General features: G+C 32.7%; 41 protein-coding genes and 1 tRNA gene (1 of these 42 running past the window's edge). 12 read left to right on the top strand and 30 right to left on the bottom strand.

The window, feature by feature from the left end:
- Positions 1–697 precede the first annotated feature (697 nt).
- Positions 698–1288 (top strand): hypothetical protein, encoded by a 591-nt coding sequence (locus ES044_RS04805; protein WP_147118066.1) that lies wholly within the window; start codon positions 698–700, stop codon positions 1286–1288.
- 153 nt (positions 1289–1441) lie between these two features.
- Here ES044_RS04805 and ES044_RS04800 read toward each other — a convergent pair.
- A tRNA-Cys gene (locus tag ES044_RS04800) sits at positions 1442–1512 on the bottom strand.
- A gap of 413 nt (positions 1513–1925) precedes the next feature.
- On the opposite strand from ES044_RS04800, the gene ES044_RS04795 reads away from it, so the two are divergent.
- Entirely contained in the window at positions 1926–4055 is a 2130-nt protein-coding gene (locus tag ES044_RS04795; protein ID WP_147118067.1) for a T9SS type A sorting domain-containing protein, read from the top strand.
- 315 nt (positions 4056–4370) lie between these two features.
- Here ES044_RS04795 and folB read toward each other — a convergent pair whose 3' ends face one another.
- The 3 genes from folB to ES044_RS04780 form a co-directional block, all read right to left on the bottom strand.
- The gene (gene folB, locus ES044_RS04790; RefSeq protein WP_147118068.1) at positions 4371–4730 is read right to left on the bottom strand and encodes a dihydroneopterin aldolase; all 360 of its coding nucleotides are present in this window, start codon (positions 4728–4730) and stop codon (positions 4371–4373) included.
- Positions 4731–5165 (bottom strand): DUF2452 domain-containing protein, encoded by a 435-nt coding sequence (locus ES044_RS04785; RefSeq protein WP_147118069.1) that lies wholly within the window; start codon positions 5163–5165, stop codon positions 4731–4733.
- Between the two features lie 187 nt (positions 5166–5352).
- The gene (locus ES044_RS04780) at positions 5353–5568 is read right to left on the bottom strand and encodes a zinc ribbon domain-containing protein (RefSeq protein ID WP_147118070.1); all 216 of its coding nucleotides are present in this window, start codon (positions 5566–5568) and stop codon (positions 5353–5355) included.
- A gap of 110 nt (positions 5569–5678) precedes the next feature.
- Here ES044_RS04780 and ES044_RS04775 point away from each other — a divergent pair, with 110 nt between their 5' ends.
- From ES044_RS04775 to ES044_RS04765, 3 genes are all read left to right on the top strand, one after another.
- Positions 5679–7370 (top strand): glutamine--tRNA ligase/YqeY domain fusion protein, encoded by a 1692-nt coding sequence (locus ES044_RS04775; RefSeq protein ID WP_147118133.1) that lies wholly within the window; start codon positions 5679–5681, stop codon positions 7368–7370.
- Positions 7371–7429: 59 nt separating this feature from the next.
- A complete protein-coding gene (locus ES044_RS04770; RefSeq protein ID WP_147118071.1) occupies positions 7430–7684 on the top strand; it encodes a hypothetical protein in 255 nt (84 codons plus the stop codon).
- A gap of 151 nt (positions 7685–7835) precedes the next feature.
- Complete coding sequence (locus ES044_RS04765) at positions 7836–8078, top strand: DUF6370 family protein (protein WP_223269111.1); 243 nt, start codon at positions 7836–7838, stop codon at positions 8076–8078.
- Between the two features lie 157 nt (positions 8079–8235).
- On the opposite strand, the gene ES044_RS04760 is transcribed toward ES044_RS04765, so the two are convergent.
- Both ES044_RS04760 and ES044_RS18445 read right to left on the bottom strand, forming a co-directional pair.
- Positions 8236–8493 carry a T9SS type A sorting domain-containing protein gene (locus ES044_RS04760; RefSeq protein WP_189663177.1) on the bottom strand — a complete coding sequence of 86 codons (258 nt, stop codon included), beginning with the start codon at positions 8491–8493 and terminating at the stop codon, positions 8236–8238.
- Positions 8494–8903: 410 nt separating this feature from the next.
- Entirely contained in the window at positions 8904–9077 is a 174-nt protein-coding gene (locus tag ES044_RS18445) for a hypothetical protein (RefSeq protein ID WP_189663178.1), read from the bottom strand.
- Positions 9078–9655: 578 nt separating this feature from the next.
- Between ES044_RS18445 and ES044_RS18440 the strand changes: the two genes are divergently transcribed.
- Entirely contained in the window at positions 9656–9895 is a 240-nt protein-coding gene (locus ES044_RS18440; protein WP_147118074.1) for a hypothetical protein, read from the top strand.
- Complete coding sequence (locus ES044_RS04755; protein WP_147118075.1) at positions 9828–10490, top strand: alpha/beta hydrolase; 663 nt, start codon at positions 9828–9830, stop codon at positions 10488–10490. Before ES044_RS18440 ends, ES044_RS04755 begins: the two co-directional genes overlap by 68 nt.
- On the opposite strand, the gene ES044_RS04750 is transcribed toward ES044_RS04755, so the two are convergent.
- Complete coding sequence (locus ES044_RS04750) at positions 10468–13101, bottom strand: DUF5916 domain-containing protein (protein WP_147118076.1); 2634 nt, start codon at positions 13099–13101, stop codon at positions 10468–10470. The two genes, ES044_RS04755 and ES044_RS04750, sit on opposite strands and share 23 nt — an antisense overlap.
- Positions 13102–13339: 238 nt before the next feature.
- Between ES044_RS04750 and rplM the strand changes: the two genes are divergently transcribed.
- The 4 genes from rplM (at position 13340) to tsf (ending at position 16202) form a co-directional block, all read left to right on the top strand.
- Entirely contained in the window at positions 13340–13795 is a 456-nt protein-coding gene (gene rplM, locus ES044_RS04745) for a 50S ribosomal protein L13 (protein ID WP_018944755.1), read from the top strand.
- Positions 13795–14181, top strand: a complete 387-nt coding sequence (rpsI, locus tag ES044_RS04740; RefSeq protein ID WP_018944756.1) for a 30S ribosomal protein S9 — start codon at positions 13795–13797, stop codon at positions 14179–14181. Before rplM ends, rpsI begins: the two co-directional genes overlap by 1 nt.
- A 163-nt stretch (positions 14182–14344) precedes the next feature.
- Positions 14345–15205 (top strand): 30S ribosomal protein S2, encoded by an 861-nt coding sequence (gene rpsB / locus ES044_RS04735; protein ID WP_147118077.1) that lies wholly within the window; start codon positions 14345–14347, stop codon positions 15203–15205.
- Between the two features lie 25 nt (positions 15206–15230).
- Positions 15231–16202 (top strand): translation elongation factor Ts, encoded by a 972-nt coding sequence (gene tsf / locus ES044_RS04730; protein ID WP_147118078.1) that lies wholly within the window; start codon positions 15231–15233, stop codon positions 16200–16202.
- Between the two features lie 628 nt (positions 16203–16830).
- On the opposite strand, the gene ES044_RS18800 is transcribed toward tsf, so the two are convergent.
- The 18 genes from ES044_RS18800 to ES044_RS04645 all read right to left on the bottom strand — a co-directional run bounded on the left by ES044_RS18800 (position 16831) and on the right by ES044_RS04645 (position 41102).
- Positions 16831–17127, bottom strand: coding sequence for a hypothetical protein (locus ES044_RS18800; protein WP_223269112.1), 297 nt, complete (start codon positions 17125–17127; stop codon positions 16831–16833).
- Positions 17069–17362, bottom strand: coding sequence for a hypothetical protein (locus ES044_RS18795; protein ID WP_223269113.1), 294 nt, complete (start codon positions 17360–17362; stop codon positions 17069–17071). Before ES044_RS18795 ends, ES044_RS18800 begins: the two co-directional genes overlap by 59 nt.
- Positions 17363–17434: 72 nt before the next feature.
- Positions 17435–19396 carry a DUF3857 domain-containing protein gene (locus ES044_RS04720; RefSeq protein WP_147118079.1) on the bottom strand — a complete coding sequence of 654 codons (1962 nt, stop codon included), beginning with the start codon at positions 19394–19396 and terminating at the stop codon, positions 17435–17437.
- A gap of 6 nt (positions 19397–19402) precedes the next feature.
- Positions 19403–21346 carry a DUF3857 domain-containing protein gene (locus tag ES044_RS04715; protein ID WP_147118080.1) on the bottom strand — a complete coding sequence of 648 codons (1944 nt, stop codon included), beginning with the start codon at positions 21344–21346 and terminating at the stop codon, positions 19403–19405.
- A complete protein-coding gene (locus ES044_RS04710) occupies positions 21315–24605 on the bottom strand; it encodes a tetratricopeptide repeat protein (RefSeq protein WP_147118081.1) in 3291 nt (1096 codons plus the stop codon). The genes ES044_RS04715 and ES044_RS04710 overlap by 32 nt, the downstream gene beginning before the upstream one ends.
- A 79-nt stretch (positions 24606–24684) precedes the next feature.
- On the bottom strand, positions 24685–24954 hold the full coding sequence (locus ES044_RS04705; protein WP_147118134.1) for a heavy-metal-associated domain-containing protein: 270 nt from the start codon (positions 24952–24954) through the stop codon (positions 24685–24687).
- 2 nt (positions 24955–24956) lie between these two features.
- A complete protein-coding gene (locus ES044_RS04700; RefSeq protein WP_223269114.1) occupies positions 24957–25322 on the bottom strand; it encodes a rhodanese-like domain-containing protein in 366 nt (121 codons plus the stop codon).
- 5 nt (positions 25323–25327) lie between these two features.
- Positions 25328–26734 (bottom strand): MBL fold metallo-hydrolase, encoded by a 1407-nt coding sequence (locus ES044_RS04695; RefSeq protein ID WP_147118082.1) that lies wholly within the window; start codon positions 26732–26734, stop codon positions 25328–25330.
- A 124-nt stretch (positions 26735–26858) separates the two neighbouring features.
- Positions 26859–28586 carry a SulP family inorganic anion transporter gene (locus ES044_RS04690; protein WP_147118083.1) on the bottom strand — a complete coding sequence of 576 codons (1728 nt, stop codon included), beginning with the start codon at positions 28584–28586 and terminating at the stop codon, positions 26859–26861.
- A 60-nt stretch (positions 28587–28646) separates the two neighbouring features.
- Entirely contained in the window at positions 28647–29669 is a 1023-nt protein-coding gene (ruvB, locus tag ES044_RS04685) for a Holliday junction branch migration DNA helicase RuvB (RefSeq protein ID WP_147118084.1), read from the bottom strand.
- Between the two features lie 106 nt (positions 29670–29775).
- Positions 29776–31554, bottom strand: a complete 1779-nt coding sequence (locus tag ES044_RS04680) for a cbb3-type cytochrome c oxidase subunit I (RefSeq protein ID WP_147118085.1) — start codon at positions 31552–31554, stop codon at positions 29776–29778.
- A gap of 30 nt (positions 31555–31584) precedes the next feature.
- Complete coding sequence (locus tag ES044_RS04675) at positions 31585–32598, bottom strand: cytochrome c oxidase subunit II (RefSeq protein ID WP_147118086.1); 1014 nt, start codon at positions 32596–32598, stop codon at positions 31585–31587.
- A 35-nt stretch (positions 32599–32633) separates the two neighbouring features.
- Positions 32634–34052, bottom strand: coding sequence for a quinol:cytochrome C oxidoreductase (locus ES044_RS04670; protein WP_147118087.1), 1419 nt, complete (start codon positions 34050–34052; stop codon positions 32634–32636).
- 26 nt (positions 34053–34078) lie between these two features.
- The gene (locus ES044_RS04665; protein ID WP_189663179.1) at positions 34079–34627 is read right to left on the bottom strand and encodes a c-type cytochrome; all 549 of its coding nucleotides are present in this window, start codon (positions 34625–34627) and stop codon (positions 34079–34081) included.
- Positions 34628–34637: 10 nt separating this feature from the next.
- Entirely contained in the window at positions 34638–35165 is a 528-nt protein-coding gene (locus ES044_RS04660; protein WP_147118088.1) for a DUF3341 domain-containing protein, read from the bottom strand.
- A gap of 2 nt (positions 35166–35167) precedes the next feature.
- Entirely contained in the window at positions 35168–36631 is a 1464-nt protein-coding gene (nrfD, locus tag ES044_RS04655) for an NrfD/PsrC family molybdoenzyme membrane anchor subunit (RefSeq protein ID WP_147118089.1), read from the bottom strand.
- A 20-nt stretch (positions 36632–36651) separates the two neighbouring features.
- Positions 36652–39720 carry a TAT-variant-translocated molybdopterin oxidoreductase gene (locus tag ES044_RS04650; RefSeq protein ID WP_147118090.1) on the bottom strand — a complete coding sequence of 1023 codons (3069 nt, stop codon included), beginning with the start codon at positions 39718–39720 and terminating at the stop codon, positions 36652–36654.
- Between the two features lie 74 nt (positions 39721–39794).
- Entirely contained in the window at positions 39795–41102 is a 1308-nt protein-coding gene (locus tag ES044_RS04645; RefSeq protein WP_147118091.1) for a c-type cytochrome, read from the bottom strand.
- Between the two features lie 194 nt (positions 41103–41296).
- Between ES044_RS04645 and ES044_RS04640 the strand changes: the two genes are divergently transcribed.
- Positions 41297–41665 (top strand): SPOR domain-containing protein, encoded by a 369-nt coding sequence (locus tag ES044_RS04640; RefSeq protein ID WP_147118092.1) that lies wholly within the window; start codon positions 41297–41299, stop codon positions 41663–41665.
- 96 nt (positions 41666–41761) lie between these two features.
- On the opposite strand, the gene ES044_RS04635 is transcribed toward ES044_RS04640, so the two are convergent.
- From ES044_RS04635 to ilvB, 5 genes are all read right to left on the bottom strand, one after another.
- The gene (locus tag ES044_RS04635; protein ID WP_147118093.1) at positions 41762–43354 is read right to left on the bottom strand and encodes an NADP-dependent glyceraldehyde-3-phosphate dehydrogenase; all 1593 of its coding nucleotides are present in this window, start codon (positions 43352–43354) and stop codon (positions 41762–41764) included.
- Positions 43355–43533: 179 nt separating this feature from the next.
- Entirely contained in the window at positions 43534–44796 is a 1263-nt protein-coding gene (ilvA, locus tag ES044_RS04630; RefSeq protein ID WP_147118094.1) for a threonine ammonia-lyase IlvA, read from the bottom strand.
- A 118-nt stretch (positions 44797–44914) separates the two neighbouring features.
- On the bottom strand, positions 44915–46390 hold the full coding sequence (gene ilvC, locus ES044_RS04625) for a ketol-acid reductoisomerase (RefSeq protein WP_147118095.1): 1476 nt from the start codon (positions 46388–46390) through the stop codon (positions 44915–44917).
- A gap of 102 nt (positions 46391–46492) precedes the next feature.
- Entirely contained in the window at positions 46493–47023 is a 531-nt protein-coding gene (ilvN, locus tag ES044_RS04620; protein WP_147118096.1) for an acetolactate synthase small subunit, read from the bottom strand.
- A gap of 114 nt (positions 47024–47137) precedes the next feature.
- Positions 47138–48607 carry the 3' portion of a biosynthetic-type acetolactate synthase large subunit gene (gene ilvB, locus ES044_RS04615; protein ID WP_147118097.1) on the bottom strand. It continues 264 nt past the right edge of the window, so the window shows 1470 of its 1734 coding nt (coding positions 265–1734); the start codon falls outside the window, past its right edge — the gene reads right to left on this strand; its stop codon occupies positions 47138–47140.

Genomic DNA, 48607 nt, shown 5'->3' with positions numbered 1-48607 from the left:
ATTTTTAGATTTGTAGTGGTTCCATTTAAATGGATATACCATTCCAGACAAAATATCCTAAAATTGTATACCAAAAAAGAGTATCCTCTGCTAATTTAAGCATTAAAATTTCTTGATAAAGTAAATTGCTTAAGATAATTACGACTACTACAAAAACACAACTTACTTAAAATAAGATAGTTAAGTTTTTTGTTCTTTTGATTTCTTCCCAAAAATGAAATTTCAATGATTTAAACCTTAACTAGAAAATAAAGGTAAAAAATAAGTTAAAACGAACGTTGAAATAGCAATTAATTGAAAAGTTGCATCATTCTAAATACAACTAAAATGAACTCAACTATCCTAATATGTTACTTGCGGATTTAAGGTATAAGTGTAAGTGATTGGTTAGAAGAAACACATTATAAGGACGGCACAGACCTCGCAGACGTTTATATTGATGAGGTTGCAAATGTAGCACCCGAAGCAATTAGGCAACAAACGGACACCGAAATAATCGTTAATAGAATAGCAGAACACACGCCCGAAATTAGGCTACTAATTGAAACCTTTGATTTAACCGATGCAAATGGAAACGAAATAATATTAAGATGAAAAAACAGCATAAAAAAAGGACACTATAAGAATGAGCACCAAAGTTTGATTTATAGTAAAATTCCCTAATTATTTAGGTTTCACACAAAAATAAAAAAATACAATGCCAAAAAATTACACGTTTCCATACTTATTTGATGAAAGCAAAAGTTTATCAATAACAGATTTAAAAAAGATGAGTTACTTTAAAAAAAATAAAACTATTGGTGGCACTATCAATTGGAAAAGAGGTGGCGAAAATACTGGTAGTATTGGCGTTAAGGTTACTATGAGTGAAAATGATACTTATATTGATTTAAATTACACTTGTAATAAGCAAGATTATAATTACAGGGTTTTTGTAGTATCTGTAAAATCTAATTTAAACAAAGGCGAAATTTTATACTTTAAATGTAAGTTTACAGGAATGAGATGCAGAAAGCTTTATTTAATAAATGGTAGGTTTCAACATAGAACCGCAATCAAAAAAGCAATGTACTCAACTCAAACTAAAAGCAAGAAGTGGCGAGAAATAGAAAGGGTTTTTGGTAGTTACTTTGATAAAGATAAAATCTATGCAGAACTTTACAGCAAACATTTTAGAAAATCTTACAACGGTAAACCGACAAAAAAATATTTAAAGTTGATGCAGAAAATAAAAAAAGTTAATAGTGTAGACCCGAATGATATTGAAAGGTTACTACTTTCTAAATAAAAACACGAAATGAAGCTTAAAGAACAATTTTATTTTTGCAATAAATTTGTTAGAATATTAGCTTAAAATCTACCAACAATACAGAAACCGTACATTTTATAAAAAAATAAAACCTCAACCAACTGATTAACAGCGTGTTGAGGTTTTTTTAAGAGGTGTCTAGCGGATTCGAACCGCTGTACATGGTTTTGCAAACCATTGCCTAGCCACTCGGCCAAGACACCTTTTTATCTGAAAGAAGATTTCTAACTAAAGTAGAATCCTTTTTTAAAGTCGCAAATCTACAATTACTCAGTGAAAACTCATACTTTTTTTTAAAAAAAAATCAAAATAAATATGCAGGTACAATTAATTCGTCATTGATATATAGTAACCAATTTGAAAATTTTTTTATCTTTTAGATAAACTCAATTACATTTCTTAACAAATGACAGTTTGCAGAAATAATTTACGCTGTGTAAAATCTAAAATAAAAAGTTCTCTTTACCTATTATAACTGCTTGATGAAAAGGAAATCACCAACTACTTTAGAATAAGTTATTGAATAGTTACTAAAATTCTTAATTTGAGAGGAAGAGTTTACTAAAAAAAAATGATTTTTGGCTCGATAAAATTTGTTAACTTTGCCTAAAAAGGTATGACTATTTTAAGAGCGGTTTTGATTTTATTATTATTTGTAAATCACACTAATGCTGGGAACAGTAATAGTACTAAATCTATAGAAGTGGGCAACCCACGATTGTATTTGCAATTATCAGACGGCACAACAACAAGAGAAACTTCAATAATTTATTTTGGAGGTAGTACGGAGGGTTTAGACCCAGGTTATGATGCAGGCGCATACCAAGATGGTGAACCATCATTTGCCCTATATACTAGATTACCTTGTGATACTGAAGGAATAGATTTTGCTTTGAATGTTTTACCATTAGGTTATGATCAAAGTATTGTAGTACCTGTGTCTGTATTTGCAAACGCTGGTAAAACACTAACTTTTAGTACAAGAACTAATTCAGACCTCCCTGTAAACCAAAATTATTATATAGAAGACAGACAAAATAATACTTACAATAAAATCTCTGGAGGCAGCACTTATGCAACCACTACAGCTTCTAGAATAAATGGTATTGGACGTTTTTTCTTACACACGGCTAAAATAGTATGGTTGGGAAACACATCCGACTGGAATGTAGCCTCTAATTGGAGTACTAATACAATACCTAGTCTTACTGATAACTTATTAATTACGAATGCTGGTGTTAATCCTACAGCTACTGGATCTATCGAAATTAACAACGTAACCATAGCCTCTGGTGCTTCTTTAACTGTAAATTCTAATTTAACTATCAATGGCATTTTAACAATTAATTCAGACCCTTATGTTTCTGCATCACTTATAGTAAAAGGTAATGCTACTGGTACCATTACTTATAAAAGAGATGTGTCTTATGAAAAAACAAGAACAGCAGAAGCAAATGGATGGCATCTCTTTGGGGCTCCTGTAATTGGAGAAAGTATTCAAGATATAATTACAAATGGCAACTTAGCCAGTAATAACGACGGAACACTAAAAGGATTGGCTTCTTATAATAATCTAAATACACCAACTAGTTTGTCGTGGTTGTATAAAACAAGTTCTTCTGTAGGAGCTTTAAATTCTGGACAAGGATATTCTGTGAAAAGAAACAAACCTTGTTATATTGCTATTACTGGAACTTTAAAAACAGATGATTTAACGTCATACCCTATAACTGAAGGCAGTAGAAATTCTTGGAATTTAATGGCCAATCCTTACCCTTCTTTTATAAATGCTAACTTAACTACCAATTCTTTTTTAAGCTTAAATTCAGATCAATTAGACGCCTCAGCAAATGCAATTTATATATGGGATTCTAACACAGATGATGGTGAAGGTGCATATAAAGTTATTAATTACCTATCGCCAAACTATTATTTAAACCCTGGGCAGGGATTTTTTGTACTGTCTAAAAATGGAGGAGGATTAATTTCTATTACAGAATCTTTGCAAACTCACAAACCAGAAACAACATTTTCTAAAAGCAATAAAACGTATTCAGAAATTAAACTATTTGTTTCTAACGCAAAAAGCAAAGAAGAAACAACTGTTAAATATGCAAAGATCAATGTTTCTGAAGGATTAGATATAGGTTATGACGCTAAACAATTTAGCCTCTCTGAAAAAGATTTCTCGATTGCTACACATTTAGTAAAAAACAGTAAAGGAGTAAATTTTATGTTACAAGCTTTGCCTAAAGATAAAATAGAAACTACAATAGTACCTATTAGTTTACAGGCAAGTACAGGAGAAACCATAATTTTTGAAGCTTCAACAAAAGAATTTCCTGAAAAATTAAATGTTTTTTTAGAGGATAAATTAAAAAATATTTTTACAATTCTAAATAAAGAAAATGCTTCTTATGCAGTTTTATTAGAAGAAACACAAAACGGAATTGGACGCTTTTACATGCATATTAGCAGTAAAAATGTTTTAAATACCAAGGCTACAGTTGCGCAAAACAAAAGTATTTACGTTGTTAATCATAATACCTTAAGAGTTACAGGCATACATAATAAAAATGTTAAAATTCAAATATTTGATATGCTAGGTAAAAGTGTTTTAAATGAATCTTACAACACTAAAAAAACAATTTTAGATGTAAGTTTAAACCAAATTAACAAAGGGGTTTACTTGGTTGATGTAATTACTGAACAAGGTAAAATACAGAAAAAAATTATTGTAAATTAATAACAATATAACCGCGTTTTACTTGCATTAGCATATTTAGTTTAATCTATTTTTAGCTTTTGAAATTCTGATTACAGCTATTTATCTCCCGCAAAAAAAAAATCTCATGTTGCGTATATTAAAGATAAAATACATTTAATTTTATAGATAAGCCTAAAATTAATGATGAGATTCTACTAAATACATTTAAAAATAGTAGTGAGTTTATTAAACAAGGATGAAGGAAAGGGTATCATATAAGAAATTCAAAATATCTTAATAAAAGATAGTACTGGAATTTTTTAAACTAAAATTTTCAGTTATTGGTTGCAATTACTACGAACGTTTTTTTGTAAGGATAATCACAACTTCTTCTACATTACCGCCAATTGGTGGGTTTATTTTTGATACAGAAACCTTGGCTTTTGAAATCATTGGAAGTTCTTTGAAAAACCGATCTAAAATACGTTGTGCTACTTCTTCTAACAACTTAGAACGGATTGCCATTTCTTCTTTTACAATAAGATTGAGATGCACATAATCTACTGTGTCTGCCAATTCATCTGTTTTTGCAGATTTCTTTAAGCTCGCTTTTACTTGGACATCTAGACGGTATTCTGAACCAATTTTTGCTTCTTCATCTAAACAACCATGAAAAGCATATAATTTGATATTATTTACTTGAATAATTCCCATTTATTTTACTGGCATTGTTGACGCTGATTCTACCTTTTCCCACATTTTATCTGTATTCAATCTAAAAGAACCTAAATGATGAAAATTGCATTGATCTGGCGCAATAATCGATAAAAATGATTCCTCTTTTCTATTATTATACAAATGATATACTTCGCCAAAAATTGGTTCAAAACTGAACTTAGAATTATACACCAAATCATTATATTGAAATTTCTGCAACAAATCTTCATACTCTTGTCGAACCTCATCGAACTTCGATTTGAATTGCTTGTTTACACGAATAACTCCATCATTTCTCCAAGTTGCCGTATTTAGTGGTTTAATTACTGGCGAACTTGCAGAAGTTCCGTAAGGTTTTAAAGCAGCATCGTATTGTTGTGTTTCTTCATTAAAAACAACTAAATCTGGTTTTTTTTCTCCATCTTTCTTCATATTGCAAAATTACGATAAAAATTAAGTATTAAAAACAGCTTTTCTAAAAAAAAATGGCTTTCAAATCCGCCTGCGTTAAGGATTGCAACGGCAGCTTTTTTTAAGATATTTTCATCTTAAAAAAACTATAGTGGAAAGCCTGACCTGCAAGGGAACGCCCATATTACAACAAACGCTATCTTGAAAATTAACTGGTGAAAAAATCGAAAACATTACTTATTCCACTGGTTTTTGTTTTGTAGAATTCTGTGTATGTACAACGTTCGCAGGTAACGCTGGTGAATTTTTTATTTTGAATGTCAAAAATTTTCGACAAGGTTCCGCCAGTTGCCCGCATTTGTCCTAGTTTATAAGTTGTAGAATTACATTTTGGACAGCTATAATTTCTAATTTGATCACTCATAGTAAATAGTGTTTATATATTAGAAGTTCAATTTACAACTTTGTTACAAAACTCTCAATGCCAATGAAGTATTTTACGTAATTTTGTGCCTTAATTTTTTGTAGAAAATGATGTCTGAAGAGAATAAATCGCTCAATTTTTTAGAGCATATAATAGAAGAGGATTTAGCAAACGGAATGCCGAAAGAAAATTTACGCTTTCGTTTTCCGCCAGAACCAAATGGGTATTTACACATTGGTCACACCAAAGCAATCGGAATTAGTTTCGGTTTGGGTGAGACGTACAATGCGCCTGTAAATTTGCGTTTTGATGATACAAATCCTGCAAAAGAAGAGCAAGAATATGTAGATGCCATTAAGAAAGATATTTCTTGGTTGGGCTATTCTTGGGCGAATGAATGTTATTCTTCAGATTATTTTCAGCAGTTGTTCGACTGGGCAGTTTTGTTGATAAAAGACGGAAAAGCCTATGTAGATTCTCAATCTTCGGAAGAAATGCGAGCGCAAAAAGGGACGCCAACTCAAGTGGGAACTAATAGTCCGTTTAGAGAAAGATCTGTAGCAGAAAACTTGGAGTTATTTCAAGGAATGAAAGATGGAAAATTTAAGGAAGGTGAACATACGTTGCGTGCAAAGATCGATATGGAGAATCCGAATATGTTGTTGCGTGATCCTTTGATGTACAGAATTATGTTTAAGACGCATCACAGAACTGGCAACGATTGGTGCATTTACCCAATGTATGATTGGACGCACGGTGAGAGCGATTATATTGAGCAAATTTCGCATTCTTTGTGTTCTTTAGAATTTAAACCTCACAGAGAATTATACGATTGGTTCAGAGATAATGTGTATGGTTTTAGCAAATCTGAATATCCGAATCCGCCAAAACAACGGGAGTTTTCTCGTTTGAATTTGAGTTATACTATTATGAGTAAACGTAAATTGTTAACTTTGGTTGAAAACAACATCGTTGCTGGTTGGGACGACCCAAGAATGCCAACAATTTCTGGTTTACGAAGACGTGGTTATACGCCGGCATCTATTAAAAATTTTATAGAAACCGTCGGAGTTTCTAAACGTGAAAATGTAATTGATGTAGCCCTTTTAGAATTTAAAATTCGTGAAGATTTAAACAAATCTGCCAACAGAGTGATGGCTGTTTTAGATCCTGTAAAAGTTGTCATCACTAATTATCCTGAAGGAAAAGAAGAAATGCTGACGGCTAATTATAATGATTATGAAGATGGTTTTGGAAGCAGAGAAGTTCCGTTTTCTAGAGAAATTTATATCGAAAAAGAAGATTTTAGAGAAGTTGCAAATAAAAAGTTTTTTCGATTAAAATTAGGATCAGAAGTTCGTTTAAAAAGTGCTTATTTTATAAAAGCACAGAGTTGTACAAAAGATGCTGATGGCAATGTAATTGAAATTCAGTGCACGTATGATGCCTTAACAAAATCTGGAATGGACACAGAAGAAAGCAAGCGTAAAGTAAAAGGAACACTTCATTGGGTTTCTGTAAAACATGCCATAAAAGCAGAAGTAAGAGCTTATGACAGGTTGTTTTTAGACGAAGCGCCAGACAATCATAAAGACAAAGATTATATGGAGTTTATAAACCCTGATTCTTTAGAAATCATTGACGCTTTTGTAGAACCAAGTTTGCAATCTGCAAAAATTGGCGAGCGTTTTCAATTTCAAAGAATGGGTTATTTTAATGTTGATGATGATGCTACTGCTGCGCATTTAGTTTTTAATAAGATTGTTGGATTGCGAGATTCTTGGAAATCCCCTTTGTCTTAACGAATATTTCCCATCAGGGAAACGTTAGATATTAAAAAGGATTTTAAAAATCAAGAATTATGAAGGATAACGATTTTAAAAATATCACAACAGTGCAGTTATTATCAAACTTATATTTAATTAAAGCGATTACGATTGCTTTGATTTGTGTAATAACGGTATTGTTATCGATAACTATCTACGGAATGGCCACGAAAGAAGAAAACGGCACATTTGTAGCGTTATTTGTGGTTGGCATTTCTGGCAGCGCGTCGCTTCCTTTGCTGTTTATAAATATAAAAAAAATTAAAGCCGAGTTAAAATCTAGGAAATAAGTTTACATATAGCAGTTTTACTGCTGCCATTAATTACAAGGGGCTTCAGCCCCTTGCTTCTTAAAATAAATTAACAAGAATTTAAATGATGAAAAAAATCCTTCTCTTATCAATTTTTATACTTGCATTTTCTTGCTCAAACAAGAGAGAAATGAAACAAGTTGTAGCCATTTCTTGCGGTCAGTGTAAGTTTGATTTAAACACTGAAAAAGGATGCAGTTTAGCGGTTCGTGTTGATAACAAAGCCTATTTTGTTGAGGGTTTTGAAATTGATGATTTTGGCGATGCACATGATGAACATACAGGTTTTTGCAATGTGATTAGAAAAGCTGAAGTTGTTGGTAAACTTGTAGATGACAAATTTATAGCGAGTTCTATAAAGCTGGTTGAGTAGCTGAAAAAAGCTTTTTTAAGTAAAAACATAAAAAAATCCGATGTAAAATTAATTTTGCATCGGATTTTTCAGATTCATTCATTTCAAAAAAAAGACTCCAAATCATTTTGAGTTTTGATTATTTCTCGCTTGATTTATCTTTTATTTTTATCAGCTTTTACTCAATAATTATCTTTTTACTAACTTTTCTTTTTTCTGTAAATATATCTACTATATACGCAGCATATTTTAAATCTGGTAAGCGAATATCATTCTTAATTTTCCCGTTAAAACTAGTTTTAAAAACTTCTTTTCCAAGAATATCATATAATTTTAAATGTACTTTTTGGCTTTGCAAACCTGTAATTCTTAACGTTTGATTATCTACCTTATAAACACTCCCAAAATCTAAAAAAGCTGCATTTGTAGAAAGCACTTTCGAGGATGTTCGTAAATAAAAACGACCCGTTTTATTTGTGTTTTCTGTTAGCGTAATTTTATATTCACTGTTTTCTTGATCTAATCTTGTAAATGTGTTTTTTACTTTATCTTCTAAATAAACGAATACATCAACTGGAAAATCTACTGTTTTTGCTGAAAATTAGATTTCATCATTTGCATTTCCTATTAAATGTAAAGGAACAACTGAATTGCTAATTGCTGCTTTGGATAAAGATTGTGTTGTGTAATTTTTACCATCAGAGTTTTCTACTAAATGCGAATTGACATCAAAGGTTGCTCCTCCAAAATTTGGTATATCTTCTAAAGCATCAAAGCTTTTTGTTGCAGTTTCTGAATAAATAATATCTGTACTTACTTTCGTATTTCCTTTTTCTATAAAAAGTTTTATAAAGGGTGCTTTGTATTAGAAGACTTATTGAAAATGTGAGTTCCTGTAGTTGGTTTTAAACTTCTTTTACCTGTATCAAAAAGTAAAGTTGTAGTTGCATTTGGTTTCACAAAAAAATCTTGTGCTGGTGTAAGAAACTGCTCTGTTGAAGAAACTAAATTTGTAATCAAAGTATATTTATCTTGAGAATTATCCCAAATATAAATTGCTAGAATTGCTAGTTTAAAACTATTATCAGCTAAAAAGCTGTTGCTAGCATTTTTGTTGATTGGATAATAGCTAGTAAAAGAATTAAATTAATGCTAGTGTTATCGTCATTATTCTATCGTGCTATCAATAAGCCTTTTCTATTTTTTGTAGCGTATATTTTAATGACATTATACAACACCTAATTTGGCAACTCAAAAAACAACCTAGAATTTTTTTGTTGGCTTTTGGCTTAAAATAATCAACTATTCCTGGTATATAACTTTTATAAACATAGCCCTTATCTCTAAAATTAAAAGCATCAATATTTTTTAATCCATCACAATATATGTGTAAACCTAATCTCAAATTAATTGAGAAAACATAGCTTCTAAATAATTAATACGCCTTACATCTTTATAAGAATAATACTTAAAAACCTCACTCTATTAGAATGTAATTGATATAATTTTAACAAAAATAATTCCTATTCAAAAAAAAACTCTGTAAATTTCCGACAAATTCATTTTTTAACAAAAAAATCACAAAAATTAAAATTCACATGAGTATTCATCAAGTTTATAACGAAAAACTTAAAAGTCTCGCTTTAAAATATAGTAAAGAACTCATACATACTTCTTTTGGCAAAACCAATGTTTTAATTTTTGGTGATGCAACAAAACCTCCGTTAATTTTGGTGCATGGTTTAAATTCTGCTGCACCTTTTGCTTTAGATGCTGTCTCTTTTTTTACTAGAAAAGTATCAAATTTTTGCTGTAGATATTTTAGGACAACCCAATAAAAGTGATTTTATAAGATTACATAAAAAAGATACTTCTTATGGAGAATGGCTGCTAGAAATTATCGCTTATTTTAAAATTGATGCTATTACTTTGTACGGAATTTCTTTTGGCGCGTTTCCTATTTTAAAATCGATTTTAATTGATGAAACAAAAGTGAAGGAAGTATTTTTAATATCGCCCGCAGGCTTTATCAATGGTAGTTTATTGAAAACAGTTAATCTCTTTTTTATACCAATGCTTAAATTTAAAAGAACAAAAAAAGAAATTTATTTACAAAAATGTTACGCTACTATTTATGATGAATTTGACGAATTAAACAGCAAATTCTTAAAAGAAGTTTTCCTGAATTTTAAAATGGATTTTTCGTTAACGCCCAATTTTAAAGCTGAAGAATTATCAACCTTAAAAGTACCAATCACTATAATTGCGAGTGAGAATGATTTTTTTGTTCCTGCTAAAAAGCTAAAAAAGAAGTGTGAAAAACATAGTAGTTCTCTTAAAAATTTTATTGTTTTAAAAAGCTCGAAACATGTTCCTTCAAAAAGAGTTTTAGAACAATTATTCAAAAAATTTACCGCGCAAAACGATAGGTAAATTTAACCAAAAAAGTATCATTAGCTGGTGTTCTAAAAACTTGATTAGAAACACTATCTACCAAGTCATCTGAAAGATCTGCATTACCAACAGAACCCCTTGCCCAAACTAAAAATATTTCAGAACCTGGAATATACTCCCATCTTGCCACCAAATTTGTTTGCAGCTGCACAAAAGAAAAATCTGGATTCGAAAAACTGTAATCTGCAATACCGTCTGTATTTTCATCAACTAAATACCGCTCATTTTCGAACGCAATTTGTTGGTCGTTATACACCGATATTCTATCATTTATGCTAGCTCCCAAGGGATTTAAAACATAATTTAAATCGGTATAACGCCCTTTACTAATAAAGGGTTGCCCATAAAACTGCAAAGAAATATCTGGCGTAAAACTATAATTTAAACGCAATGTAGTTGTTAATGTTTGATTTTGAATTCTCCCTAAAATATACCTTGTATCGTTATTCACTAATACTGCAGGTGTCTCTGTGACATACTGTGTTCTATCAAACGAATTCTCATACTCTATGTTAAAAGACATGCTAAAAGCATCGGTTGGTTGATAATTTGTTCTTATTACAAATCGATCTCTACCCACAACATCTTCTGCGCTGCGTGTATTAGAATATCCTAGCGTAAAACTAAATAAGTTACTTCTATCAGAATTTAAGAAAAAATACATAAAAGAAGTATCTGGCATTCTCCATCTAGGACCACCTCTTAAAAAGAAATTATCAAAAGAATTATTACTTAAACCATAACCAGTATTTGTAGACCAATTGTTAATCCAAGTAAACCTTCCTTGAACTTCAAACCGAACTCTATTTAAATTGCCACTAAAATCATAATCTGTATTTTGTTCAAAACCCAAGTTTATATTTCTATAAATATCTGTAGGAATCTGCCATAAGTAATTCACATTACCAAACTGAATAATCTCGTCTGTTCTTCTTAAAAATCCAACATCGTTTAATTCTAATTCTGGAGAACGCCATATAATACCGCCATTATATCGTAAGTTTTGCCCTCCATTTCTGCCCAATTCTAATCGTCCGCCTGTTCCTGTCAAGGAAGTTTTATTTTTATCAACTGAAACATGAGTAGCATCTACTCTTTGAAAGTTATGACGAAGTGTTTTCTGCGTGGCCGTAATAGCCTCTACACCTCCTAAAACATGACTAAAAATAGTATTACCCTCTAAATAATATTCTCTATTTTTCCAGTTGTGCTGAAAATCTATTCCGGCAGTGTAAGCCGCCTTGTGTAGTTCATTAAAATTGCCATTTAAATGTCTATTCGTTGCCGTAAAAATTCCGCCAATAAATGAATTGCGCTCATTAAAATCTTTTTGAGCTCTAGCCACAAAATAATTTGTCATGGGCTCTACAATCTGCTCTCTTTCGCTACCATCATCTTGCCTAATTGTTGCGTATTCATTAGCAGTAACACTTTCTAAAACACCTATAGACCAACCATCTTTTGTTTTACCAGAAAATTTTGCGGCTCCTAATATTGTAGAATTTTGCGGAACTTCTGCAAATTCGCCAGGATTTAAAGCTGCGTCTCTATGCGGATTTCTACCAATTCTTCTGCTGTAAAAAAGATTATCACTTCCGTTTGCAAACTCAAAATCGAAAATATTAAAGTTCTCTACAAAAAAAGGCCGCTGCTCTCTAAAGAAAATCTGAAACCCGTCTAATGCAATCGCTCCAGGATCTGCTTCTACTTGTCCAAAATCTGGGTTAATCGTTAAATCTAGCGTTAAATCATTTGTAATGCCGATTTTAGCATCTAAACCAGCGTTTAGAGAAAAATCGCTCCCTGTTCTAAAAGGGTTCCCAGTTTCTTTCGGATAAGTATCTTGTTGTAAAACTGTGAATGGCTGAATTTCTAATTGTTTTTGTGATACTAAACCTTTTAAACCATGTAATTCTCCTGCCTCACTAATAAAACCTGCTTGATCGTTTGGTATTCTTTGCCATAAAGAGCTCTCTTGAAATCTAAAAATATTTCTGTTAACGTTAAAACCCCATATTTGTTCTTCAGACTTCCCAAATCTTAACTGACTAAAGGGTATTTTCATTTCTGCTGTCCAACCTTTATCATCAACTTTTGCATTTGTATACCAAATAGGATTCCAACTATCATCCCAATTACCGCCATTTTGCGAAACAATTTCTTCTCCTTTTACGCCAGCAGCAGTTGTTGTAAAAGCAAAAGCAGTTCTTTTATCATGGTAACTATCTATAATAACATTTACGCGATCTCCTTGAAAACCATCTCGTCTGCTTAATCGTTGCTGAATTAATTCTGGCTCATCATCATACGCTCTTATGGCTATGTATAAATATTTTGAATCGTAAATGACTTTAAACTTTGTTTGGTAGGCAGGTGGAGTTCCTTCATCAGGATTTTTTTCTGTAAAATCTGACGACCATTCTACAACATTCCAGGCATCATCTAAAATAGCACCATCTATAACCGGCACTTTTTTTAATTTTTTAGTCGTATAAATTCTTTTAGGAATTTTATTTTCTGATATTTCTTGTGCTGATGAAATTGTTGGCAAAAATGCACTCAACACCAAAAAAGTAAAGAGAAATTTCATTTGATTTAATGGATTATAATTACAGGATAGGGATTATAAAAAATCCTTCAATTCAGCCGCAAAAATAGGTTTCTATTTTCATAATGATATGTTAATTGTGATTCTGCAACCTCATAATTCTTAAAAGCCTTAAAATATTGTAAAACTCTATTTGTCAATCAAATAAATATCAATACATTTGCACTCCTTTTTTAAGGAAAACATAAATTATTCATAAACAAAAACTAATAGTGTAATTATGAACACATTAAGTTACAAAACAGTATCAGCAAATAGCGCTACCGTTAATAAGGAGTGGGTTTTAGTTGATGCGGACGGGCAAACGTTGGGTCGTCTATCTTCTAAAATAGCGAAGCTAATTAGAGGTAAGTACAAACCAAATTTTACTCCACACGTAGATTGTGGAGATAACGTGGTTGTCATCAACGCAGAAAAAATTGTTTTAACGGGTAACAAATGGAGAGACAAATCTTACATTCGTCACACCGGGTATCCAGGAGGACAAAGATCGCTAACTGCAACAGAAATGTTTGAGAAAGATCCTACAAGATTAATCGAAAAAGCAGTAAAAGGAATGTTACCTAAAAATATTTTAGGAGCAGCACTTTTTAGAAACTTGTATGTATATGCAGGTACAGAGCACAAACACGCAGGTCAAGCACCTAAAGCTATTAACCTTAACGATCTTATATAATGGATATAGTACACAAAATCGGTAGAAGAAAAACAGCTGTTGCTCGTATTTATCTTTCTGAAGGAACAGGAAATATTACCGTTAATAAAAAAGACTACAAGACCTACTTTACTACGGGTACTTTACAGTATAAAGTACAACAACCATTAATGTTAACAGAACACTTAGAGTCTTATGACATCAAAGTAAATGTTTACGGTGGCGGAATTACAGGTCAGGCAGAAGCTATTCGTTTAGCAATTACCAGAGCGTTGGTTTTTATGGATGCAGAACACAGACTTGTTTTAAAACCAGAAGGTTTATTAACAAGAGATCCAAGAATGGTAGAGCGTAAGAAATTCGGTCAGAAAAAAGCACGTAAAAAATTCCAATTCTCGAAACGTTAATCCTTCGTTTAGCTCAGGACTTTTTGTTCGAGCTTCAGGATTGTTTAGGGAACTGTTATTATTACACAATTTTAATATTAAACAGTTTAGCATCTAAATAGTTAAGACTCGAAAGACTACCTAACTATTGATTTCAAAACAGAAAGTAAACACATTTTAAAAGATGGCAAATATAAATATTCAAGAATTATTAGATAATGGTGTTCATTTCGGACACTTAACTAGAAAATGGAACCCTAACATGGCTCCTTATATTTATACAGAACGTAATGGTGTACACATCATCGATTTGTATAAAACTGCTGCTAAAATAGAAGAAACTTCAGAAGCTTTAAAAAAGATTGCAAACTCTGGACGTAAAATTTTATTTGTTGCAACTAAAAAGCAAGCAAAAGATATTGTTGCTGAAAAAGCAGAAGCTGTAAGCATGCCCTACATTACAGAAAGATGGCCAGGTGGTATGTTAACAAACTTTGTAACTATTAGAAAAGCGGTTAAGAAAATGACCTCTATTGATAGAATGAAGCAAGATGGTTCTTTTGATGCCTTATCTAAAAGAGAAAAATTACAAATTAATCGTCAGAGAGAAAAATTAGAAAAGAATTTAGGTTCTATTTCTGATATGACTCGTTTGCCTGGTGCTTTATTTATAGTTGATATCAAAAAAGAGCATATTGCAGTAGCAGAAGCTATGAAGTTAAACATTCCTATTTTTGCAATGGTAGATACAAACTCTGATCCTAGATTAGTAGATTATGTTATACCAGCAAATGATGATGCTTCTAAGTCGATAGACAAAGTATTATCTTATGTAACAGATGCAATTGCAGAAGGTTTATCTGATAGAAAAGCAGACAAAGACAAAGACAAAGACAAAGTAAAAGAAGCAAAAGCTCCGAAAAAAGAAGAGGCTCCAAAAAAGGAAGCAGCTCCTAAAGTAGAAGCTCCCGTAACAGAGGAAGCTCCTAAAGCTGAAGAGCCAAAAGCTGAATCTACTGACACGTCTGCTGAAGAAACAAAATAAGTACAACTTTAAAACATAAAATAACATGGAACCAGTAAAGATTAGTGCTGCTGATGTTAAAAAATTAAGAGAAGCAACTGGCGCTGGAATGATGGACTGTAAAAAGGCATTAGTAGAAGCTGTTGGAGATTTCGATAAAGCAATAGACATTTTACGTAAAAAAGGTCAGAAAATTGCTGCAAAAAGAGCTGATAGAGATTCTACAGAAGGTGTTGCAGTCACAAAAATTAATGATGATAACACTGTTGGTGTTGCTATTGTTTTAGCTTGTGAAACTGATTTTGTTGGTAAAAATGATTCTTTCGTTGCTTTAGGAAGTCAATTTGCAGACATCGCATTAAACACCGCTAGTAAAGAAGCTTTTTTAGCTGCTGATTTTGGTGGTATGACCGTTGCTGATAAATTAATTGAACAAACTGGTGTAATTGGTGAAAAGCTAGAAATTACAGCATTTGAGAAAATAGAAGCTGCCTATGTTGGTGCTTATACTCACATTGGTAAAATCGCTGCTTTGGTTGGTTTATCTGCAGTAGTAGATAATGCTGATACTTTAGTAAAAGACATAGCAATGCAAGTAGCATCTATGGGCGCAACAAGTTTATCTTATAAAGATTTTGACCCTGCATTTGTAGCGGCTGAAACAGAAGCTAGAATCGCTGTTATTGAAAAAGACAATATAGAGTTAGGTAGATTGGGTAAAACATTAAAGAATGTACCTCAATTTATTTCTATGTCTCAATTATCTGATGCTATTTTAGCAAAAGCTGAAGAAGCTGCAAAAGCTGAATTAGCTGCCGAAGGAAAACCAGAAAAAATTTGGGATCGTATTTTACCAGGAAAAATGGAAAGATTCGTTGCAGATAACACAACTTTAGATATGGAACAGTGTCTTTTAGATCAGACTTTTATAAAGGACGAAAAGAAAAATGTTGCCGAATATGTAAAAACGTATGGAGATGTTGAAGTATCTACTTTTAAAAGAGTTACTTTAGGATAAGATTTTTTTTAAACTTACTACAAAAAACCACCCAATTTGGGTGGTTTTTTATTTTTATCTATTTTCATTTTGATGTGATCTCAATTTGATGTTACAAAGTCGTGATACCGATTAAAATTCAAGAGGTCTTTCTGCAAATGCAAGGTACTTAAGTTTTACTATCTAAATTAATTTTGAGAAAGTTTTTAAAGTTATGATACTTAACATCTATGTTATGAATACCATGGTTTCTTAAGGAGTTTACAGCATGACAAACGGGATGGAGAAAGCGAGATGAGAAAAACGAAATATAAAACTGAATTAAACACTATACATCAACATCCTTATAAATTACCTTAAATTTATCCATCCAACGTTAGGAAGAGTCTTCAACTACACTGTGTCGACTATGCGCTATAGGCGCTTATAGCATGAAAAACAGGATGAGAGAGAGAGAGAGAGAGAGAGAGAGGGGGAGAGAGAGAACAAAATTTGAAACTGAATTAAACACTGTAAAACAACATCCTTATAATTATCTTAAATTTGATCCATCCGACGTCAAGAAGACCCTTAAGATGTGCTGTACCCCTTATTTTCTATGAAATGCTCAAAGCACTAAAACGAGATACAGAAAAATAAATATACAAACCTAAAAAAACGAAAAACCGATACCAAGAGAAATACTATCCAATCTATTCTTTTCAAAACCGATAATTCCTTTTCTGTGAAAATCTAATCTTGCAATTGTATTCCATCTATTTTCACCTGCAACTTGCGTACCTATTCCGAAACCATAATAATTACCATCTGTATAATTAGATGAAGGCCGCCACATTTTACCGTAACTTATTTCTGCAAAAAAAACATCGTCTTCATCTTCGGATATATTATATTTTAGACCTGTATAAGTGGGAAATGCACTCGTAGCATAGTTCCAATGAATCATAACCTCCGTGCACACTAATGGCTAATCTTCGTTTAAATTCATACCCAAAACCAATTCTAAAAAATATGGCAGCAGGCACAATTAGTGGTTCGCCATCATCTAGATCTAACGTATAAAACTCGTTAATGCCAAAAGTGAAATTAGATGAACCAGTAAAAAATGGCCTTCCCCTTTTTTCTTGTGATGCTATTTGTATTGCATAGAAAAATGTAAATAATAACACTATTTTTTTCATGAATCCAATTACTTATATATTGTATAGTGGTAACCTTCGTTACAAAAACGCTTTAAAATAAAACTATTAATCTTATTTAAGTTCTAGTAACAATACTATTTTATTAAAGTCTGCTGCACTGTTAATTACCTTTCTATACTCCTCATATACATCAACTTTTACTATATTTTTACGATAGTGCTCATCGGCTGTAATCGATACGATGTTGTCTTTTACCGTAAAATAAGATTTGAAAGAAAACAATTCTTCACCATTTTCAGTATATGAATTATCAATATTAATATCCGCTAGATTTGTAATCTTGTATCCTGCTGGTATTTCGATATGTATAGTTCTAAAATAACTTCTTTGAAACTCATTTTCTAAAGGTAAAACTCTTTCCTTTTCTTGGTATAACTGTATTTGAGAACCAATTAATTCTCCTAATTTAAATAAATACTTTCTTCCTGCTTTTTCAACAAAAGCTTCTGAAGTAAAATCTATAATAAACTGCAATGGTTTTACGCCAAATAATTCTGGACTATTATTTACTAATTCTCGTGAGTCAATTTCTAAATCTTTGGTAATCCCCTCAACAAGTCCATCTATTAATTCCTCTTTTTTATCACCTACAATTAAATGCGTATAGGGCTGAATATTCATTGCATAATACCCGTTAAATGCTCTTTCAAAATGCACTTTATTTTCTGATAAATTAGCTGCATTAAACTGAACATTTAACAACATCGTATCAAAACTTTCTGTAGCTTTTACAGGCTGAATATACTTGATTTTTCCGATTGCAGATTTAAAATCACCAATGGTTACTTCTTTAATAAACAAACCGTAATTATCTGTTTTGTTCGGATCTGGAAAACCATATCTAGTAGCACTATCATTGGGAGAAAGGTATTTTTTTGTTTTCGGAAAGTAAAATAAAAAATCTGTCAAAAAATTATTGGCTTCAAACTCTTTATCAAACTTAAGGTCTAATCGATCGCTTGTTAACACCAGTTCATGTTTTACATTTAAAGTTCTTAACAAGGCTATGTAAAGTTTTAAGGTTCCGGATTCATTAGAAACTTTTTTTGCTAAAACTTCATCTAAATCTTGTAAATCTTCACTATACACATCCGAAGAAAAAACATTCATTTTTATAAATAAATCTATTTTCCGCGCTTTTTCTTCTTCACTTGCATTTTCAACTAACTTTAATTCTTCTATAAACTTGCCTATTAAATCTTGTGTTTTTTCAGTATAATCTGGATAATAAAAAGAATACAAGTTTTGAGAAACCTTATCGTAAGAAACAATATTTCTGGCATTGTTTGCCGTATTGCCCTCTAATTTATAAACAATAAAACCTTTTGATGCTTTGTAGGCTGATAAATATTCGTCTTCTAATTTTTTTACATTTTTTACCTGAAGCTTCCAATGATATTTTTCTAACGTTGTAGTATCTTCTTTTACCTCTGGAACGTTATTAAAACTTTTAAACTTAAAAATTAAATTAGTAGGAGAAAATAAATCGAACTCTACTTTATTTTTGACGTAAGAAGATTGTACGTCTAACCTTTTTCCATTGTATTCAGGCGCTCTTTTTACCACATAAATATATTCGATAAAACTACCTTTAGTAACCCCTTCAAAGGCAAAATATTTATATTTTCTGCCTGTTTCATCATCTTCTGCAGTAAGTATTTTAGAGTCGTCTAAAGCAATTACTTTCCCCTCTTTGGTAATTACTCTTGCTTTATTTAATTGCAATTCAGACTCTGAAGAAAAGGGTAAATATACTTTGTTAAATTCTTCAATTGCATCATCGGAGTTTAACCATAAAACTTTATGCTCTAAAAAATATTCTACTAAATTATCTTCTTCAAAATAGAACTCTGTAACTACCTTTTCTTTTAAAGCAAGTAAGCTTTCTTCTGAATTGTCTACTTTATAAATTGGATTTTCTTCCCAATCATAACTTTTAAAAAACGGAGCTTCTTGTGCTAACAGCCCTTTAAAACAAACTAATAATACGAGTATCAAAATACTTTTTTTCATAGATTTTTATATTTTTTTTAAGACTACTATTTCTTTATAATTTTTTTCAATCTTTTTAATTTCTGCATTTACTGTTTGCTGTTCTTCAAGACTTAACACTAAAAAATCTAGGGTGATTGTATGTGTGTATACCATATGATTTTTAGCCAACACATAGCTTATTTTTGAAGTTAATAATTTAGTAGAAAAAGACACTGATTCTGGAATATAATCTACTTTATACCCTTCGGGAATTTCTAGTGTTGTGGTGTAATTATACTGTCTTTTATACTCGTACTCTATTGCTGTTTTCCTTTTTTTATCTGTTTTAAAACTAGAAAGATCTTTATTTAAATTTAGGTTGATGTAAATTTCATCGCCTAATTTTTTAGCATAATTATCAATTTCAAAGCTATAGGCTACGATAAAATCTTTATCATAGTCGTATTTATTCGTTTCTTGAAAGCTCTTTATTAAAAACTTATTGTTTCCTTTAGAAAAGGTATTGTTATAAAACTGCTTTAATTTTGTTTCTGTATCATCATTTTCTAAAGCATTAAAATAATCTATCTTTAAATAACCACTTATCGCTGTTTTAGAACTCCCAGCAATAATGCCGTTTTTAATCTTTATCGTTGTACTGTCTATAAGTGCATTTTCTTTTGCTGCTACAACAGGAACTTTTTTAATTTTAAAATCTTTACCGTAAGACACTAAAGCCTCTTTTCCTTGGATAAAAGATGTTGGCAAACCAAATTTTATATACCTACCCGTAGCATCTAAATAATAGGTTTGACCTTCGTTTTCATAAGAAAGAATCATGTGGTTATCTACTACAGGCGTCGGAACTTCTTCATAGGTATACGGAATACTTCGTGTACCGATCCACGTTAAATTTCCTTTGATGCCTGCAATTTTTAACATACTGTACAAAATACTAGAATTGTCTTTACAATCGCCATATTTCTTTTTAAAAACATCGTTAGATTCTCGCGGTATAAAACCACCCAACGCATATTCAAACGCGATATATTTGATGTTTTTTTGAGTCCAATAATAAATGGCCTTTACTTTTTCTAGTTCTGTTTTCTTATCAGCCGTAATTTCTTTTACCAATGCAATGAGTTCTGCATCTGGACTTTCTGTATTTATATTTTCTACGAGAGAATAATACCAATTGTACAAATCTGAAACTTCGCCTAAAACCTTTTTTGTCTCTTTTTTTACTTTGTAAGAAGTAATAATAGGCACAATATGTGGTAAAAAGGTTTTATAACTTGGGCTGCCAACTTCAAACTCATACTTATCCTTATTATTAGCCTCCCAAATATAAATGATGCTTTTTCGCTTTTCTTCTTTGGTGAATTTAATAGCGCCTTCTTTGATGTTAAACTCTTTAAAATTTAGCGTAATATCTTTATCTGCTATAATGGTAATTTTGTTTTTGATCACCGGAAAATAATCACCAAAATAAAAAGGACTTAAAAAACGCGGATTTTTAATAATTTGTGAATATTTTAATTTTGCTTTAGAACCTTTTTTTAAATTCGAATAAATAAAACTTAACGTTGTAGAATCGTCATAAAAAGATTCATCTAATTCGTCTTTTTCTGTAAATTTTTCTACTGCTGTCTCTACATACGTATCGTTTTCATAAGAATATGAAGAAGCTTCAATTTTATCCAATTCAAAAAACGATGAAAAATTCAAACTATTTTTAGAGTTATACGTTGCAGATTCATTTAAAAACAAATCTTCTTCTAAAATTTCTTGTTTGATACTAATTTCGCCCTTATCCGCAGTAATTGTTATGACCATTTCTTGCTGTAACCTAACTTTTGTAGACTCTGGATATAATGTACTGTACGTATTAAAATCTTGAGAATACTGCGCTTGTATTTCAGGAATTAATCCTATAAATACGATTAATAACGATAGTTTAAAACGTTTCAACTTTGTATATTTTTCCATTTATGTATTCCTTTTTCTTTGCTAATTTACCTTTTACATCAAAGTAATTTGATACTCCGTGTTGTAAATTATTTAGGTATATTTTTTCTTCTTTCTTATTACCGTTGTCATAGTAAATGGTTGTTTTACCTGATAAATCTCCCTGAACATAGTTAGAAACCTCTTTTAATTTTCCGTTTAAAAAATACGCTGTTTTTTCACCATTATAAACAGCATCTAAAAACGTCATTTCCTCCTCTAAATTACCGGCATAAAAGAAAGATTTATAATTATGTATTATATCTCCGTTTTTATACTCCATAATTTTAGAAGGTTTCCCGTTATCATAAAAAGCAGTTATTTTTCCTGTTTCGTTTGGCAAACCAATCATCTCAACTTCTATTCCGTTTTTATCTAAATAACTATAACCAATTAACTGGTCATGGTTATAAAACCTTACCAGTTGTAGTTTTCCAGAAGGCGCGTAAAATTCTTTTCTACCATGCACTTTGCCCTTATAAAGTTGAGTGGTAGTTTCTGTTTTACCATTCTTATAATACCTGATATCAGTACCTACCTCTACTCCGTTTTCATAAGTATATTCAGCTTCTACGGCTTCATTTTTATAATAATTTATTAGTTTACCATTCACTTTTCCTATTAAATAAGGAGTTGTACTTTCTATTTCTCCTGTTTCAGCGTACCAGGTCCACACCCCGTTTTGCTCTCCGTTTACATAACCACCTGTTACTTTTTTATTTCCATTATAATAAAAACCCTTATAACCGCCGTGTTTTACTCCGTTTACATAAGCTACTTCTGTTTCTGTATTTCCGTTAAAGTGCTTTAATTTTACAATAAAATTATTCTCTTTGGGCGTATAATTTATTTCTTGAAAGGTATTGCCGTCTTTATCAAAAATTGTGTCTAACAAATGGTCGCCAAAACTAAATTTAGAAGTAGAACTTAACGTACCATCTACGCTATAATATTCTTGAACTCCGTGTAATTTGCCTTTATGAAAAAAGTTCACTGCTTCTTTTGCACCATCTTGATAATAATATCTCCATTCCCCGTGCATTTCCCCATTTTTATACCAGCCTTGAGATTTCATTTTTTTTGTACTGTGATAATTTACGTAGTACCCGTTTAAAACATCTTCTTTATAAGGAGTAATAGAAGCAATCTCTCCATTTTTATTATATTCAAAATAATCTCCGTCTGTTTTATTTTCTACAAAATTCCCTTTTCCTTTTAAAATCCCGTTATTGGTATAAAATTTCCATTCTCCTATTTTTCCTCCAGAAATATCATATAGCCCTTCAGAAGTTTTATTTCCTTTAGAAGAATACCCCTCGTAGAAAAACGCGCCACCTTTCTTTTTGCCTTCTTTTAAGACAGCACCATCTTTTACAAAAAACGTGTACGAAATCATTTCTCCTTTCCTATAGACGTATTCGTAATACAATTTACCATCTGTATCGTAGAATTTATAGAGATCATCAAGGTTTCCTTTCTTATAGGTAAATTCACTTTCAAGAATTCCGTCTTCATAAAAAGTTTTCCATTCGCCATCATAAAAACCATCTATACTTTGACCAATTTCAGAGATTTGACCACTTGTGAAATAGCTTTTATAACTTCCGTTTAAATCGCCATCTACATATTCTATTTCAGAAGAAATTTTATTATTGTGATAATATTTTGTTACAACTCCATTAATTTTATCGGCAACATAATTTGTTTTTTCATACATATCTCCGTTTGCATAAAATTCTTGAACTTCACCATCTACCAAATCATTTTTGTACGGAATTATAAACTCCGCGATATCTTCTCCTACTTTAAAGTAAGATGTATACACCCCTTCTAACATACCCTGTGCAAAGTGTTTTCTTTGCATTAAAGCTCCTTTATCGTTAAAATATTCATATTCGCCCTCTAATTCATCGTTTTTATAGTTTGCGTTTACATATTTTTTTTCGGAATTATAAAACATAAAATTCTTCCCATCTAATTTGCCATCTTTATAAGAAGCCGTTTCTTTTATTTTATTCAGATAGTTAAACCAAGTCCATTCGCCAATTTTTTTCTCTTCGCTATTAAAGTTGCCAATTGCAATTAGCTGTCCAGATTCATTAAAGAATTCCCAAGATCCCACTGAAATTCCATTTTCCTTTTTTCCGATAGCATTTACAAAATCGCCATCATATTCAGAAAACACTTCTTGTTTTGTTCCGTTTAAGGCAACCTTATTTTTAGAAACGAGCTCCACCCATTTCGTTTTAAAAGCACCTAAAAAAGCTGTAATGTTTTCAGTATTTTTCTCAATAATCTTTTTGTATTTTTCGTTTTCTATAGCGTAAGATACTGTGTACGCAAAGTTGTTAAAATGATTGTTTTCTGAAATCCAATTATAAATTGGCATATACTTTTGAGTCCAAAAGTTATCGATACCATCAAAGTTTTTCAACTTTTCTATCATGGCATGATTTTGTTTTGTTAAGGCGATATTGATAAGATTGCCCGTCTCATACTTTTCACTCATGGCAATTTTACTACTTAAAACAAGATCTATATCTTCATAAGAATCATCTGCATCCTCGAGTTCTAAATCAATATTTCTTTCATTAGGGTTTTTGGCAACCACCGCACTATTTAAAGATTTTAAAACTTCAAAGGCACCATCTGCATCGGGCTCTAGCAAAAGGTACAGATTAAAACACATCAAAGCCTGCGTTAATCTTTCTTGTTTATAATAAATATTACCAATTTGTAAATGAGGTTTTCTATTCAAAGGATTTAAAATGATGCTCTCTTTGTAGAAAAATACTGCTTCATTTAATTTGCCCTGCGTTTCTAAAACTACCGCCTTATTAAAGTGTAACAAATAATTTTTAGGATACATTTTAATACCTTGACTATACGTATCTATAGCCTCGTCGTATCTTTCTAAATTTGTGAAGGCAACGCCTTTATTTACGTAAAAAAAAACTTTAGAATCTTCATGCACATCCTTTATCCCTTTTTCGGCAACTTTAATAGCCTCCTCATACTTTTCTAGTTGTAGTAAATAATATGCTTTAGACGTTAAAAGTGTATAGAATATCGAATCGTTTTTATTGATTTTATCAATAAGCAAAAGCGTCTTTTCGTACTCTTCGTCAGAAGAACTCTTTATAATTTGTTCTTTTATTTCTGCATAATCGATAAAAGGGATTTTTTCTTGAGCATAGCTAAAATTAGCTATGAATAAAATAGCAATTATTATTTTTTTCATAACCCTAAAATAATGAAAAAAAGAGCATAAAAACCTTACTTTATAAAGTTTTTATGCTCTTTTTATGAAGTACACTAATTTAGGAATCTATCTTACCAACCGCGCAACTAACAAAAGATTTAGCCTTGTGTAAAACCGTATTTTTATCACCAACTTCTGGATAGCCTAGTTTCGATAATCTTTCTTTTACTGCTGTTAAAACAGCTGTTTTAGAAGTTACAGAAACTAAAGAGTTCTCTATATGAATAGTAACATCTTCGATGCCCTCTAAACTTAATAATCCTTTTTTTATGGTTGCAGCGCAACCACCACATTTTAAATTTTCTACTTCTATTTCTGCTTTCCTCATTTCTAATTTTCTTTTTCCCACTGTTTATATCCTCCTAAAACGTTCACAACTTTAAAGCCGTTATCTTGCAATATTTTAGCAGATTTACTACTTCTATTGCCTGATCTGCAATACACATAAACAGTCTTCTCTTTATCTAATTGATTGCTTGCTTTTGTGTAAAAGTCTTCAGCAAAATAATCCGCAAATTTTGCCGTTTTTATAAAACCATCTTCAATTTCTGTTGCTGTTCTTACATCTAATAATTGAATGTAATCTTGTTCTAATAAAACTTTTAACTCTGATGTGGTTATCGAATTAAATTCTTTTTGCGAGCTACAATTGATGAAGAAAAAACTCATCAATAAAAGACAAAAAACTTTTTTCATTTTGTTTATTTTAACGTTGACGGACAAACTTCTGCGGTTCTCTCTATTGTTGTATTTCTAATTGCGGCAAAACCTCCAGAAACATCAATAACATTATGAAACCCGCCTGCTTTTAAAATAGAAGATGCAATTACAGAACGATAACCGCCAGCGCAATGCACATAGAAATTACCTTTTTTAGGGAATTCTGAAATATAATTATTTAAAAAATCTAAAGGTGTGCTTTGTGCCACTTTTATATGCTCGCTCTCAAATTCACCTGGCTTTCTAACATCAAAAACAATGGCATCTTCTTTAATTTTATCCTCTAAAACATCCGCAGAAATAGATTCTAACGTATCTATTTCTTTATTTGCATTTTTCCATGAAGCAAAACTACCATCTAAATAACCAATTACATTATCGAAACCTACACGAGAAAGCCGAATAATTGTTCCTTTTTCTTCTCCTTCTGGCGTTACCAATAAAATAGGTTGTTTAATGTCTTTAATTAAAGCACCAACCCAAGGTGCAAAAGTACCGCCCAAACCAATAAATATAGATTGCGGAATAAACCCTTTAATAAATTCTGATTGATGCCTTACATCTAAAATTAAAGCATTTGTTTCATTTGCATGAATCTCAAAAGCCTTTACAGATAGTGGTTTTGCACTATTTTCTATAACGGTATCTATATCTTGATACCCTTCTTTATTTAACTTTACATTTAATGGGAAATAAGCAGGTGGTGGTAATAAACCATCTGTGACTTCCTTAATAAATTCTTGCTTTGTCATAGCTGCTCTTAACGCATAGTTGGTTTCTTTTTGATTGCCAATTGTGCCCACAGTATCTTTGCTTAAATTTTTACCACAAGCAGAGCCCGCTCCGTGTGCAGGATATACGATCACATCATCTGCCAAACACATTACTTTATTACGCAGACTATCGAATAAAAAACCTGCTAAATCTTCTTCTGTAATAGCTCCTTTTTGTGCTAAATCAGGTCTACCAACATCACCTAAAAAAAGAGTATCTCCACTAAAAAGTGCATGATCTTTTCCGTTTTCATCTTTTAATAAATAACATGAACTTTCCATTGTATGGCCCGGCGTATGCAAAACAGTTATGGTAATATTGCCTACTTTAAAGACTTGATTGTCTTTGGCGATAGTAGCTTCAAAATTTGTTTTTGCTGTAGGACCGAAAACTATTTTTGCTCCTGTTTTTTCTGCCAACGTTACATGACCGCTCACAAAATCTGCATGAAAATGTGTTTCAAAAATATACTTTACTTTTGAGTTTGCTTTTTCGGCTTTGTCTATATAATCTTGTACTTCTCTTAATGGATCTATAATAGCAACTTCGCCGTTACTTTCTATGTAATAAGCTCCTTGTGCTAAACAGCCTGTGTAAATTTGTTCTATAATCATATTTTTAAATTTAGTTTCTACAAGTTTTTGATACTGAAACCAGTTCAGCGTATACGTTTGTAAAAGAATAACTACGTGCTAAAATTACATTTAAAGGATTGGTCCTCAAATGATAATTATCAGTTTATTTATATGCTTGATGTATGTATTTTGCATATTTTTCTTGATGTTTTCTATCTCCTGTTTTGTAAAATTTAACGGCTTGGTTCGCTCTCATAAAAAAGTGATTGATGTCTATAATTTCTAAAATTCCGCTTTTAAATAAATCATCTCTCACAGGACCTTTAACGCCTGCAAAATAAAATTTAACATCTTTTTTTTGATAAAATCTAATTCGCTCTTTCAGCATCTCAACACCCGTGCTATCTACCCTATTAATACTTTCTGCGTCCAATACAATTAATTTTAATGACTTTCCTTTTTTATCGGCCATCTCATCTAACTTATCTCTAAAATAACTTGAATTTGCATAAAATAATTGCGCATCAAATCGAAACACTAAAATATCTGAATCAATTAGTACTTCTTCAAACCTGTTTTTGTTTCTATAAAAATTAGAATGAGGCACTTTTCCAAGTTCTGTTACATAAGGTCTTGATGTTCTATATATTAATACAATTAACGACAAACTAACGCCTACCATAATTCCGTTTTCAATCCCTAATAATAACGTTGCCAAAAACGTTGCCATCATTAACCAGAAATCTAAATTATTTGCCCTCCATAAAAAGATAGCTTCTTTAAAGTTTATCAACCCAAAAACCGCCACAATAATAATTGCAGCCAATACTGTTTTTGGTAAATAATAAAATAAAGGTGTTAAAAAAAGTAAAGTTAAAACAACCATTACCACAGAAACCAAAGAAGCCATTCCTGTTTTTGCACCGCTTTCTTGATTAATTGCAGAACGTGAAAAACTAGATGTTGATGGATATGCTTTAAAAAGAGAACCGACCATATTACTCAATCCTAAAGCAATTAATTCTTGGTTGGGTCTTATTCTGTATTCATCTTGTTTTGCCTCTAAAGATTTACCGATGGATATAATTTCTAAATAACCAACCATAACCAATGTAAAGGCGATTGGTAAAAGTTCTCTAATAAGATCTACATCAAATTCTGGAATACCAAATACAGGTAAACCTGAAGGGATCTCTTTTACAATTGATACGTCATTAAAACTTTTTCCGAAATATTTCATGATTAAAATACCCAAAATAACTACAATTAATGCATTCGGAATTTTTTTATCAATCATCCTAAAAAGAACGATTATGATCACAGATATCAATCCTATTATCGTTGTGTGTTTATTAAAACTTGCTATATGAAACCAGATATCTTTAACAATATCCTGAATTTGATCACTCTGAATAAAGTCTACACCCAGCAAATTTCTAAATTGATTAAAACCTATAATTAAAGCTACAGCAGACGTAAAGCCGGTAATTACTGGTTTTGACAAAAAATTTACGATAAAACCTAAACTAAAAATACCCAAAATAAATTGAATTGCACCCACTAACAAACCTAGTAAAATAGCTATTGCTATATAACTTTCTGAACCCGCTAACGCTACCGTAGAAACTCCTGTAGCTACAATTAGAGAATCCATAGCTACTGGCCCAATTGCTACTTGTCTTGATGAGCCAAAAATAGCATACATTACTTGCGGAACTAAAGCGCAGTATAAACCATAAATTGGTGGCAACCCTGCAATTAAAGCGTATGCAATTCCTTGTGGAATTAAAATAATACCCACAGTAATACCCGCAAATAAATCACCTTTAAAAAGCGATTTATTGTAATTTGGTAACCATTCTAAAATTGGTATTATTTTTTTAATATTCATTCTTGGCTACATGCTTTGGGCAGTATGCTTTATGCTTATCGCCTAAAGCTTACTCCTGTATTAGAACAATTCTCCTTGATTTCTTCCTTTTTCTCTACCTAGATGTTTATACGCTAAATCTGTTACTTCTCTTCCTCTCGGAGTTCTCATGATAAATCCTTGCTGAATTAGAAACGGCTCATATACTTCTTCAATAGTTTCTGTATTTTCTGAAACCGCCGTTGCAATTGTGCTCAAACCAACAGGGCCTCCTTTAAATTTATCGATAATTGTGGCTAAAATTTTATTATCCATTTCATCCAAACCGTGTGCATCTACATTCAGAGCCTTTAAAGCATATTTTGCTATTTCTATAGAAATTTTTCCGTCCCCCTTTATTTGTGCAAAATCTCGAACTCTTCGTAAAAGTGCATTTGCAATCCTTGGTGTTCCTCTACTTCTTCCGGCAATCTCAATAGCCGATTCCATCGAAATAGGAACTCCTAAAATATGAGAACTTCTTTGGATAATAGTGGTTAACAATTCTGTTGAATAATAATGCAATCTGCTGCTAATGCCAAAACGAGCTCGCATCGGGGCTGTTAACAATCCTGAACGCGTAGTTGCACCGATTAACGTGAACGGTTCTAAATTAATCTGAACTGTACGGGCATTTGGCCCAGATTCAATCATGATGTCAATCTTATAATCTTCCATGGCAGAATATAAATATTCTTCAACAATAGGACTTAATCGATGTATTTCATCTATGAAAAGCACATCTCTTTCGTCTAAATTTGTCAACAACCCTGCTAAATCTCCTGGCTTGTCTAATACCGGACCTGATGTTACCTTAATACCAACTTGCAGTTCGTTTGCTAAAATATGCGCTAAGGTTGTTTTTCCTAAACCTGGAGGACCGTGAAATAACGTATGATCTAAAGCCTCTCCTCTTTGATTAGCTGCCTCTACAAAAATCTTTAGATTATCAATTGCTTGGTCTTGTCCTGAAAAATCTTCGAAAGATAACGGACGTAACTTTTTTTCAACGTCTAGATCTTCATTCGATAAATTATCGTTATCTGGGTTCAAATTTTCATTCATACTACAAAGATAATAGAAAATAGAATAGATGCTGTGTAAGTTTTGTTACATAACAAAAAACCTTTCCAAATTTGAAAAGGTTTTATATTTAGAAAGATTTAAAATACTATGAAGCTTCTTCGCCCTCTAATAAAGGTGTTGTTTGTAAAACAAAATCTTCACCATGTAAATAATCACTGTCATCATCATCGGCATCTACCCGCTTACTATAATCATATGGCCATCTATGTACTTCAGGTAATTTACCTGGCCAGTTTCCATGAACATGTTCTACTGGAGTTGTCCACTCTAATGTATTAGACCTCCAAGGGTTTTGTGTTGCTTTCTCGCCTCTATACATCGAGATAAAGAAATTTGCTAAAAATATTATTTGAGCAACCCCACCAACTAAAGCAAAAATTGTAATAACCACATTCACATCTGCTAAATCGTCAAACATAGGAAATGCTGTGTTTGAATAATATCTACGTGGTAATCCGGCTAATCCAATAAAATGCATTGGCCAGAATACCCCATACGCTGTAATTATGGTAATCCAAAAGTGCCAATACCCTAATGTCTTATTCATCATTCTACCATACATTTTTGGAAACCAGTGATAAATACCGGCATACATTCCGAATATTGCAGAAATACCCATTACTAAGTGGAAATGCGCTACAACGAAATACGTATCATGAATATTTATATCTAAAGCAGAATCTCCTAAAACTAGACCTGTTAAACCACCTGTTACAAATGTTGAAACTAATCCGATTGAAAATAACATTGCTGGGTTTAACTGTAAATTACCTTTCCAGAGCGTTGTGACATAATTAAATGCTTTTACAGCAGACGGAATTGCAATCAACAACGTTGTAAATGTAAATACCGATCCTAAAAATGGATTCATTCCTGAAACAAACATGTGATGCCCCCAAACAATTGTTGATAAAAATGCAATTGCCATAATAGACATTACCATTGCTCTATATCCAAAAATTGGCTTTCTAGCATTTGTAGAAATAATTTCTGATGTAATACCTAATGCAGGCAACAATACAATATAAACCTCTGGATGCCCTAAAAACCAAAATAAATGCTCATATAATACCGGCGATCCACCTTGATAATGCAACACCTCTCCTGAAATAAAAATATCGGATAAATAAAACGATGTTCCAAAACTTCTATCAAAAAGTAGTAAAAGAGCCGCTGATAGTAATACAGGAAACGAAACCACACCAATAATCGCTGTGATAAAAAATGCCCAAATTGTTAATGGTAATCTTGTCATTTTCATCCCTTTAGTTCTTAAATTAAAAACCGTAACGATATAATTTAGCGCACCTATTAATGAGGAGGCAACAAATATCGCCATCGATACTAACCAAAAAGTCATACCCGCTCCAGATCCTGGAATTGCTTGTGGCAATGCGCTTAATGGTGGATAAACCGTCCATCCTGCAGACGCCGGTCCTGCTTCTAAAAATAATGAGAACACCATGATTATACTCGATATAAAAAATAACCAATAAGACACCATGTTCATAAAACCAGAAGCCATATCTCTTGCTCCAATTTGCAATGGAATTAATAAGTTAGAAAAAGTACCACTTAATCCGGCCGTTAATACAAAAAACACCATGATCGTACCATGTATGGTAACTAAAGCCAGATAGATATCTGGACTCATTACACCGTCTGTTTGATGCGGTCCTAAAAAGGCTTCAATAATTGAAAATGATGTGTCTGGCCATGCCAATTGTAACCTAAATAACATAGACATGAGCACGGCTATAACTCCCATAAAAATTCCTGTTACAAGGAATTGTTTAGAAATCATCTTATGATCTTGACTGAAAATATATTTTGTTACAAACGTTTCTTTATGATTTTCTGACATAATACTATTTATTTGTAGTGAATTTTTTTTTTATTTTGTGAGAACTGTAGCTAAAGTTGGTTGAAGTGCAATCCATTTGTCGTACTCTTCTTGCTCTACAACTGTAATTTTCATTTGCATGCTGTAATGAGAAGCCCCACAGATTTTATTACACAATAAGATGTAATCAAATTCGTACAATTCTTCTCCTTTTGCATTTCTTATTTTATTGATTCCCCTTGTTTTGGCCATTACCTCTGGTTGCTGCCTCATCTCTTCGGTTGTGTACTTTGGAGTAAAACCAAACTCGGTAGTCATTCCTGGAACACAATTCATTTGTGCTCTAAAATGTGGCATATACGCCGAATGCAATACATCTTGTGATCGAAACTGGAAATGGACTTTTCTACCTTTAGGCAAATATAGTTCCGTTACTTGGATATCATCTTGCGCATTTACATCAGACATATCAACACCCATAGTATTTAGATTATTGATATCGATATAATTGACATTTCCTCTGCCCAATGTATTATCTTCACCTGCATAGCGAGCATCCCATCTAAACTGTTGAGAATATACTTCTATCACCACTGCATCTTCATCAGATAAATCCATTATATTATTCCACTGCCATAAACCGTAACCGATTAACACAACTAAAACTATAGCTGGAGTTACCGTCCAAATCAACTCTAATTTGTGACTGTCTGCATAAAATTTTGCTTTATTCGTTTTCTTACCTCTATATTTAAAAGTAAAATAGAAGATTAAAAACTGCATAAAAAATTGTACAATTCCAATTAACCAAAATGTTATATCAAATAATCTATCGTCATGTTCACCTTCAATTGAAGCCGATTCTGGCAACATTAAAACGTTCAAGGCTATTAGGCAATAGATCATCATGGCATATAAAAAAACCATGAAATATAGTGCATACTTACCTTGTTTCGAGTTGTCTTTATCATTAGCGATAACTCCTCTAAAATCTAAAATTCGAGTAATTTGCCAAAAACTTACACCTATCGCAACACCTATAAAAATATAAAATAGAGCTAACATATATATACTGTCTTAATTATTTAAATCTTAATTTATTAATGATGATCTCCTGAACTTTCTCCTCTGTGTTCTATATTATAGTAATGAAATTGTTCGCTTTCTTTTAAGAAAGGATTTCCTTTAGGTATCGGGTTCGCTTTTGCAAACGAACTAAACACAGTATATATAAAAATTCCTAAAAAGAAAAGCACGGCACCAATTTCCGGAAATCCGAAATACCACTGACCACCTACTGTAGCTGGCATTACCATTACAAAAATATCGATATAATGTCCTCCTAAAATTACAACACCCCCAATAACAATAAACCAAGGAATACTTTTATAATCACTATTTAATAACAATAGTACAGGAAAAACAAAATTCATTACAACCATTGCTAAAAAAGGTACTTTGTACTCCTCAAAACGAGCAACAAAATAAGTTGTTTCTTCCGGAATATCTGCATACCATATTAGCATAAATTGAGAAAACCATAAGTAGGTCCAAAATATAGAAAAACCAAACATAAATTTTGCTAAATCATGCACATGACTATCATTCACACCTGGCAAAGCTCCTTGTGATCGCAAATAAATCGTTACAAAAGCAATTACCGTTAAGGCACTTACTAACAAACTAGATAATATGTACCAACCAAATAATGTTGAGAACCAGTGTGGATCCAGACCCATAATCCAATCCCAAGACATCAATGTTTCGGTAACCATAAAAAGAAACAAAAATCCTACTGATACATTATAATTCTTTTTGTATGTTTTATTATTATCATTGGCAGTATCTTCTGCAATAGAGTTTTTACGAATATACCATCTGTAAGCATTCCAAATCGCTAAATATACTATTCCTCTAATTGTCCATCCAGTAGCATTTATCCACCATGATTTACCATCTACAATCGCATCATAATTTTCACTTGTCGGATCGAATGTACCCTCTGTCATCCATACGAACATGTGATTCCAGTGAAATACTGATGCCGACAAAATTACTAATACCATAATGATCGAAGTTGGCACCAAATTCGCGGTTATCGCTTCCATCACTCTAAACAACACTACTGACCAAGCTGATTGTGCAACTCTCTGCGAAGCATAAAAAGCCAGCACTAATAATGAAATTCCTAAAAAGAAAAATAAAGAAACATATACTGCTGACCAAGGTCTATTTTTAAGTTGATGATACACATGCTCCGCATGTTCATCATCATGTTCGCCATGAACAGCATCACCATGATCTAAACCTATAACTTTGGTACTTTCATTGTGATCGTTTACCGAAGCATCCTGATTCGTTGATTCATGCCCATCTTCTTGAGAAGACTCTTGTGACAACATTTCCTTTACGTCATCAACAGAACCTGGCGTACTTAAAAAGCCTACACCAATACCTATTGCCCCAAAAATAATTAGTGCAAATGATAACATTTTTAATTTACCCGAGAATTGATACATATCTTTCGTATTCTATCTTTATGTTATTATTTTAATAAATCTGCACGCAATTGTTCCACATAATGAATAATTTGCCAGCGTTCGTTATACGTTAATTGACCCGAGTGAGAGCCCATTAAATTTTTACCATGTATAAGAACATGATAAACACTACCTGCAGTTATATCTCTATCCTTATAATTTGGGATCCCCTCAAATTTCTCTGCTTGGGATAAATATCCATTTCCGTCACCCTTCTTACCGTGGCATGAAATACAATATATTTCATACATTGCTTTTCCGTTCTCTAAATTCTCTTCAGAAGAAGCTAAAGGATTTTTTAATTCAATTTTTGCTTTTTCATATCCTTCAGGAGTATCTGCAATATCATAAGAAGGATGGCCTCCAACTGGTATAGTTCCTCCTACCGGCTTACTATTCACAGGGTTTCCATTTAATCCTTCAGCATCATCTGCATCATACGGAATTGAAACATACATATCTGGCATGTATTCAACCTGCGGAGTTCTTTTATTATTGCAAGAAATAAAACTTACAAAAATTAGCAAAGCGATAATTAATTTTAAACTTTTCATCCTCTATATATTAGTGCTTATCTACTACATTAATTTCTACAGCACCTGTTTTCGTTAATAATGCAGTTAATTCTTCTACATTATCTTTTACAGGAATTTCCATTAAAAAATGATCATCTGTAGTTCTTGGGTCTGGATTCTCTGCTTCTTTAAATGGCCAAATTCTACTTCTCATATAAAACGTAATTACCATTAAATGCGCCGCAAAGAAAACTGTTAACTCAAACATAATTGGCACGAAAGCTGGCATATTTTCTATCCAAGAAAAGCTTGGCTTACCACCAATATCCATAGGCCAATCTTCAATCATCATGTAATTTGTCATCCAAATAGCGAATGCTAACCCTGTACAACCATAAAAGAAAGCCGTGATCGCTAATCTTGTTGGTGCTAATCCCATTGCTTTGTCTAAACCATGAACTGGAAATGGACAAAAAATTTCTTCTATTTGATGATGTTCTGCTTTCACAGCCTTTACTGCATCTAGCAAAATTTCATCATCATTATAAAACGCATGAATAACCTTTGATGATTCCATACTTATTCTTTTTTATTATTATCAGGGTTAATTTCCATTGTATCATTATTCAAGAGAACGATTGCTGGTTTTGTAGGAATACCTTGTTCGCTTCTCTTCTTATAAAATTCGCCCGAAGACTTTAATATTGTCTTTACTTCTGCTTGCGCGATTACAGGGAAAGTCCTTGCATATAATAAAAATAACACAAAGAAAAATCCTATTGTTCCTATGAAAATACCAACATCAACAAACGTTGGTTCAAAACGCCACCAAGTAGAAGGTAAATGACCTTTACTTAATACAATTGCAATTATATCGAAACGCTCAAACCACATACCAATATTAATTGCTATTGATATGACAAATGTCCACATAAAGCTTCTTCTAATTTTCTTAAACCATAATAACTGTGGCGTAAGAATATTAAAGAACAATAATGAATAAAATGCCCAAGCGTAAGGACCTGTTGCTGCTCCTACAGATAGATACGTATAGTTTTCATAAGGGGAACCTGTATACCAGGCAATAAAGAATTCAGTTGCATATGCAACTGCTACAATACCCCCTGTTAAAATAATTACAATATTCATATATTCGATGTGCATACGAGTAATATAATCCTCTAGATTAGTAACCTTACGCATAATTCCTAACAGCGTTTGCACCATTGCAAATCCTGAAAAAATTGCTCCAGCTACGAAATAAGGTGGAAATATTGTTGAGTGCCAACCCGGATTGATTGATGTAGCAAAATCCATCGATACAATTGTATGCACCGAAAGTACAAGTGGTGTTGCTAAACCAGCCAAAACTAAAGATACTTCTTCGAAACGCTGCCAATCTTTTGCTCTACCAGACCAACCGAATGATAGTAAAGCATAAATTTTCTTTTGAAAAGGCTTTACAGCTCTATCACGAATCATTGCAAAATCTGGCAATAAACCTGTCCACCAAAAAACCAATGATACCGATAAATACGTCGAAATTGCAAAAACATCCCACAACAGAGGAGAGTTAAAGTTTACCCACAAAGACCCAAATTGATTGGGAAGTGGTAGAACCCAATAAGCATTCCAAGGCCTTCCCATGTGAATAATTGGAAACAATCCTGCTTGAAAAACCGCGAAAATTGTCATTGCTTCCGCAGAACGGTTAATCGCCATTCTCCATTTCTGACGGAATAATAAAAGTACCGCTGAAATTAAAGTCCCCGCGTGACCGATACCTACCCACCATACAAAGTTTGTAATATCCCAAGCCCAACCAATGTTCTTGTTCAATCCCCAAACTCCAATACCTGTTCCTACAGTGTAAAAGATACATCCAAATCCCCAAAGCATTGCTGCTAAAGAAATATAGAACGCAATGTACCAATTCTTATTTGCCTTACCCTCTATAGGTTTAACAATGTCTTCGGTAATATCGTGATAAGTTTTATCACCTAATACTAAAGGTTCCCTTATGGGTGATTCGTAATGAGACATATTTTATAGGTTAAATTTAACTACGCTTCGTTTGTATTTCTAATTTTCACTTGGTAGATTACATTAGGTTTCGTCTGTAAGTAATCTAATACATTGTAAGCTCTTTTATCCTCTACTAAAGCAGTTACTTGATCTTCTTTATTATTGATATCGCCAAAAACCAAAGCACCTGTAGTACAAGCAGATGAACATGCTGTTTCAAACTCATCAGTGTTCACTGCTCTTCCTTCTTTTTTCGCCTTTAAAATTGTTGCCTGTGTTAATTGAATACACATTGAACATTTCTCCATAACTCCTCTAGAACGAACAACTACATCTGGATTTAACACCATTTTACCATATTGGTTATTCATGTTAAAATCGAACTCGTTGTTGTCTGCATATCTGAACCAATTGAAACGACGAACTCTATAAGGACAGTTGTTTGCACAATATCTTGTACCGACACATCTGTTGTAAGTCATTTGATTTTGCCCTTGACGACCGTGCGTTGTTGCAGCAACAGGACAAACAGTCTCACAAGGAGCGTGATTACAATGTTGACACATCATTGGTTGAAAAGTAACCTCTGGGTTTTCTGCCTCTGTTTCTAAACCTTCATACGTTGCAGCAATACCCAATCCTAATTCTTTAGCATCTTCTCTTGTTTCAACCTCCGAAGAATAATATCTATCAATACGCAACCAGTGCATATCTCTACCAACTCTTACTTCATCTTTACCAACAACTGGCACGTTATTCTCTGCATGACAAGCAACAACACAAGCACCACAACCGGTACAAGATGTTAAATCAATAGATAAGTTGAAGTGATGCCCCATCTCTCTATTATGCTCATCCCATAAATCAATTGTGTTCGCCTCTACTTCCTTATGATCATAAGAAACATAAGAAGGCTTATTCCAACCATTATCATGGTCTTTAGGAGCTACAGTATTGTATTCTTTTAACGAAGCAACTTTTAAAATATCATGACGGCCTGCAATTGTTTTTTGTACTTGCGTACAAGCAAACCTATGCGTCCCATCTACTTTTTCTACTTTTACTCCGTACTGTATATTATTAGCGTTCATGTACAATGCATATGCATTTACACCTACTTGCATTTCTTCTTTTAAACCAAAAGTTCTACCAAAACCCAAAGCTAACCCAACAGATCCCTTTGCCTGACCTGGTTGTACCATTACCGGAACAACTACCTCTTTACCATTTATGGATAACTTCGCATAATCTCCATTAATTGCACCATTATCTTGTACAGGATTTTCAAAACCTAACTCTTTGGCATCTGCCATAGACATAGTTAAATAATTATCCCAAGAAGTTCTTGTTATTGGATCCGGAAATTCTTGTAACCAAGGATTGTTCGCTTGCTTACCATCTCCTAAACCTATTTTTGTATACAAATTTAATTCAAAACCTGAAGACTTTACACTACCCATTAATGCGGATGCAACTGCATTCATAGAAACAGGTGCCATCTCAACATTTTCTTGAGCTACTTCTTCAACAACATCTCTTTTAAAGAAACCATTATGCAATGCTTTATTCCATGAGGCTCCGTTTAAAATATTTTCAGCTGCAAAGCCTTTCAAATAATCATAATAGTTTACAGAACTACCTGATAAATTTAAAAGTATATCTTGCGCTTGACGTGTATTAAATAATGGCTGAATTGTTGGCTGCATTAAACCATAAGTAATTTGATCGAATTGCGTATCCCCCCAAGATTCTAAAAAGTGTGGGGTTGGCAATGCATAATCCATTGCATCAACCGTCTCATTATTTTCCGTTGATAAAGCAACTTTTAAAGTAACCTTTTTCAATCCTTCTGAAAAATCTGATGAATTTGCTAGTGAATATATAGGGTTTACATTATAAGAAACTAATCCTGCAATAGTACCAGCTTTCATATCTGAAACTAATTGAGCAACTGCGGTGTCATTTCCTTGACGTATATTTAAGGTATTAACCGTATCAATAATTTCACTACCAATTGCTTTGTTTATGGATAAAGCAATAAGTTGCGCGTTTTTATCATTTAAACCTGTTAGAACAACACCTTTAGAGCCTGCCTTCTTTAATTCAAAAGCCATTTTCTTAACGATTGCATCTACAGGAGTTGCTTTGGATAAAACATTTTCACCTGTAACTGCATTATATAAATTTAACAAAGCAAAAACTTGATCAGAGGGCTTTACAACCACTCTTTTATCAGAGTTTGCACCAGTTAGTGACATATTACTTTCAAACTGAACATGGTAAGACATGTGACCAGTAGCAGGTTTTCTGCCATTAATATACCCTTTTTCTAAACCTCCATGAAAATCACCTAAAAAATCTGCCCCGAAAGAAACAATTGTTTTTGCATTATTTAAGTGATAATTTGGTAAAGTACGCTTACCGTGCATTGCCAACATAGCGTCAGCGGCAGCAGACTCTGAAACCGCATCATATATTACATGCTTTGCATTTGGATAAACAGCAATAAAATCTTCTACTATTTTTGCAGTTGAAGGACTTGCCATTGTTCCTGTTAATAAAACGACAGATTTATTCGTGTCTTTAAAATCAGTTAAAGAATTTTTTATTTCGTCTTCGGCCTGATTCCAACCAATTACTTCTTTATTTTTTGTTGGCTCTTTAATACGTAATTTCTCGTCATACAAAGATAAAACTGATGCTTGTACCCTAGCGCTTGTCGTTCCGTTTGCCTCTTTATTTGGCATAATTTGAATTGGACGACCTTCACGTGTTTTTACCAACACATTTGCAAAGTCATACCCGTCTGCCATTGAAGTTGCATACCAATCTGGCACACCAGCAATAACATCATTTGGTTGCACTACATAGGGAATCGATTTTCTAACAGGACCCTCACAAGCAGCCAAAGAAGCAGCAGCGGTTGTAAAGCCAACGTATTTTAAAAAGTCTCTACGTGAAGTAGAAGAATTTTCTAACGTTTCTTTATCACCTAAAAATTGATCTGTTGAAATCGCTTCTACAAACTCATTTTTATTCATCGTTTCAACAATAGAACTACCTTTTAGTTCCTCAACACTTTTCCAGTATTTTTTGTTTGAAGCCATTGTTTATTTGTTATTTAAGGATTAAAAAATTTAAAAAATAATTTTCTGAATCTTTTAATATTTGAATCTTTTTATTAATAGTGGCATTTACCACATTCCAAACCGCCTAATTGTGCAATAGTAACTTGCTCTACATCATATTTCTCGGCCAGTTCTTTATGGATTTTTTCGTAATACTCGTTTCCTTTTAAATCCACTTTAGTTTCTCTGTGACAATCAATACACCAACCCATTGTTAATGGAGAGTACTGATACATTTCATCCATTTCCTCCACAGGACCATGACATTTTTGGCATTCTAACCCTCCTACTTTAACGTGTTGTGAGTGATTGAAATAAGCAAAATCAGGTAAATTATGAAGTCTAATCCATTTGATAGGCTGTGTATCTCCAGTATACACTAAATTTTCAGGATCCCAACCAGCAGCTACATAAACTTTAGCTATTTCTTTGTCTAGTTCTTCTTTTCCGTATGTTATTCCATCCCATTCTACAACCGTACCTTCCGCTACTTCAGCAATATTCATGTGACAGTTCATACAGACATTTACAGAAGGAATTCCCGAATGTTTACTATGTTTAGCCGATGAATGACAATACTGACATTCGATTTTGTTTTCACCAGAGTGAATTTTATGCGAAAATGCAATTGGCTGTAAAGGTGAATACCCTTCATTTATACCAACTTTAAAAATCGTTCCAAAAGCTACATAAGCACCCATCAATAGAACAAATAGTGTTGCTAAAACCTGCAAAAATGTATTTGCTTTTAAACCTTCCCAGAGCTCATGTAAATCTCTTTTTAAGTTAGATTGCACTTCTGGCTTCGCCTTTCCTTTCAACTCGTTTACCTGCTTCAGTAAACCAGCAATCATTAAAAAAGCAACAACTATGGCACCTGCCAATAAATAAAGTATCCATTTTGGAGAACCTCCTCCATCAGTTCCAACACCTCCAGCAACGGGAGCGCCTGCAACAACTTTCTTAACAGGATCACCAACTGTGGTATAATATAAAATATCATTGATTTGCTGATCGCTTAATTGCGGAAAAGCAGACATTGCAGAACCATTGTATTCTTCATAAACGGCAATGGCATCTCTATCTCCAGACGCTCTTAAGGCAGCATTGTTCTTAATCCAAGCAAGTAACCAAGAATTTTCTCTTCTTTCCTCAATGCCTCCAAGCATTGGACCTACTAGTTTCTTATCTAATTTATGACAAGAGGCACATAATGATTTAAATAACTTTCTCCCTTCTTTTTGTTTAGTTTCGTCTAAATCTTGCGATTGAGATGAAAAACTAAAACCAAAAAAAAGAATGATTGCAAGACTCTTTAAAAGAATTTTGATTAATTTACTGTGTAACGCTACACTTTTCATATTTACAAACTATTTTTAGTATCGTGTATAAAATAGCTCAAAAAACGCTTTTTGAACAGTCAGACAAAAGTACTACTTATTGCTAAATTTTTAAAAAGGAAAAGACCGATAAATTTTAATTTATATCAGTTCTAAATAACGTAATTTTGCACTAAAATCTAAATGTACTCGTTATTTTTGCAAAAATATTATTTATGAAAAAGAACCCTTTTTTAACCTTTTTGTTTTTCTTTTTAATCTTTGGAACCCATGATTTTTTAGCTCAAAACAAGACGAATAGCAGCATTGAAATTAAACAATTAATTACAAAAAAAAGAGCTTACAATAGCTCTTTTGGCTATGGATATAGAATTCAAATTTATTACGGTAACGAAAGCAAGGCTAGAAGTTTACAAAATAAATTTAAGCTTACTTTTATTGATGTTTACACGAAACTTGAGTATAATAAGCCTGACTGGAAAGTGTTGGTTGGAAATTACAAAACGAAGTTAGAGGCAGATAAAGCCGTGATTAATTTCTCTGAAAAATTTTCAGGATTGATTGTTATCCCTTTAGGAAAATAACCTTATTACCCTAATCTTACCATCATCTAGTAACAAAAAAAACATCAGAATTTTAAAATTCTGATGTTTTTTTTAATTGCCTCAATTGGTAAATGACTATAAAATATAATCTGTACTAATAAAATTAGACGACTTTTTATCTAACAATTCTTGCAAAATGGCATTATTATAAGCGGTATCTTTAGACGCTAAAAAAGTTCTAATTGAAAATGAACGCAACGCGTCATGAACACTCAAAGTAGCAACAGCAGAATCTTTTCTTCCTGTAAAAGGATATACATCTGGCCCACGTTGGCAAGAACTATTTAAATTAACCCTACATACTAAATTTACTAAAGTATCTATTAAGGGTGCTAAAGTTTTTACCTCACTACCAAAAACACTTACTTGCTGGCCGTAATTAGAAGCTGCCATGTCATCTAAAGGCTCTTGAATATTTTTAAAAGAAACAATAGGTATTACGGGACCAAATTGTTCTTCGTCAAAAACTCTAGAATCTTTTGAAACAGGATATAAGACTGCCGGAAAAATATAGTTTTCTGTAGTTTCTCCTCCTTTTTTATTAATTATTTTCGCCCCTTTATCAGTGGCATCATCAATTAACTCTTGAATATATGCCGGCTTTCCTGGCTCTGGTAAAGGCGTTAATGTTACACCACTTTCCCAAGGATTCCCGAGCTTTAACCCATCTACTTTTTCTGCAAAGCGCTTGTTAAACTCCGCTACAATCTCTTCATGCACATAGACTATTTTTAGCGCTGTACATCGCTGACCATTAAAAGAGGTTGTCCCTGCAATACACTCATCAATCGCCAAATCTAAATCTGCATCTGGCAAAACGATTGCTGGGTTTTTAGCCTCTAAACCTAAAACTAATCGCAATCTATTTTTCTGCGGATGGTTTGCCTGAATCGCATTTGCCGATTTACTATTTCCTATCAATGCTAAAACATCTACCAAACCGGTTTTCATTATTGGTGTAGCCAAGGTTCTTCCTCTACCATAAATAATATTTACAACGCCAGCAGGAAAACTATTTTGAAATGCTTCTAATAATGGAGATAGCAACAAAACACCATGCTTTGCAGGTTTAAAAATGACCGTATTTCCCATGATTAAAGCAGGAATTAACAGGGCAAAAGTTTCGTTTAAAGGATAATTATAAGGACCTAAACACAAAACAATCCCTAACGGACCTCTTCTAATGTGTGCATGAACTCCGCTGTTCTTTTCGAACTTTGCAGAATTTCTATCCATTTGTTTATAATCCTCTATCGTGTCGTAGATATAATCTACTGTTCTATCAAATTCTTTTTCTGAATCTGGTAAGGCTTTTCCAATTTCCCACATTAACAGCTTTACAATTTCTGTCCTTTTGGTTTTCATTTGAACCACAAATTTCTCCATGGCTGCAATTCTACCCTCTACTTTCATAGTTGGCCATAAGCCTTGCCCTCTGCCATAGGCTTTCGAAGACGCATTTAAAGCTTCTATAGCTTCATCTTCGGTTAAATCTGGCACTGTACCTAACAAGGTTGGCTTGTAATCTTCTGTTGATGAAATTGTTGAATACACGGCTGCATTTGCACCTTTCCATTCTTTCAGCTCACCACCAATTAAATATGTATTTTGGTTGACAAGCGAAGTGATTTTATACTCATCGGGTATTTCTTTAAAAGTACTTTTCATAAATTGGATTTAAAAAATTATATAAAAATAGAGAACTAATAAATTATTAATCATCGCATTATGTGACATCAAATTTAACTATAAATAATTGTCTATACATTTTAGTTTGCCCGCAAAGGTGAAATTTATTTCGAATATAAATAGAGCCAATTATTTAGTTTCGCTCCACTCAATTATAATTACACCAAAAGCTGCAACAAATCTGGCTTATTATTTAAATAATCTCCATAAAAATTTCTTTCTTTCATTTTAAGAATGATTGGCTCTAAATCTGACGATAATTTCAGCTCTAAACCAACAATAGCAGAACCATTTGCCCTGTTATTTTTCTTTGTATACTCGAAATATGTAATATCGTCATTAGGGCCTAAAATTTCTGCTACAAATTCTTTTAAAGCTCCGGCTCTTTGTGGAAATTTCACAATGAAATAGTGCTTTAAATTTGCATACAATAATGCTCTTTCCTTAATTTCTGCGGTTCTTGTAATATCGTTATTACTGCCACTAACAATACAAACTACATTTTTTCCTTTTATTTCATCCGCAAAATAATCTAAAGCAGCAATACTTAAAGCGCCTGCGGGCTCTACTACAATGGCGTCTTTATTATATAGGTCTAAAATTATCTGACATATTTTCCCTTCAGGAACCGTAATCATGTCGTGCAATTTTTGCTGGCAAATAGCAAAATTTAAATCACCAACTCTTTTTACTGCTGCGCCATCTACAAAAGAATCAATTGTATCTAAAGCAATAATTTCTTTATTTTTTATGGATGTTAACATTGATGGAGCACCTTCTGGCTCCACCCCAATAATTTTTGTTTCTGGTGATAATTCTTTGAAAACACCACACAAACCAGCTGATAAACCTCCACCACCAATTGCAACAAAAACATAATCTATTTTTTCGGTTGATTGCTCTACTATTTCTAAACCAACCGTTGCTTGCCCTTCAATTACCTTTTTATCATTAAAAGGATGAATAAAGGTTTTATCTTTTGAATCGCATTCTAGCTTTGCAGCGTTAAAGGCATCATCAAAAGTATCCCCTTCTATTACTATTTCAATGAAATCTTCACCAAACATTTTTACTTGGTTTATTTTCTGGTTTGGTGTTGGAGAAGGCATAAAAATAGTGCCTTTTATTCGTAATAGTTTACAAGACAATGCTACTCCTTGTGCATGATTTCCTGCACTAGCGCACACAATTCCTCTTTGTTTTTCATCCGAAGTTAAAGAAGACATCTTATTATAAGCTCCTCTAATTTTATAAGAACGTACAACTTGCAAATCTTCTCTTTTAAATAAAATAGTAGCATCAAACTGTTTAGAAAGATTGCTATTTTTATTCAAAGGTGTTTTATAAGCAACTCCTTCTAATTTTTTGGCGGCTGCCTTTATATTTTCTAAACTAGGGAAATAAATTTCTGTTGTTTGCATTGCTCAACTATAAAAATAAAACCTGTCAGCAATTAATAACTGACAGGTTTTTATAAATTAAAAATTAACTATACTTAAATTAGGTTTCGACTGCGCGCAACCATAAAATCGTAAAAAATTACGCAGATTTTATCACTTTCATAGCGGTCATAGATGCTCTTAATTTTGCGCCTACAATCTCTACTGGATGATTTCTAATAATGGCATTAATTCGAATTAATTCTTTATTATCAACATCATTAGAATCTGTAAATTTCTTACCGATTACATCAGTAGAAACTGTTTGCATAAAATCGGTTAATAAAGGTTTACACGCATGATCAAATAAATAACAACCATATTCTGCTGTATCCGAAATTACACGATTCATTTCTGCCAATTTCATTCTTGCAATTGTATTTGCAATTAACGGTGTTTCGTGTAAAGACTCATAATAAGCCGATGCATCTATAATTCCGGATTCTGTCATTGACTCAAAAGCAAGTTCTACACCCGCTCTAACAAAAGCAACCAATAAAGTTCCGTGATCAAAATATTCTTGTTCAGAAATTTCTTGATTGGTCACTTGTTGTTTTTCAAAAGCTGTCTCTCCAGTTGCAGCTCTCCATGTTAATAGATTTTTATCATCATTTGCCCAATCTTCCATCATGGTTTTTGAGAAATGACCTGTCATTATATCATCCATGTGTTTTTGAAACAACGGACGCATAATGTCTTTTAATTCTTCTGATATTTCAAAGGCTTTTACTTTAGCAGGATTAGACAACCTGTCCATCATGTTTGTAATTCCTCCGTGCTTTAAAGCTTCTGTAACGGTTTCCCAACCATACTGAATTAACTTTGCAGCATAACCCGCTTCAATTCCTTCCGCAACCATTTTATCATAAGATAAAATAGCACCTGTTTGCAACAAACCACATAAAATGGTTTGTTCTCCCATTAAATCAGACTTTACTTCAGCTATAAAAGAAGAAGCTAAAACACCTGCTTTATGACCTCCTGTTCCAACAGCGTATGCTTTTGCCTGCGCCCAACCTTTATTTTCTGGATCATTTTCTGGATGCACAGCTATTAAAGTTGGCACTCCAAATCCTCTTTTAAATTCTTCACGAACTTCAGAACCTGGGCATTTTGGTGCCACCATAATTACTGTTAAATCTTCACGAACTTTAGTCCCTTCTTCCACAATATTAAAACCATGAGAATACGATAATGTTGCCCCTTTTTTCATTAGTGGCATTATGGTATTCACAACATTGGTATGCTGCTTATCTGGAGTTAAATTTAACACTAAATCTGCCGTAGGAATTAATTCTTTATAGGTGCCCACTGTAAACCCGTTTGAACTCGCATTTACAAAAGAAGCTCTTTTTTGATCAATAGCTGCCTGTCTTAAAGTGTACGAAATATCCAATCCAGAATCTCTCATGTTCAAACCTTGGTTTAAACCTTGTGCCCCACAACCTACAATAACAATTTTCTTCCCTTTTAATGCCGTTACGCCGTCTTCAAATTCTGAAGCGTCCATAAATCGACATTTTCCTAATTGTTCTAATTTTTCTCTTAATGTTAATGTGTTGAAATAATTTGACATTGTTGTTTATTTTTGCGTGTTGATTGTTGATTGTTGATTCTAGAAAAAAAATTAAGGTGTATCTCTCACCTACTCTATCTTATCTTTTTTCTTACTCTATTTTTAGTTGTTATATGCTTCTAGTAAAGCCGATATTTTCATTTCTTCTTTGGTAACTGAAATATGTCCTGAACGCGTATACTGCATAATACCAAAAACGCTTAATTGATTATATAATTGGACTATCTCTTCTTTTCTACCCGATTTTTCTAGCACAAAAAAAGCTGTATTTACCGTAACAATTCTTGCGTGACTGTCTTTAATAATATTCTGAATTTGGGGCTCTTCAAACAACAATTCAGATTTTATTTTAAAAAGACCAGAAACTTGATAAATTGTTTCCTCTTCATTATGAAAATAAGCTTTAATTACCTCCACTTGCTTCTCGATCTGACCAATAATTTTTTTAACATTTACCTCTGTCATCTTTACAACTATGGTAAATTTGGCAACACCTTCAATTTCTGAAGGCGAGATGTTTAAACTTTCAATATTGATATGCCTTCTCTGGAAAATTGCTGAAATTCTGTTCAACAATCCAATATTGTTTTCAGTATACACTGATATCGTATATAGATTTTTTTCTGTACTCATATTTTAAAAGCTATTAGAGGAAAGATGTTAGAAAATAGACATTTATTATTTTTATTTTTCTAAAACCCTTACTCTTTGTTCTTCACTCTTACTCTCTTTTCTTTTATGTAAATTTTATTCTAATCGTATTTGTGAAACACTTGCTCCAGAAGGAACCATTGGAAACACATTACCTTCTTTTTCTACACAAACTTCTAAAAAATAAGCTTCTTTACTTTCCATCATTTCCTTAACGGCACCTGCTAATTCTTCTCGTTTTGTCACTTTTTTTGCTTTGATGTAATACCCTTCTGCAATGGCCACAAAATTAGGATTTACCATTTCTGTGGATGCATATCGTTTTTCAAAAAACAACTGTTGCCATTGACGCACCATTCCTAAAAAGTCGTTATTTAAAACGACAATTTTAACTGCCGCTTTTTGTTGAAAAATAGTCCCTAATTCTTGGATGGTCATTTGATAACCCCCATCACCAGAAATTGAAACGACTTCTCGTTCTGGAGCTGCCATTTTTGCACCAATTGCTGCTGGTAACCCGAAACCCATAGTTCCTAATCCGCCAGAAGTAATATTACTTTTCGTTTTATTAAATTCTGCATATCTACACGCAATCATTTGATGTTGACCAACATCTGTAACAATTGCAGCATCGCCTTTACTTTGAATATTAATTTCCTTAATCACTTCACCCATTGTTAACCCTTCTTTCGTTGGATGGAGATCCCCTTTGATTACTTTTTCATATTCAATTTCATATAAATCTTTAAATTGCTGATGCCATTCTGGATGAGAATTCTCATTAATTAGTGGTAAAATAGCTGCTAAAGTTGCTTTTGCATCCCCTAAAACCGCCACATCTGTTTTTACATTTTTATCTACTTCTGCAGGATCAATTTCAAAATGAATCACTTTTGCTTGGGTCGCATATTCCTCTAATTTCCCTGTAACTCGATCATCAAAACGCATTCCGATGGCAATTAAAACATCACATTGGTTTGTTAAAACATTGGGCGCATAATTTCCATGCATGCCCAACATACCAACATTTAATGGATGTGAGGTCGGCAAAGCAGAAGCCCCTAAAATTGTCCAAGCAGCAGGAATTCCCGCTTTTTCTACCAACGCTTTAAATTGTTCTTCAGCTTGACTTAAAACAATTCCTTGACCCCAAACTATGAGTGGTTTTTTTGCAGCATTAATTAATTTTGCCGCAGCTTCTAAAGTACCCGCTACTGTTTTCGGAATCGGAACATAACTTCTTATTTTCGTGCATTTTTCGTATGAAAAATCAAATTCTTCAAACTGTGCATCTTTTGTAATATCTACTAAAACGGGCCCTGGTCTTCCGCTTTTTGCAATATAAAACGCTTTTGCTAAAGCAATTGGAATATCTGCCGCTCTGGTAACTTGACAGTTCCATTTTGTAACCGGTGTAGAAATACCTACAATATCAGTTTCCTGAAACGCATCACTTCCTAATAAATGAGATGCAACTTGCCCAGTAATACACACCATTGGTGTTGAGTCTATTTGAGCATCTGCAATACCCGTAATTAAATTGGTTGCTCCTGGACCTGAAGTTGC

It is taken from the genome of Polaribacter sp. IC066, assembly GCF_007997085.1.
Classification (GTDB): Bacteria; Bacteroidota; Bacteroidia; order Flavobacteriales; family Flavobacteriaceae; genus Polaribacter.
This window is presented reverse-complemented; position numbering and strand designations above follow the sequence as displayed.

Excerpts from the sequence above, each read along its gene's own strand:
- ES044_RS04805 (WP_147118066.1), top strand. The coding sequence starts at position 698 with ATGCCAAAAAATTACACGTTTCCATACTTATTTGATGAAAGCAAAAGT.
- ES044_RS04795 (WP_147118067.1), top strand. The coding sequence starts at position 1,926 with ATGACTATTTTAAGAGCGGTTTTGATTTTATTATTATTTGTAAATCAC.
- folB (WP_147118068.1), bottom strand. The coding sequence starts at position 4,730 with ATGGGAATTATTCAAGTAAATAATATCAAATTATATGCTTTTCATGGT.
- ES044_RS04785 (WP_147118069.1), bottom strand. The coding sequence starts at position 5,165 with ATGAAGAAAGATGGAGAAAAAAAACCAGATTTAGTTGTTTTTAATGAA.
- ES044_RS04780 (WP_147118070.1), bottom strand. The coding sequence starts at position 5,568 with ATGAGTGATCAAATTAGAAATTATAGCTGTCCAAAATGTAATTCTACA.
- ES044_RS04775 (WP_147118133.1), top strand. The coding sequence starts at position 5,679 with ATGTCTGAAGAGAATAAATCGCTCAATTTTTTAGAGCATATAATAGAA.
- ES044_RS04770 (WP_147118071.1), top strand. The coding sequence starts at position 7,430 with ATGAAGGATAACGATTTTAAAAATATCACAACAGTGCAGTTATTATCA.
- ES044_RS04765 (WP_223269111.1), top strand. The coding sequence starts at position 7,836 with ATGAAACAAGTTGTAGCCATTTCTTGCGGTCAGTGTAAGTTTGATTTA.
- ES044_RS18440 (WP_147118074.1), top strand. The coding sequence starts at position 9,656 with ATGAGTATTCATCAAGTTTATAACGAAAAACTTAAAAGTCTCGCTTTA.
- ES044_RS04755 (WP_147118075.1), top strand. The coding sequence starts at position 9,828 with ATGCTGTCTCTTTTTTTACTAGAAAAGTATCAAATTTTTGCTGTAGAT.
- ES044_RS04750 (WP_147118076.1), bottom strand. The coding sequence starts at position 13,101 with ATGAAATTTCTCTTTACTTTTTTGGTGTTGAGTGCATTTTTGCCAACA.
- rplM (WP_018944755.1), top strand. The coding sequence starts at position 13,340 with ATGAACACATTAAGTTACAAAACAGTATCAGCAAATAGCGCTACCGTT.
- rpsI (WP_018944756.1), top strand. The coding sequence starts at position 13,795 with ATGGATATAGTACACAAAATCGGTAGAAGAAAAACAGCTGTTGCTCGT.
- rpsB (WP_147118077.1), top strand. The coding sequence starts at position 14,345 with ATGGCAAATATAAATATTCAAGAATTATTAGATAATGGTGTTCATTTC.
- tsf (WP_147118078.1), top strand. The coding sequence starts at position 15,231 with ATGGAACCAGTAAAGATTAGTGCTGCTGATGTTAAAAAATTAAGAGAA.
- ES044_RS18800 (WP_223269112.1), bottom strand. The coding sequence starts at position 17,127 with ATGATTCATTGGAACTATGCTACGAGTGCATTTCCCACTTATACAGGT.
- ES044_RS18795 (WP_223269113.1), bottom strand. The coding sequence starts at position 17,362 with ATGAAAAAAATAGTGTTATTATTTACATTTTTCTATGCAATACAAATA.
- ES044_RS04720 (WP_147118079.1), bottom strand. The coding sequence starts at position 19,396 with ATGAAAAAAAGTATTTTGATACTCGTATTATTAGTTTGTTTTAAAGGG.
- ES044_RS04715 (WP_147118080.1), bottom strand. The coding sequence starts at position 21,346 with ATGGAAAAATATACAAAGTTGAAACGTTTTAAACTATCGTTATTAATC.
- ES044_RS04710 (WP_147118081.1), bottom strand. The coding sequence starts at position 24,605 with ATGAAAAAAATAATAATTGCTATTTTATTCATAGCTAATTTTAGCTAT.
- ES044_RS04705 (WP_147118134.1), bottom strand. The coding sequence starts at position 24,954 with ATGAGGAAAGCAGAAATAGAAGTAGAAAATTTAAAATGTGGTGGTTGC.
- ES044_RS04700 (WP_223269114.1), bottom strand. The coding sequence starts at position 25,322 with ATGAAAAAAGTTTTTTGTCTTTTATTGATGAGTTTTTTCTTCATCAAT.
- ES044_RS04695 (WP_147118082.1), bottom strand. The coding sequence starts at position 26,734 with ATGATTATAGAACAAATTTACACAGGCTGTTTAGCACAAGGAGCTTAT.
- ES044_RS04690 (WP_147118083.1), bottom strand. The coding sequence starts at position 28,586 with ATGAATATTAAAAAAATAATACCAATTTTAGAATGGTTACCAAATTAC.
- ruvB (WP_147118084.1), bottom strand. The coding sequence starts at position 29,669 with ATGAATGAAAATTTGAACCCAGATAACGATAATTTATCGAATGAAGAT.
- ES044_RS04680 (WP_147118085.1), bottom strand. The coding sequence starts at position 31,554 with ATGTCAGAAAATCATAAAGAAACGTTTGTAACAAAATATATTTTCAGT.
- ES044_RS04675 (WP_147118086.1), bottom strand. The coding sequence starts at position 32,598 with ATGTTAGCTCTATTTTATATTTTTATAGGTGTTGCGATAGGTGTAAGT.
- ES044_RS04670 (WP_147118087.1), bottom strand. The coding sequence starts at position 34,052 with ATGTATCAATTCTCGGGTAAATTAAAAATGTTATCATTTGCACTAATT.
- ES044_RS04665 (WP_189663179.1), bottom strand. The coding sequence starts at position 34,627 with ATGAAAAGTTTAAAATTAATTATCGCTTTGCTAATTTTTGTAAGTTTT.
- ES044_RS04660 (WP_147118088.1), bottom strand. The coding sequence starts at position 35,165 with ATGGAATCATCAAAGGTTATTCATGCGTTTTATAATGATGATGAAATT.
- nrfD (WP_147118089.1), bottom strand. The coding sequence starts at position 36,631 with ATGTCTCATTACGAATCACCCATAAGGGAACCTTTAGTATTAGGTGAT.
- ES044_RS04650 (WP_147118090.1), bottom strand. The coding sequence starts at position 39,720 with ATGGCTTCAAACAAAAAATACTGGAAAAGTGTTGAGGAACTAAAAGGT.
- ES044_RS04645 (WP_147118091.1), bottom strand. The coding sequence starts at position 41,102 with ATGAAAAGTGTAGCGTTACACAGTAAATTAATCAAAATTCTTTTAAAG.
- ES044_RS04640 (WP_147118092.1), top strand. The coding sequence starts at position 41,297 with ATGAAAAAGAACCCTTTTTTAACCTTTTTGTTTTTCTTTTTAATCTTT.
- ES044_RS04635 (WP_147118093.1), bottom strand. The coding sequence starts at position 43,354 with ATGAAAAGTACTTTTAAAGAAATACCCGATGAGTATAAAATCACTTCG.
- ilvA (WP_147118094.1), bottom strand. The coding sequence starts at position 44,796 with ATGCAAACAACAGAAATTTATTTCCCTAGTTTAGAAAATATAAAGGCA.
- ilvC (WP_147118095.1), bottom strand. The coding sequence starts at position 46,390 with ATGTCAAATTATTTCAACACATTAACATTAAGAGAAAAATTAGAACAA.
- ilvN (WP_147118096.1), bottom strand. The coding sequence starts at position 47,023 with ATGAGTACAGAAAAAAATCTATATACGATATCAGTGTATACTGAAAAC.